Source organism: Desulfoplanes formicivorans (assembly GCF_001748225.1).
In the GTDB taxonomy this organism is placed as follows: domain Bacteria; phylum Desulfobacterota; class Desulfovibrionia; order Desulfovibrionales; family Desulfomicrobiaceae; genus Desulfoplanes; species Desulfoplanes formicivorans.
In genome coordinates this window covers 1-45,243 of sequence record NZ_BDFE01000003.1, presented here as the reverse complement: position 1 = coordinate 45,243, position 45,243 = coordinate 1, and the positions used below count along the sequence as shown (strand labels likewise).

At 42.5% G+C, this 45,243-nt stretch carries 41 protein-coding genes; 11 read left to right on the top strand and 30 right to left on the bottom strand.

Translation table 11 applies throughout. The features are described 5' to 3' along the window. Positions 1 to 128 precede the first annotated feature (128 nt). The 15 genes from DPF_RS00290 to DPF_RS00215 form a co-directional block, all read right to left on the bottom strand. On the bottom strand, positions 129 to 743 hold the full coding sequence (locus DPF_RS00290) for a serine O-acetyltransferase (RefSeq protein ID WP_218069945.1): 615 nt from the start codon (positions 741 to 743) through the stop codon (positions 129 to 131). A gap of 583 nt (positions 744 to 1,326) precedes the next feature. Then, the gene (locus tag DPF_RS00285) at positions 1,327 to 2,469 is read right to left on the bottom strand and encodes a glycosyltransferase family 4 protein (protein WP_141721028.1); all 1,143 of its coding nucleotides are present in this window, start codon (positions 2,467 to 2,469) and stop codon (positions 1,327 to 1,329) included. Between the two features lie 129 nt (positions 2,470 to 2,598). Beyond that, the gene (locus DPF_RS00280; RefSeq protein ID WP_176724126.1) at positions 2,599 to 3,669 is read right to left on the bottom strand and encodes a glycosyltransferase; all 1,071 of its coding nucleotides are present in this window, start codon (positions 3,667 to 3,669) and stop codon (positions 2,599 to 2,601) included. A 105-nt stretch (positions 3,670 to 3,774) separates the two neighbouring features. Further along, positions 3,775 to 4,908: a glycosyltransferase family 4 protein gene (locus DPF_RS00275; protein WP_083254360.1), complete on the bottom strand. Its 1,134-nt coding sequence runs from the start codon at positions 4,906 to 4,908 to the stop codon at positions 3,775 to 3,777. Positions 4,909 to 5,041: 133 nt separating this feature from the next. Further along, positions 5,042 to 6,835, bottom strand: coding sequence for a right-handed parallel beta-helix repeat-containing protein (locus DPF_RS00265; protein WP_083254359.1), 1,794 nt, complete (start codon positions 6,833 to 6,835; stop codon positions 5,042 to 5,044). Further along, positions 6,798 to 8,183, bottom strand: coding sequence for an ArnT family glycosyltransferase (locus tag DPF_RS00260; protein ID WP_176724125.1), 1,386 nt, complete (start codon positions 8,181 to 8,183; stop codon positions 6,798 to 6,800). The genes DPF_RS00265 and DPF_RS00260 overlap by 38 nt, the downstream gene beginning before the upstream one ends. 89 nt (positions 8,184 to 8,272) lie before the next feature. Then, positions 8,273 to 9,499, bottom strand: coding sequence for an O-antigen ligase family protein (locus DPF_RS00255; RefSeq protein ID WP_069856765.1), 1,227 nt, complete (start codon positions 9,497 to 9,499; stop codon positions 8,273 to 8,275). Positions 9,500 to 9,696: 197 nt separating this feature from the next. Further along, on the bottom strand, positions 9,697 to 11,136 hold the full coding sequence (locus DPF_RS00250) for an oligosaccharide flippase family protein (protein WP_069856763.1): 1,440 nt from the start codon (positions 11,134 to 11,136) through the stop codon (positions 9,697 to 9,699). Further along, complete coding sequence (locus DPF_RS00245) at positions 11,136 to 12,293, bottom strand: radical SAM/SPASM domain-containing protein (protein ID WP_069856761.1); 1,158 nt, start codon at positions 12,291 to 12,293, stop codon at positions 11,136 to 11,138. The genes DPF_RS00250 and DPF_RS00245 overlap by 1 nt, the downstream gene beginning before the upstream one ends. A 24-nt stretch (positions 12,294 to 12,317) precedes the next feature. After that, positions 12,318 to 13,034 (bottom strand): class I SAM-dependent methyltransferase, encoded by a 717-nt coding sequence (locus tag DPF_RS00240; protein WP_069856759.1) that lies wholly within the window; start codon positions 13,032 to 13,034, stop codon positions 12,318 to 12,320. Positions 13,035 to 13,065: 31 nt separating this feature from the next. Next, complete coding sequence (locus tag DPF_RS00235; protein WP_083254358.1) at positions 13,066 to 14,283, bottom strand: oligosaccharide flippase family protein; 1,218 nt, start codon at positions 14,281 to 14,283, stop codon at positions 13,066 to 13,068. 49 nt (positions 14,284 to 14,332) lie between these two features. Continuing rightward, positions 14,333 to 15,262, bottom strand: coding sequence for a sulfotransferase family protein (locus DPF_RS00230; RefSeq protein ID WP_069856755.1), 930 nt, complete (start codon positions 15,260 to 15,262; stop codon positions 14,333 to 14,335). Continuing rightward, entirely contained in the window at positions 15,255 to 16,007 is a 753-nt protein-coding gene (locus DPF_RS14345; protein WP_083254356.1) for an acyltransferase, read from the bottom strand. Before DPF_RS14345 ends, DPF_RS00230 begins: the two co-directional genes overlap by 8 nt. 13 nt (positions 16,008 to 16,020) lie before the next feature. After that, positions 16,021 to 17,136 (bottom strand): glycosyltransferase, encoded by a 1,116-nt coding sequence (locus DPF_RS00220; protein WP_069856753.1) that lies wholly within the window; start codon positions 17,134 to 17,136, stop codon positions 16,021 to 16,023. Continuing rightward, positions 17,133 to 18,191, bottom strand: coding sequence for a glycosyltransferase family 2 protein (locus tag DPF_RS00215; RefSeq protein ID WP_231702098.1), 1,059 nt, complete (start codon positions 18,189 to 18,191; stop codon positions 17,133 to 17,135). The genes DPF_RS00220 and DPF_RS00215 overlap by 4 nt, the downstream gene beginning before the upstream one ends. Positions 18,192 to 18,445: 254 nt before the next feature. Here DPF_RS00215 and DPF_RS00210 point away from each other — a divergent pair, with 254 nt between their 5' ends. Further along, positions 18,446 to 19,504 carry a glycosyltransferase family 4 protein gene (locus DPF_RS00210; RefSeq protein ID WP_069856748.1) on the top strand — a complete coding sequence of 353 codons (1,059 nt, stop codon included), beginning with the start codon at positions 18,446 to 18,448 and terminating at the stop codon, positions 19,502 to 19,504. Positions 19,505 to 19,688: 184 nt separating this feature from the next. Here DPF_RS00210 and DPF_RS00205 read toward each other — a convergent pair whose 3' ends face one another. From DPF_RS00205 to rimI, 8 genes are all read right to left on the bottom strand, one after another. Further along, positions 19,689 to 20,636, bottom strand: a complete 948-nt coding sequence (locus tag DPF_RS00205) for an aminotransferase class IV (RefSeq protein ID WP_069856746.1) — start codon at positions 20,634 to 20,636, stop codon at positions 19,689 to 19,691. A gap of 54 nt (positions 20,637 to 20,690) precedes the next feature. Then, a complete protein-coding gene (locus tag DPF_RS00200) occupies positions 20,691 to 21,713 on the bottom strand; it encodes an aspartate-semialdehyde dehydrogenase (RefSeq protein WP_069856744.1) in 1,023 nt (340 codons plus the stop codon). Between the two features lie 50 nt (positions 21,714 to 21,763). Beyond that, the gene (metF, locus tag DPF_RS00195; RefSeq protein WP_069856743.1) at positions 21,764 to 22,660 is read right to left on the bottom strand and encodes a methylenetetrahydrofolate reductase [NAD(P)H]; all 897 of its coding nucleotides are present in this window, start codon (positions 22,658 to 22,660) and stop codon (positions 21,764 to 21,766) included. A 141-nt stretch (positions 22,661 to 22,801) separates the two neighbouring features. Further along, positions 22,802 to 24,004, bottom strand: coding sequence for a type II secretion system F family protein (locus DPF_RS00190; protein WP_069856741.1), 1,203 nt, complete (start codon positions 24,002 to 24,004; stop codon positions 22,802 to 22,804). Positions 24,005 to 24,116: 112 nt separating this feature from the next. Then, positions 24,117 to 25,823: a type IV-A pilus assembly ATPase PilB gene (pilB, locus tag DPF_RS00185; protein ID WP_069856739.1), complete on the bottom strand. Its 1,707-nt coding sequence runs from the start codon at positions 25,821 to 25,823 to the stop codon at positions 24,117 to 24,119. A gap of 123 nt (positions 25,824 to 25,946) precedes the next feature. Continuing rightward, entirely contained in the window at positions 25,947 to 26,345 is a 399-nt protein-coding gene (locus tag DPF_RS00180; protein WP_069856737.1) for a (deoxy)nucleoside triphosphate pyrophosphohydrolase, read from the bottom strand. 72 nt (positions 26,346 to 26,417) lie between these two features. Then, positions 26,418 to 28,397, bottom strand: coding sequence for a ribosomal protection-like ABC-F family protein (gene abc-f / locus DPF_RS00175; protein WP_069856735.1), 1,980 nt, complete (start codon positions 28,395 to 28,397; stop codon positions 26,418 to 26,420). 74 nt (positions 28,398 to 28,471) lie between these two features. Then, complete coding sequence (gene rimI / locus DPF_RS00170) at positions 28,472 to 28,894, bottom strand: ribosomal protein S18-alanine N-acetyltransferase (RefSeq protein WP_176724124.1); 423 nt, start codon at positions 28,892 to 28,894, stop codon at positions 28,472 to 28,474. 284 nt (positions 28,895 to 29,178) lie between these two features. On the opposite strand from rimI, the gene DPF_RS00165 reads away from it, so the two are divergent. Next, positions 29,179 to 29,655, top strand: a complete 477-nt coding sequence (locus DPF_RS00165; RefSeq protein ID WP_141721027.1) for an NUDIX hydrolase — start codon at positions 29,179 to 29,181, stop codon at positions 29,653 to 29,655. A 58-nt stretch (positions 29,656 to 29,713) separates the two neighbouring features. Here DPF_RS00165 and DPF_RS00160 read toward each other — a convergent pair whose 3' ends face one another. Beyond that, positions 29,714 to 30,739, bottom strand: a complete 1,026-nt coding sequence (locus DPF_RS00160; RefSeq protein ID WP_069856728.1) for a rod shape-determining protein — start codon at positions 30,737 to 30,739, stop codon at positions 29,714 to 29,716. A 159-nt stretch (positions 30,740 to 30,898) separates the two neighbouring features. Then, positions 30,899 to 31,879, bottom strand: a complete 981-nt coding sequence (locus tag DPF_RS00155) for a GAF domain-containing protein (RefSeq protein WP_069856727.1) — start codon at positions 31,877 to 31,879, stop codon at positions 30,899 to 30,901. A gap of 263 nt (positions 31,880 to 32,142) precedes the next feature. Between DPF_RS00155 and DPF_RS00150 the strand changes: the two genes are divergently transcribed. The 4 genes from DPF_RS00150 to DPF_RS00135 all read left to right on the top strand — a co-directional run bounded on the left by DPF_RS00150 (position 32,143) and on the right by DPF_RS00135 (position 37,049). Then, positions 32,143 to 33,876: a hypothetical protein gene (locus tag DPF_RS00150; RefSeq protein WP_231702097.1), complete on the top strand. Its 1,734-nt coding sequence runs from the start codon at positions 32,143 to 32,145 to the stop codon at positions 33,874 to 33,876. A 149-nt stretch (positions 33,877 to 34,025) separates the two neighbouring features. Further along, complete coding sequence (gene gcvT, locus DPF_RS00145) at positions 34,026 to 35,120, top strand: glycine cleavage system aminomethyltransferase GcvT (protein ID WP_069856725.1); 1,095 nt, start codon at positions 34,026 to 34,028, stop codon at positions 35,118 to 35,120. Between the two features lie 141 nt (positions 35,121 to 35,261). Then, the gene (locus DPF_RS00140; RefSeq protein WP_069856722.1) at positions 35,262 to 36,008 is read left to right on the top strand and encodes a 16S rRNA (uracil(1498)-N(3))-methyltransferase; all 747 of its coding nucleotides are present in this window, start codon (positions 35,262 to 35,264) and stop codon (positions 36,006 to 36,008) included. 27 nt (positions 36,009 to 36,035) lie between these two features. Next, entirely contained in the window at positions 36,036 to 37,049 is a 1,014-nt protein-coding gene (locus DPF_RS00135; protein ID WP_141721026.1) for a hypothetical protein, read from the top strand. Between the two features lie 181 nt (positions 37,050 to 37,230). On the opposite strand, the gene DPF_RS00130 is transcribed toward DPF_RS00135, so the two are convergent. The 3 genes from DPF_RS00130 to DPF_RS13940 all read right to left on the bottom strand — a co-directional run bounded on the left by DPF_RS00130 (position 37,231) and on the right by DPF_RS13940 (position 40,378). Beyond that, positions 37,231 to 38,325, bottom strand: coding sequence for a hypothetical protein (locus DPF_RS00130; RefSeq protein ID WP_141721025.1), 1,095 nt, complete (start codon positions 38,323 to 38,325; stop codon positions 37,231 to 37,233). A 5-nt stretch (positions 38,326 to 38,330) separates the two neighbouring features. Continuing rightward, the gene (locus DPF_RS00125) at positions 38,331 to 39,722 is read right to left on the bottom strand and encodes an MBOAT family O-acyltransferase (RefSeq protein WP_218069944.1); all 1,392 of its coding nucleotides are present in this window, start codon (positions 39,720 to 39,722) and stop codon (positions 38,331 to 38,333) included. Between the two features lie 515 nt (positions 39,723 to 40,237). Then, entirely contained in the window at positions 40,238 to 40,378 is a 141-nt protein-coding gene (locus DPF_RS13940; protein WP_176724123.1) for a hypothetical protein, read from the bottom strand. A 406-nt stretch (positions 40,379 to 40,784) separates the two neighbouring features. On the opposite strand from DPF_RS13940, the gene DPF_RS00120 reads away from it, so the two are divergent. Together DPF_RS00120 and DPF_RS13840 are read left to right on the top strand one after the other, a co-directional pair. Continuing rightward, positions 40,785 to 41,444: a peroxiredoxin gene (locus DPF_RS00120; RefSeq protein ID WP_069856716.1), complete on the top strand. Its 660-nt coding sequence runs from the start codon at positions 40,785 to 40,787 to the stop codon at positions 41,442 to 41,444. Further along, complete coding sequence (locus tag DPF_RS13840; protein WP_141721024.1) at positions 41,392 to 41,688, top strand: hypothetical protein; 297 nt, start codon at positions 41,392 to 41,394, stop codon at positions 41,686 to 41,688. Before DPF_RS00120 ends, DPF_RS13840 begins: the two co-directional genes overlap by 53 nt. A 73-nt stretch (positions 41,689 to 41,761) precedes the next feature. On the opposite strand, the gene DPF_RS00115 is transcribed toward DPF_RS13840, so the two are convergent. Continuing rightward, positions 41,762 to 42,142 (bottom strand): SpoIIAA family protein, encoded by a 381-nt coding sequence (locus DPF_RS00115; protein ID WP_069856714.1) that lies wholly within the window; start codon positions 42,140 to 42,142, stop codon positions 41,762 to 41,764. A 97-nt stretch (positions 42,143 to 42,239) separates the two neighbouring features. Beyond that, positions 42,240 to 42,482, bottom strand: coding sequence for a DUF6868 family protein (locus DPF_RS14410; protein WP_069856712.1), 243 nt, complete (start codon positions 42,480 to 42,482; stop codon positions 42,240 to 42,242). A 937-nt stretch (positions 42,483 to 43,419) separates the two neighbouring features. On the opposite strand from DPF_RS14410, the gene DPF_RS00105 reads away from it, so the two are divergent. The 3 genes from DPF_RS00105 to DPF_RS00095 are packed head-to-tail and all read left to right on the top strand — an operon-like array spanning position 43,420 to position 45,171. Beyond that, entirely contained in the window at positions 43,420 to 44,142 is a 723-nt protein-coding gene (locus DPF_RS00105) for a small ribosomal subunit Rsm22 family protein (RefSeq protein ID WP_141721023.1), read from the top strand. 50 nt (positions 44,143 to 44,192) lie between these two features. Further along, a complete protein-coding gene (locus tag DPF_RS00100) occupies positions 44,193 to 44,558 on the top strand; it encodes a hypothetical protein (RefSeq protein ID WP_141721022.1) in 366 nt (121 codons plus the stop codon). Positions 44,559 to 44,607: 49 nt separating this feature from the next. Then, the gene (locus DPF_RS00095; RefSeq protein ID WP_218069943.1) at positions 44,608 to 45,171 is read left to right on the top strand and encodes a DUF1848 family protein; all 564 of its coding nucleotides are present in this window, start codon (positions 44,608 to 44,610) and stop codon (positions 45,169 to 45,171) included. Positions 45,172 to 45,243: the final 72 nt, after the last annotated feature.

Here is a 45,243-nt window from a genome sequence, read left to right as displayed (position 1 = left end):
TTAATTTCGATAATATATACTAAATTTTGTATATTTTGTAAATAGTATAGGTAGTAATTTTTCGTTATTGTAGAGAGTTTTTGCAGTCAAATCTATTAACGTGTTGCACCAAAAAGGTTCTCGTTTCTTTAATTGATAAACTGTTTGTTCTTATGAAATATGCATGCCAATACTGGAATCTCTGCCCGATTCAGGAACAACCGGTTCAGGATCAAGTACACGCGCAGGAACACCTGCAATGGTAACATTAGGTGTGAGAAATTTTTATTGACAACAGCATTGGCCCCAATGGTTATGTTATCAGCAATTTTGATGTTGCCAAATACTTTAACACCGGGTCCAATATACACATTGTCACCAATTTGAGGAGCCTCTGTATTACCACCTGATGCACCAATATTTACACAAACATGTATTCTGCAATGCGATCCTACACGAGCATTTCCATTAACGACAATGGTGCCTCGATGAACAATGGCCAACCCAGGTCCAAAAACGTTCGGTGGAATTGTAAATCCCAATAATATTCCCAAAACTTCAAATTGAATACGTTGCAAATAGTAAAAAGGTCTAAAAAATATTTTTTTACTCTTTTCAGAATTGATATAATATTCGATTTTTCGCAATACAATCTGATAACGCCAGATTAAATTTATGGTTGTTAAAGGATTTTTACCTTCTAATCCTAACGCTGCCGCATCAGCCCTTAGATACTCACATAATTGTTTTTTATTCCGAATCATGTTTTTCCCTGCTTTTATATGCTTCATTTTACATTATAGAAACTCTGCAGTCTGCATTCACCAGCCTTGGATGCAACTGTTAGGGCGGAGATATCCTCGTGACATGAAAACGATCGCTTGTTTGCGTGAGATGATAATGTTTCTTTGAAACCAACTGCCCAAATCATGTTACGGATGGTGCGTGGGAATCAACCAGGCTTGCTACCGACTTGCGGACATACAGACAACGCCTCCAAATCCCACATCAGTGGGCTTGCAGAAAACATTCACAAACCAGGAGAATACATTTATTGATCTTGTGCACATTATTTTTCTATCTCTCATGGCTTACCGTATTGAGCACCACAACAAGCAAAACATTGTCTTCAAAAATACAACGCATCAAGCAAAAAATACTTGCATAACAACAAACTCCTCTTTCTCAAATAAAAAAGTAGCTTTTGATACGCTTTCTTTTTCAATATGTATCAAAAACTACTTTCTAAAAATATTGTATTATATTTATTATTCAACAACAAAATTAAATCATATACATATACAAAACAAATAGTAAGTGTTTTATAGAAACAAAAACATATCATTCTCAAGCAATATCGTTAATTGATTTTAAAAACCAGTCTGCAGTTTTTTGAATCATCTGGTCTTCTGTGAATGTATTTTCAAATCTGCGTTGAGCATTTTTCCCCAACTCATTTCTTAATGATTTTGAATTGACTAATCTTAGAAGAGAATCGGCAAATTCTTGAGGTGCATCTACTGGAGTCAGCAGGCCCTCTTTGCCGTGACGAACGGCCTCTGGATTTCCCCCGGCATCCGTGGCGAGAATTGCCAATCCGGCTCTCATCGCTTCTAAAAGAGCAATAGAAAAATACTCTACATATGAAGACATGACAAATATATCAAGTTTCGCAAGACATGTATTGATATCCTTAACATATCCTGGAAACTCAAGAACATCATCAATCTGCAATTCAATAGATTTTTTTTTCAGTTCTTGCTTTTGAGGACCGTCACCCCAGATGATAAACTTCACAGTCGGATCTTTTTTTTTCACCAAAGCAATGGCATCCAAAAACCATTTCAACCCTTTTTGTTCGCTTAATCTGCAACATGTACCAACCATTACACGATGTTGATTAAATGAGATTATATTTTCATTTTTTTCTGATTTTGCATACGTTGTTAAATCGTTAGAAATTCCATTATGAATAATTGTAATTTTCTGTTGTGGTATTCCTTTTTCTTCCAACATGTGAGCTGCGTACTTTGATACGGCAATGACATGCTTAACAACATACTTATATATTACTCTCTCTATGATTTCTACAAAAGGAGCTCTTATCTTTTGCATACAACTTGAAGGATAATAGCTTCCATGCCATGATGCCAAGATCGGGATATTCAACCCAATAGTAGCCAAAAAAGCAGCCAAACCACCATTGAATCCAAAAATAAATATACAATCAGGTTTTTCTTTTTTTACCATATCTCTTAATTTTTTAACCCATGTAGCATCCCATCTTCCTTTAATCATAATCAATGAATGATTCACCCCATCACTGAAACGACTATCAAATATCCATTTTTCATTATTGATAATGATTGTTGTGCTTTGTATTTTGTTATATTTATCTATATTTTCAATGCTTTTTGCATATTTTGAAACACCACCAGGAATTAATCCCCAATGAATCATTACAATTTTAAGTTCTCTATTTGCGTCCAATTTATTTTCTCACGGTTAGAAATCGGTGTCCACAGATAAAACATTTGACCCTGCTACAGAGTTGAAAAGTCGGTATTTAGCCGAAGGGTGATTAGTTTTCCAAAATTTGTGGACCTGGCAGCTGCTTTGTTAGTCATCATATTTCATCAGATAGTTAAAAAAAGACATATATTTTTGAGTAACAATTTGTTGTGAATGGAACTTTCCGATATATTCAAAGCAATTATCACCTATGAGTAATCTTTCAGATTTGTTTATCATCATTGTTTTGACATCGACACATAACTGTTCAAATGTTTTAGAAACTTTACCTAGGTTATATGTTGTTATTACACAATCAGGATCAACATATAAACTGACTACAGGTGTTTTTGTTTGCCATGCCTGGAGGTATGTATTTGGAAAACCCTCCATATCAGATGTTCCAACAAACAATGATGCTTCACAAAAATATCTGCCTATCGAAGAAAAAGGAATATATCCAAGATAGCTTATATTTGTCATTGAACGAGTCATTTCGATAATATCATCGTCATGTGGCTTTTGTGGGGTCGTCGACATTATCATGACAAAATGGAATTCAGGCAACTCTTGAGCTAGTTTTATAAAAAGTTCAGGATGTTTCTTGGCATGGTTATTCCCGACCCAGAGAATATACTTTTTCTTCGCACTGCAACAAGGTTCATTCAACGAAGTATAATTTCTAACCAAAACACTTCTTTGATTGAATGAACAGACAAACCCTTTCAGCTGGCAATAATTTTGTGCAATGGTAAATGAAATATTGGTCAAACCCAATCTGTATAAAATCAGACCGATAACTCCGTCCTTGGCTAAGACTCTGGAAGGCATAACGTCTTCATCAATCTGCCCGACAAAAACAATTTTTTTGTTATAAAAAAAATTGAACACGGCCAGTAAAAACAAAAGGTGTCTTGGGGTCTTGATCATGTAAATATCAGCATCAATTTTACGAAGACATAAAAAAAGTTTTATCCAATCGCAAAAAATGTTCTTTTTTTTCCCTTTTAGGTACTTCAAAAAAAGGCTGTGTATTTTGATTTTGTTTTTAATAAAGGATGTTTCCTGTCCTTCTCCATTTACAATAAAATCAACTGAAAATGAATGATAAGCCAAATGATTTGCAAGCAAAACAAATTGAAGTTCGGCACCACCCATTGATGATTTTTTATTATTCATCAAAATTGGCAACGCATTAAAAGATATGAGACATATTTTTATCATAAACCTTCTATATTATTTACAAACAATAGATTATCATCAACTTACAAAGTCAACTCAAAATCATATGCGATTAAAAACATCGATGTATTTACTTGCAATCAAATCCCAATCATACTTTTTTGAATTGACAAAAGCGTTATTTGAAAATTTATTATATAATTTATTTTCATTATATAGCTCAAAAATTCCATTAGCCATCGAATTATAGTCTTTTTTTTCAACTATTATTCCACAATCGTTTTCCAGAACAACATCCTCGTTTCCAGAAGCATTTGTCATGACCAAGGGTAGTCCGGAAGCCATGGCCTCCAGACTTACCAAACTCAGTCCTTCACTGATGGAAGGTGAAAAAAAAGCCCATGCGGAACGATAGCAACGTCGGATTGCATCAAAATTTTGTTCTGGGATTACAAAAATTTTTTTTTGTAACCCCAGATCGTTTATCATTGGATTCAATGTATGTGTATTTTTACCAATCAAAACGTAAGCCATATCGCTTACGCCTTTTTTTAACAAAGCGCTAAACGCTTTTATTCCATAAGCATACCCTTTTATAGCATGGTTTCTTCCAACTGAAATCAATATTTTTGTATCTTGTTTTACTTTGATCTTTTGATGTAAGAATTTTGATTTATTAGTTTTGTATAAATTGACATTAATTCCATTTGGAACACAATAAATCTTATTTTGAGATATCAATTCGACATCTTTTTGAATTGATTTACTTATAGCTGTAACACAATCTGCTTCATCTAAATTTTTGATAATAATTTTTTTTGCTTTGTTATTTAATAGCAACCCATAATTGAATTCAGGTTCTACCCGAACGGCCTCTCCGTGCGGGGTCATAACAAGTTTAAAATTAAATTTAGATTTAAAAAATCTTGCAATTCTACCTGCAGCATAAACATCATGACAATGAACAACATCAATTTTTTTTGATTTAAGTGTATTGTAAAATTTAAATATGCCTGAACAATAATCGGCACCAGATCTTCCTGATAGAGGAAAATTAAAACCATATCGCACAATTTCATATTTTTTTGGAAGATAAATAAAATTATCATCAATATTTTGAACAAATATAGTTACATTATTTCCCAAATTTACAAGACTATTAGCAAGATGATGCATTGCCAATTCCATACCACCAATCCGAGGCAAAAAGCTTGAACCGAGCAGACATATATTCATGCGGTCGTCTTATGGTTAAAGATGAGTAAAACAAAAACACAAATCATCTTCGGTATAAATTGGCATTGGCATACGCAATCACATTAGAATCGACAACAGGAATATCTGTTCGATGCATAATGCGTGGCCTTGCTTAGTCTTCAATCTTCAGACCTTGTGGCGGTTGTATATAGGTGCCGCCCTGGTACTCAAAGGGCCCGATATCCACACCCCTACCGACAGGTACGGGCCTTCCATGAAAGTCCAAGGACTCCCCGACATCAATCCCGGCATCAATGCAGGGCGAATCAGACAAAAGATCCATTTTATTGGATACAAGCTTGGGATCGCCCATGATAGATCCTTCACCTTGCCCTTGATCATACGTAAAATATCCTGGAGACTTTCCAACAATACGATTGAAATCGTAGGATTTTCCTGCCCAGGAAATGGTTGCTCCCGACCCCCTGTAATATACATTGTTGGAAAATTTCCAATTGGAAAAGCCATCCTTGGATTGAGCGTTAACTTCCAAATTTCCGCTATTATTATAAAAAATATTGTTTGCAACGATCGTTCCCGCATTCTCACGGTACTGAATGCGAAGCGCCGCATAACCAGCCTTGATGGTTTTGCCACCATTTATGAACAGGTTATTGATAATTTTGGTATTAAAAATTCGCGCAGATGACTCCCCACCCCCGAGCCTTAACCCGTCAACACTGGGCCAGGCAGTGATGGAGTCACCATATACTCCCCATCCATCAATCACGTTGTATGCAGCCACACAATCCCTTGTGTCCCCTGCAAACATGAGCGCCTTATCCGCTGAGTTCTTGATCAAGCATCGTTTTACAGAACATCCAGGACTCTCATACACAGATATAGCCGCATCAATATGTTCTACGCCAGGATGGCCATTATCATGAGCATAACAATCCTGAATGGTATTGTTTGGTGAACTTTCAATACCAAAACATCCCTGATCACCCATATCAGTTGGAAGATTGCCATTCGCATATGATTCACAATTTTTTATAACATTATTCGCACCTGCATGATTTAAATATATTCCTGTGCTCCTATGATGAAAAGCCTTCATGTTCTCAAAAACACAATATTCTGAATTACCTTTAATCATACATCCACGATAAGCACTATTACTTGCAGTGAGATTTTTAACGGTCACATATTTGCAGTTAGTGACATCTATCTGAAGTCCTCCAGGACCGAATACATCAATCCCGTCTATTATTACATATTGTTTACCATCAACTTTGATTCCAACATCTCTATGCGCAATTTCCATTGCACCTGGATTGCCAGAGTCATTTCTAAAGTAAAAAACATCACTATTCAAAGGTGAATAGTAATAGTTGTTTTTCATATCCACTAAGGATTTAGGAGCTTCCCACCACACATCTGATGCTGCATAGCCGAGATACGCAGGCAAACGTGCACCATTCCAAGCTGCTGAGTGAGCATTCTTATTATTTGGGATCCTTCCTTTCCATATTTTTTTAGAGCCAGAACTCGTCTCCAAGGTCCAGTCCTTGAAAGTTGTTGTCAGTTTTATCAGAGGGTTGTTCCCCTCACCATAAGATCCGTAAGTTATTGGTTTCCCGTCACTACCAGAACTGGATACAATAAGACTCTCTGACCAAACCTGATTTTTTTTCAATAAAATCTTGTCCCCGGGAGAAAAAGCGGAAGAAGATACCTTTTGCAACGATTTCCATGGTGTTGCTGGCGATTTTCCTGAGTTCTGATCATCTCCATCAATATTACTGACATAGTATGTGTCCGCAAATGCAAAACTTATCATGCATGAAAAGACCAAGGTAATTGAGCATACCATAATCTTGTACATAACTGCCCCCTTCTGCTGCAAGTTAATATTTACTAAAATTTTATTTTCTAACAATTTCATAGTAATTATTTGTACCATTATAACTATTCTTAACCATCAAAAGCTCTCCACTCGAATTTGAAAAAACATAATTATCTTTCAAAAAAACATACAAATACCTATAAGCCTTTTTCTTGTTTTCAAAAATCTCTGGTTTATTGTTTTCAAATGAAGAATTAATTATTTTCTCATCGATATAAACTTTATATATATTATTATCAACTAAATGAATCTCTTTAAAATACAAAATTGGTATTGCACATATCAACAAGACATAAACAGCTTTACGAATAAATGACTTTTGCAAAAGAAAAATATTACATAATACATAATTAACCATTAATATCATTAAAGGCAAAATAACAGACAAATATCTTACTCGAATGGGCTCCGCGATTTTGATTGGATTGATACTTTTAATGGCAAATGTTTCAAAAAAAACAAAACATAAACATAATACAGCAATAAACGAAATCCATGAATTTCTGAATTTTTTCAATATATATAATGATGACAGTAAAGATATAAAAAAGAGTAACTTCCATGAAATTGGCAGCTTAATCCATCTTTCAAAAAATGTCATAAAAGAAAACATATGGTTCAAATCAATATCGCCACCACGACCATGTCCTTGTATAATACAGCTCATTTTACCAAGCACGAGGCTGCCATCAGAAACAAAATAAAAGGCAGTAACTTCAATAAAAAACAAAACGATTAAACTTAATGCATACATCAATGGAAGCGATTTCTTCTTTTTTTTATATAAGAAAATCATAAAAATCGGTATAAAAAAGACACTTGTAATTTTTGAACTATATGCCAAAAAGACAAAAAGTATATGTATAAATAAAAAAGCAAATTTATCACGCTCAACATAAAGTATCATAAAATAAATAGCGATCAGCATATACGTAATAGAAAAAATTCCAGGCAGTAACTGTGAACCAATTGCATCCATCACTGGAAAAAAGATATAAATCAAACAAGATGTCGTAGCAAAATACACACCGTTTATTCTTAAAGAAATCAAAAACAAAAAAATTAAAGAAATACTGAACATAAAAAACACACAGAGATACATGACAACAGGGTGAGTACCAAAAACATATTGAAATATATAAGTAACTCCATTTATTGCCCAACGCGATGTATGTTGATTCCATGTTGGATAATATTTATCCCATCCCGTAAAATCAAAACCATATAATAATCTTTTAACTTGAAACCACTTATACATCGCATCTCCACCATACGATATATAATCAGCGGTTAAAATTCTGTAAAAAATTCCGATAACAAATAACACAAAAAATATTTGCATTTCATGTCTATACGAAAATTTACAAGTATTCATATGATCTTTTTTCTCACAAGAATAATTCATATTTCCCACGTACATAACTTTTTTTGGCAACAGTATATGCTTATTCAAATAAAATAATTACGCAGCGATCAGCAAAAAACAGATATAAGTTAATCATCTGTTATTTTTAAATTTTCCTTTAACACAATTGAAGAGGTTACAAAAAAGAAATAATACGCCGAAAACATATTCAAAGCCAACATCGAAATCATAAATGATAGTAAACCAGACAAATACCCATAATACAGTAATTCGTTCTTTTTGCTACTTAAAAGATATAATGTTTTTTTTACCAAAAAAACAAGTATTAGCATAAAAAATATTAATCCAATCAAACCCTTTGAAATCAAAACTTCCAGATATGTATTATGGGTATTAGATCCAACCAATGAGGTAAAATCCTCACTGATACCAAGCAAAGGATTTTGAACATATATTTCCAATCCTTTTTTCCACAAACCCAACCTTCCGGAACTATACTCATCAAGTGATGAGTGTTGATATCTGGAAACAATGTTAGTTTCTAATCCAGAGACTGTAGTCTCTGGTATTGTTTTATAAATTCCTATTGATGAAATTACTAAAAATATTATAAATAGCAATAAATTTTTATTTTTATTTTGCATTATTTTATTCCTGCTAAGAACAAAAAAAGCAATTAACGCGAACAAAGAAGATAGAAAGGCGGTTCTTGATCCTGTCAAAACAATGGAATATGCCCCAAACAACAAATTTATCCCCAAAAAAATCGACCATAATAAATTTTTGGACATAAAAAATCCCGCAATAACTATAGGAATAAAAAATGAAACATATGAGGCATATACGTTTGATTCACCAAAAGATCCCTGAGATCTTCCATATTTAGTATCAAAACTGATTCCTTCGATACTTACCAGGCCAAGAGAATCAAAAACAGTCATTGCGTTCAATAGAAAGAAACACAAAATAAGCACATAAAAACTGTAGTTTGCATCCCTTTCTTTTAGATGCAAATTTTCAATCAAAACATATATCAAAAAAGCATCAAAACTGCTTTTAAAATTCATTAGCAAATTCAATAAATTTGAAACATCATTATTTATTAATGACTTATATATCATTATCACAAATGAGTAGACAATGTAAATAATAATATATTTACTTACCTTCTTCATAGTTTCAGATTTGTCGTCTCCCTGGAATGTCACCTGAATAGTATAAAGTATTATAATTATGTAGAGAGAAAGATTTTTTAAACTCAATGAACCCATAAAAGAAGGATTATACACAAAGGAAAGATTTACGGTCAGTGATATCAATAAAAAAGATATGCTTAAAAAATTTGCGTACGCCATGAATGGTTTCCTATCTTTATATTTACAAATAATTTTATTTCAAAAAACCCAATCCTTTAAAATTCCAAATCAAGCATTCATCGCCATATATCTTCATACTCCATATTGATATCAGAGAAATAATAATGAGTTTAGAATTATCATTCGACAATTATCACCTTATAGATGAACATTTTACACACTAATTTTATTTTATATTACGAATAAAACTTTATCTTTGAATACAATTTATTAAAAACCAAACATACCTCTTCAATATTTGATCTTGAAATCACAGCAAAATAAATTATAAAAAACAACGATGAAAAGATAATTGGTTTGGCGATATAGTTTATCTCAACAAATTCACCAACCAACAAAACAGGAAAAACCATTATATTAACGATCGATAATTTAAAAATTTTTTTCCAATAAAAAATTTCATACAATTTAATCTGATAAACACTCAATATCTTCAGCCCAAAAAATAAATATATAAATGTATCAGACACAATATAAGCAATTGCGGGACCATAAAATCGCATATAATCTTTTAACATGAAAATTAGAAAAATATTGATGATAAGTGCAAAAAAATTTGCAAAGACATAAAATTTATTTTTGCCAATAGACCGCAAAGGTATACCGGTTTCAAAACACTCTTTTACCATCAAAAACATGTATATCCTAAAAACAGGTACGGAATCTATATATTTATCAGTAAAAAATATTCTAATAAAATCTTCTGAAAAATAATAAAAAACAACAAAAAAAGGAAAAACTATTGCGCAATACAATACATTCGTTTTTTTCCACAAATCCAGTCCGTTATGCTTGGAACTATTCATCCTCGAACAAATTTCAGGGAAAACAATATCTGCTATACTACTTCTTACTATATTGATGACTGGAATCTGATACGAACCAACTGCATACAATGCTAGGTACTCGACACCAAGTGTATAAATTATGAAAAATTTTGAAATCTCTTTGTTCGTATAAAAAATAAAATTTGAAACCCCCATTGGAAACGTATAAACTATCTGTTCCTTAATATTTCCAAAATTGAATTTAAATTTAATGAGTTTTTTTCTATATGAATATATTGCGACAAAAATAAACTTTAAAAATTCTACCAACACCAATGCGTAAATCATATACATAATATTTTTCAAACAAAATGCAGCTCCTATCAGTGCCACAGACCTCAACGAACTTCTTGCTGCTATATAATATAATACATAATTTGTTTTTTGTGTTGCTATCCAATAAGATTCACAAAAATCAAAATTGAGCAAGAAAAAAAGATAGACACATAAAGGGTATACAAAATCATACGTTGAGTTATATTCAATTAAACCTTTGAATACAACCAGAGCCAACACAACAATTATTGATATAATAAAATTTATTAAAATACTATTTTCAACAAAGGTCGAATTGTTTTTGTACTTCCCCAAAAAGTAAAGCAAACTCCTATTGACAGAAAATGAAGCAAGATTGGCAATAATACCAGAATATAGAATAAACTCCCTGTATTTTCCATACTCAGCTACTGACAGCATTCTTACTAAAAATACTGGGGTCACAAACAGTATGACATAATTCAAAAATCTACAGATAATGAGTATGCTTGTATGCTTGGCTAACGAGCTCATTAATGTCTCATGAATTTTACACTTAGCATGTTATACAAAATTTTCATTGTTTGTTTATTATTACATACAATATTTGAATACGTTTGATTAGCCAACGGACAATAACAATTTTTATCCTTTATATATTTTCTAATCCTGATGGCAGAATCGCTATGCCATACTTTCCAAAAGTCATAATTGGTGTCTCTGAGGTTGCCCATTGATTTTGTATAACCAAGTACACAGCATGGCCATAGTTCTGCATGTGGTGTCAGATGAGCATTCGTGATACCAGCATAACATGGAATGACTTGTGTTTTCTTTTTGACAATTTCGCTGGCAATATCATAATAAACCAACCTTAATGATTCGGTTGTTTGGGCAAGCTTTTTTTTGTTAACAAGGTTGTGTCGAATTTTACTTGAAAAATTTTTTATGAGTTCTGCATACTCTTCGCCTGAAGGAGTTATGGGATCACCCACATTAAAAAATTCCTCCCGCTGCTCAGCGATTTCATTCCGATAGCTTTGGACACCGAGTCCGTGGACGAAATCTTCAATTTCATCCAGACAATCCTTGTTGAAATTAGAAACAACAGTTCCGATTTCAACATGAAAATTGTCATATTCTTCTTGAAGTTTTTTCAATTCGGTTATCGTGGCCATCAATTTTTCCCAGTTGCCAGGAACTCCTCGTATCTCATCGTGCAGCTTTCCGATCCCATCCAGTGACGGCTTGATCGTAACCGGGGTGTGCAGTCCCTTGGCCCTGAGCATTTCAAGTATTTTTCGTGTTCCCTCTACAACCCTTCGGGTGGCAATGGCATTGGTGGGTGAATGGATAATGGATGGCTTGAGATAGGTCACAGCGGCTTCAACGATTTCTGGCAAATCATTCCGCAAGAAGGGTTCCCCACCGCTCAAATTAAAAAAATACACCCTGCTTCCTATTGATTTGAAGATCTTCTCGATTTCATCAAGTTTGAGCTCATTGGCAGGTTCCTGCCATTTATTGGGATAAATTTTCCAGATACCACACGTTTTGCACCTGCTTTGGCACCGATTTGTAACAGAAAATGTCAAAGTTATCGGCCTGATAGGCTTGCTCAAGCCATGATATGCCAGTTTGAATCCCCATGTCTTGGGGTAAATGTGGGTAATAAAATCTTTTGCGTTCATGCAGGCCATCCACGAGTTAATAGATTAGATTTTTTGAGCGCAAACAACCATGGATCCGCCAAAAACCATGTTGAACAAGGGAATCGCACTAAAAAAGGGATCAAAAGGGGAAAGAATCTGAACAAAGTCAAAATTGATCATTTTCCACTCTCTGACCTTGAGTCCAGCCTGGGCAACTTCCTTGGTGAATTTGAGAACACCGAACGGATTTTCGTTATCTCCAATAAAATTCTTTTTTTTGCTTTTGGGAGAATGATGCCAATGGTAAACGTAGGGATTCCAACCATTTGTTTCTATACTGAAAAGGAGTCCTCCCGGCTTTAAAACCCGATTGATTTCAGACAGGGCAATATGTCTTGCCAGAAAATGATGCAGCACCTGGTTGTGGGCTATCAGGTCAAAACTGTTGTCACGAAAAGGAAGAAGTTCAATATCGCCCGAAACAAGAGGTATGTCCGGAGTTCTTTTCTTGGAAAGAGTGGACAGCAATTGATAGACAATGTCGACGCCAACAACATTAAAGGAGGAGATCTTGTGAAGCTCCTTTCCCAGGGTCATGCCTCCGCATCCAAGATCCAACACCGAATAATGCCCTTCTTCGAAATCAACATATTTTTTGAGCAGGTTGAAAACACGATTCATTTTTTTCTTTCCCCACCCAGAACCCCGATAGTTTTCACCTTCGCGTTCGAGTTGCGCTAAATTGATCTGAATCTCTTCAGCCTTGTCTTGGGTCAACATTATTGCTCCTCATTCATTTAAAGGAATTGTATTATAGAGATTTTATGCACGTACCTATTTCTTTTAGCCTGTGTAGAAGAAGAACCATCAAAGTAACCGACCCGAAAATAACCGGGATTATACTCGAATATGCCATTCCAATTATACCAAAGCGTGGTATTGAATACACACTCATCCCTACTTCCATCACTAATATGCAATAAATAACTATTGCAGATATATATACGTTGTTTATTGAAATAAAAATCGATGACAATGTTTGAAAAAGAGAAAGTATTCCCATTGATAAAAACAAAATAGACATAACGTGTGCCAACGAAGAATACCCTTTTGGGTACACGAAATCGATAATTTCAGTTGAAAACATAGCAACAATAATAGAAGAAACGGCAATCATACTACACAAAGTATACAAACATTTTTTTATAATACAAATTGATTCATTATGCATTGAAATATTTATATATCTAGAAATAATCGGTATTAACGTCATCGAATATGCAAAATATATATAATAAGGTATTTTTGAAATTGCCGACGATGCAGCATAGAATCCTACAACATCACTATCTTGATAAAAATATTTTATTATTATCATATCCATACTCATATATAGTGAAATACCTATGGACATAAACACAATGGGTATCGCAAATTTCACAATTGGTTCTGACGAAAACTTTTTGTTACCTTGCTTTTGATGAATTTTTTTTCTCAAAAGCACAGCATTTATTATACATGCACAAACAAATCCTGCAAAAACACCACATATTTCAAAACCTAAAAGTATAAAAATTATCGCAAAGAATATTCTATTAAGTGGATACAAAGCTACAAAAAAAGCCTGTTCCTTGAATCTTTGACATCCATTAAGATAAGCCATAAATGAATTATTATAAGAAAATAATGGTATCAACATAGAAGAAACAAGCAAAATATATATAAATGAGCTGTCTTTGGTTATATAGACCCATAGTGGAGTAAAACAAAGGTACGTCAAAAATATTATAAATCCAAAAATCATGTAAACGTATCTACCTGCTAAAAATACCTCATATGATTGCAATCTGTTTTCTGAAATGAATTTTGATATTGATTGTGGAAATCCAAACTGAATAAATACAAGACCAATAGAACTTATACTCAAAGCAACAGCAAGATTTCCATATAATACAGGATCATTAAAATAGTATGCTGTAAAAACGTGCAACACATAAGCGCTAGCGACGAAGACAACCCGTGCTACCATGAAATAAAATGACGACCTCTGAATTCCCACTTTTCACCATGAAAAAACACTAGATTTTAAAATTCCAGTAACGAACCATATCCCTTTGCAATACATCGCTTATCGACTTAACTTCACGGAAGAACTTTCTGGTCAACTCATAACGGATATCTTCAGGCATTTTTTCTCGTGCAGTTTCTTTCCAAAGCATCTTCTGCCCAGCATGCTTAATCATCCGATGAACACGCATAGGCATAATTTTTTTCAAACCTTCAATAAAATACACATTTTGAGCAACATAATTCAATGCAGGACATCTTGGTTTTTTGCTCGCGTTAACTTTTTTGTATTGCGGCTCAAATGTTTGATCCACTTCTAAAAATTTTAATATGTTTTGAAAAATATTTGCATTATTTTTTTTAAAATCTTCAAAAACAAACACCTTCACCTGGTCGCGATCAAAATACTTATAAAACCTGCTAACCTTTGATGCATAATTGGCCATGGACGTATAGTACAACATGGATGGAAAATAGGCCCGAGAAGGAATCCGTTGCCAATTGATTTTTCTCTCAGTTTCTGCACGCAACGCTTCTTCAAAAGAAGTGATATTTTCATACGTCTCTACGACCCAATGCGAATGAAGCGAATATATAAAATCAATAGGATTCCTAAGAAAAATAATGATTTTTGCGTCAGGATTGAACGAATGGATGTTTTTAGCTGCGTCTTTTGACCAGATATAAAACGTTGATGATTCTCCTACAGCATCATACAATTTATCCTGTTTAAACAATGATAAATACTTATCTTGATCACGATATTTAAAATACAAACGTTTTTTATGAAACTGATCACTTTCTTGATGCAAGTCAGTACAAAAATGATAAGGCTCCTTGACTGTGGACATCGTAATTTGAGGATGCTGATCAAGAAAGTCATGAAGGGCTGTCGTACCCGACTTCGGCTCCCCAACTATAAAAAAATTTGGTTTATTCATCATTTTTTCTATTTTTTATGATACGAGCTGGAACACCAACAGCAATACTATATGAAGGAATATCTTTCGTTACAACAGCTCCTGCACCAATAACACTTCCTTCACCTATAGTCACACCAGGCATTACATTCACATTTGCGGCAAGCCATACATTATCTTCAATCACAATCTGTTTTTTTGTTGATCCTTGCTTGCGAATAGGTATTGTCACATCATTATAATTATGTGTTCCGCTTATGATAACAACATTTGGCCCAATCATGCAGTCGTTGCCAATGGTCACATTTCCAATTCCATTTATATAGCTTCCACGACTGACATGAACATGTTCTTTAATGCATAAGTTTCCCCCCTGAGCGGCCAATGTTGAACGATGCGCTATAAATGAATTTTTTCCAATTTCTATATTCCCTTCACCTGTACCTGTACCCACCCAACAGCTTTCTCCGATAAAAACATTTTTTCCAAGTGTTATTTTTTTGGGAATCTCAAATCTAACTCCACTTTCAATAAGACATCCTGAATCAATTTTATTAAATATGATAGAGTAGATAAATGGACGTATATACGTTCCAAGAATTGTAGGAAAATTTTTGAAAACCAAAAAAATCATTCCTTGGACAACAAAAAACACAAGGCTCTTGCTTCCACATACGTGTTGCACATACATCGATATCTTTTCAAAAAAACTTTTCTTTGGAATGCCTTCTCCAGTGTCACTGCCGTACACTTTTGTATCTTCCATAAGCCTGCCCTTTTTAGCATTCAGTTATCATTTCAGCAAATTTTTCCCAAGAAAATCTATACCTTACTTTTTCTGCTTCATGTTGCATTTTTTTGAGTTGATCCTCTTCCAGGGATTCCACAATCGCGCGAGCAAGAGCTGCCGGGTCGTTGGGCGCAACCAAACGTCCGTTGACCCAATCCTGTACAACCTCTCCAATACTCCCGACATTTGTTGCAATAACGGGCTTGCCAAATCCGTATGCCAATTGGCTCACTCCGCTTCCCGAAGCACTCAAGTAGGGCTGAACCACCAAATCTGCTGCCAAAAAATGCCTTCCCAACTGCTCGTTGGGTACATACTCATCCATGATGGTAACGTTGTTTGCTATGCCCAGTTCCTTGATTTTTTCTAGATAGCTCTGTTTGTCTTTCCAAAATTCTCCCACAATATTGAGATGGATGTTTTTCTGGTCTCTTATCAGGGCCAAGGCATCCAGAAGAACATCCAGCCCCTTGTATTTTCGGACAAATCCAAAAAAAAGCAGTTCATGATTGGTGCGTGTCCCACCCCCATGCTGGGGAGAATCAAGACATAGATCTGCATAAGTGGGATGGAATCCCGTTTGAATGGAGTCGGTAGCGATCTTTTGGCCCAGGAGTTTCCTGAGCTTGCCGGTTTCCTCTTTGGATTGGGTTATCAGGATATCACTGTTCTTAAGAACGAGCCTGTTGATTTTCTCCTTGATTACATTATTTTCATGATCAGCAACATTGTGACATACTATTATAATTTTCGTTTGTATCTTTTTTCGAATTTTTTTAATGATATACCATGTCTGGGGAGCCCAAAAAATAACCCACCATGGAAAAATAATTTTATCTGGTTTAAACTGAATAATGCGTTGAGTCGTTTTGTACCATGAGTATGGATTTAATGAATCAACAAGATATTCAACAGGATCTGAACGCAATGCATTTTTGCTTGGATCACGATCTGTTTTGCCTGGAAAAATCAATTTTGGATATTGCCTTGTGAATGAAATGAATTGAACATCATGATGCAATCTGAGCGTATTGCACAAAAGAGTTGTGTGCTGAGCTATCCCGCCTCGAAAAGGATATGTTGGCCCGACAATGGTCATTTTCATTGTGTTTTCTTGGCCCCAAGGTAATCAAATTCGATTTTCCGCACTCGCAACAATGTCTCTTCAATCAGCCTTCTGTTGAACGAGATAACATCTCCGATCAGACCCAATACCAATATCTGAAAACCAACAATAAACAGAATTGCAGCCAATATGAGCGATTGGATATGACCGTCACCATTCCCAGATATGTAAAAATAAACAAATCGGATAGATGGAATCATCCCCGCAAGAATGAACAGCATGCCGATCAAAAAAAATACTCTCAATGGCTGATACATGGTATACATTCTAACCATTGTATTGATTTGCATGGAAATAAATTTTGGAATGCTTTTAACAAGACGTGATTCCCGTGTTTTCCCATTTGTACCAATGGGAACACTGGTTACAGCCAATCCTTTTTTTCCAGCCTGAATAATCGATTCGACAGTATAGGAATAGCCTGTCACAATATTCATTCGCATTGCTGCTTTACGGCTAATTGCCCGAAAACCACTTACAGCATCCTGAATATCCGTTCCTGACAAGAACCGCACAACACTGCTTCCGATACGCTGCAATCCTTTTTTGCTTCGGCTGAAATGTTCGATGGAATCGGTCTGTCTGTCCCCGACCACGAGCTCTGCCTCTCCCTTGAGAATGGGTTCTATGAGCTTGGGAATATCCTCACCCTTATACTGATTGTCCCCATCAGTATTGACGATGATGTCCGCCCCCAGCCTCAAACACGCATCCAGGGCGGTCACATACGTATAGGCCAGCCCCTTGTTGCATACATTGCGCACAATATGGTTGACCCCGAGTTTCTTGGCCACTTCCACGGTTTTATCGGTACTTCCGTCATCCACAATGAGGATCTCTACACTGTCCACCCCTTCCATGGTCCTGGGAATATCCCTGATCGTCATGGGAAGCGTGTGCTCTTCGTTGAAACAGGGAATTTGTACAATTACTTTCATAGGGATATCTGATGGAGTTAAAGGTTGGGCTGCTGTTGCATCAGTTAAACAATATCCATGCCACCCACTTCTCTTTCTCATGCCTTTTGTATTCATATAACAATCTGAAATTCAAAACAAAATAAAATCATCCCAAAAAGGCTTCATCTTCTTTTTCAGGATTGATCACTCTGGAGCCCATTTTCTTCTCGACTTCCCATGTCTTGCGAACTAGAAAATCACCTGCCCGTTTGTGAGATGCCTGTGCGACCAGCCATGCGCATACCTCGTCCTAAGCCATCTGCCAGAAAAAAATATGAAAACGACTCCCCCAATGAGTGCAACAACCTGTTGGTAACCCCGAGAACGCAATGAATATTCTACAAATCAATACGGAAAAAACATGGAGGGGGGGAGAGAAGCAGACACTGCTTACAGCCGAAGGATTGACCGCCTTGGGGAACCGGGTTGAAATTTTATGTCGCAAAGGGCATCCCCTTGCCCACAAGGCAACACAACGTCATATTCTCTGCCACGAAGTTGGTAATTCGTTGCAGGCCATGGCATTTTTAACTGCCCACGGATCTTCCTTTGATATCCTCCATGCCCAAACAGCCAAGGCACAAAGTGCCGCTGTCCTGACCAAACCGTTTCACAGGACTCCAATCGTCTATACCCGAAGGGTTGATTTCAAACCGCGGGGCTTGCCAGCGCGGTTCAAATACCGCCATACTGACAAGGTCGTTGCCATCTCCCAGGCCATTGCCCAGGTACTTGATGATTTTGGAGTGGCTAACGATAGAGTCATTCCCAGTGCCATTGATTTACGTGCTCCTGTTCCTTCACCTCCCAAGCATATCGCTGACAACATTCTCAAACAGAAACACGCAGGCAAAAAGATCATTCTGTCCATTGCTGCACTGGTCCCCCACAAAGACCCATACACGATGATCAAAGCAGCCAAACAGCTGCATATTGATGAACCCAAGGCCATGTTTTTTCATTGTGGTTCAGGCAATCTCGAACCGGACATAACGCGTCTGGTTCTGAAGGCAGGATTGCAAAAATGCTACTTTCTGCTTGGTTTTGTTGACAATGCTGAAGGGCTCTTGCCTCTGGCCGATGTCTTTGTCATGAGCTCGCAGGAGGAAGGTCTCGGCAGTACGGTGCTTGAGGCATTCCGGCACAAAATTCCGGTTGCAACCACAAACGCTGGAGGTCTCAAGGAAATCGTCCCGGGACACGGACTCGTCTCTCCGATTCACGAACCCAAAGAACTCGCCAGGAACATCCAGTATCTCCTCAGTGACACGGAACTGGCGCAATCACTGGTTGCCAAGGCATATGACTATGTCTGCACACACCATGCGCACGAAACCATGGCCTCCAGATACCTCACCTTGTACCAATCCATGTTCCAGAACAACTAAAAGCCCGCCTTTCCCTGAAGGAAAGGCGGGCTTTTATCTGATTTCCCCGCATACTCCGGTTTCTCATCGTGGGTATCAAAACCGGATCATGCGTTCTCCCGATATAGTGCCATTGCTCTGTATGGATGTTGCCGATACCATTGGAACCACCTCTGTCGTGGTCCGCTGTTGCCAGTGCATCTGATCACCCCTCATCAAGAGGCGTCCCGTTTTTGAGAAGATCCTCCTGCAACAGCTGGCGCAACCGTCTGCTCACCGGTCCCGGACGCACGTCATGAATGGGTTTGCCATTATAGCGAACAATGCTCAGAGCATCAATGGATGTTCCAAGAAGAATGACCTCACTGGCCACTCGAATATCATCCTCGCTTATGGGCCGTGTAACATAATCATGTTCACGGGCGATCAATTCCAATGCCCGCAACATGGTCGTACCTGGCAAGGCATGGGTCATTTCAGGAACAACCATCTGCCCCGAGTGATCGACAATAATGATATTTTCTGCTGCGCCTTCGGCCAAGAAGTGATCCGGACCAAAACACAAGGGATAGGCACATCCCTTGAGAATGGCCTCCCGCTTCATGAGGACGTTATTGAGGTAGTTGACGCTCTTGATATGGGCCAGCTCCTTGGATCTGGCAGGAATACTCGTACGACACGCATGCACCCCTTTTTCCCATATCTGATGGGGAATGGAGGGAAAGCGCCGGGCGACAACATAGAGGGTGGAATGTTCACACTCCCTGAAATCGAGTGAAAACCCGCCCAATCCCCGTCCAATAAAAATGGAAACAAGGCCGTTGGACACTCCTGCCGCCCGGGCAACCTCCACAACAATCTTTCGAATATCCTTCCATGGTGCAGGCGGGGTGATGAAAATGGTTTCCAGCGAATGACGCAAACGCTGGATATGGGCATCAAGCTGATAGAGTTTGCCGTCCACAAACTTGAGGGTTTCAAAAACACCGTCTCCCCTGTGTACCAGATGATCATCCATGGGAATGAGCATCAAACGGGGATTGGTGACACAGGCACGGAGGCGATGATCGTAAAAGGCCAGAAAGTTTTTTTCGCCTGGACGCTCCAGGGCCAGAATCCTTTCCATATATTGATATTCATCTATCTGCTGCATATACGCTTCTCCACATGTCAAAATGAGTCGCAACAGGAATCATTGGGCGTGTGTTCAATTGGAAACGCCCAGTCCCTTTTCCCGCAAGCCCTCTCCGATCCGAACGGCATTAACAGCCTGGTTACGGATATTATCACCAACAATCCACAGGTTGAGACCATGTTCCACAGAAGCATCCTTGCGGATCCGACCCACAAAAACATCATCATGACCGGATACGATCAGGGGCATGGGATACATTTCCTCGGCCGGGTTGTCGAAAACAGTGATTCCATCGATTTGACTCAAAATGGCCCGTGCATCCCGTGGAGAAATAGCCTGCGATGTTTCCATATTCACGGACAGCCCATTGCCAAAAAGCGTGGGTACCAAACAGGCCGTGGCTGTGATCCGCAAGGCCTCGTCACCAAGGATCTGCATGGTTTCCCTGATGAGAGATGTTTCCTGGGACGTGTATTCATCCTCATGCAAAACGCCTATTTGTGGCAGGCAATTGAATGCTATCTGATAGGGAAATACCTCGCTTTGGGCCTCCTGATAATTGAGAAGATGACGAAGCTGGGATTCCAATTCCTCAATGCCCGGATGCCCCTGACTGGAAACGGGTTGATACGTGGAAACAACCACCCGCTTTATGGCAAATGTGTCGTGAAGGGGTTTGAGAACAGCGGCAAGCTGCAAGGACGTCGCTCCCGGAGAGGCGGCCATCCTCTTACCTGCCAGGGCCTCATCATTGACACCGGATGCTATAACAGGAGCTAAAGAATCTTCATCCCTGTCGGTTGAACAATCGACAATCGCACACCCCGCCTTGACGGCATCACCTATCCACTTTGCGGTCAGATCATTATCACCCACAAAAAAGACCAAATCCACGCCCTCAAAACCGTCCTCACGCAAGAACTCAACAGGGACATCCTCATCTCTGAATGTCAGATCCGCCCTATCCCCGTCGCTGTCCACAAAAGCCACCATCTGCGAACACGGAAATTCCCGCTCTTCCAGAACAGCTACTATTTCCTGATCCAGAATTCCCGTTCCGCCCACCAGGCCCACAACATACTCGTCTGTCTTCATTCCTTCTCCACGTATACGCTTATGATTTGCCCATGCAGGCAAGGAATGCATCATCCCTTTTTGCCCGCATCCAAGAGGTCCTGGTTGCCGCGTACGATTTCCAGACAGGTTTCCGCTTTGTTCAGGGTATACAAATGCACGCCAGGGGCATCATGTTCGATCAGATCCCTGACCTGCTGTTGAGCATAACCCAGTCCCAGCCCACGTACAGCAGCATCTCCATAGCGTTCCTGAACAAGTTCAAGGTCATCAAGATATGCCTTGGGCATGGTGGCGCCACAAAATCCTATCATCCGTTTGACACCGGCAAGGCTTGCAACCGGCAACACGCCCGGGATGATGGGCTGGGTAATCCCTATGGAACGGGCCCTGGACACGAAATCGAAATACAAGGCATTGTCGAAAAAAAGCTGGGTGACAACGAAATCCGCTCCAGCATCCAGCTTCTCCTTGAGAAAATCCAGATCTCTGGCCGAATTGGAGGCTTCAGGATGGGTTTCCGGATAACCGGCAACACCAATGCAAAAATGCGGATATTCCTCACGGATAAACCTGACCAGGTCCACAGCATGGGAAAAACGACCATCCGAAGCATTAAAATGCTGTTCTCCCCTGGGGGGATCGCCTCGCAGAGCCAAAATGTTTTCAACCCCGCCATCGGTCAATCCGTCCAGAAAGGCCCGCAATCGCGATTCCGAAGCGCCCACGCAGGTAAAATGGGCCAGAGGTTCGAGATCATACTCCTGTTTGAGACGCGTGGCTATCTCCAACGTGTTGGTCTGCCTGGTCCCGCCTGCCCCGTATGTAACGGAAACAAACAGGGGTTGGGTCGTCTTGAGATTCCTGACCACGTCGAAAAAACCGGGCCAGGCAACCCGTTCTCGGGGTGGAAAAAACTCCAGAGAGACAAACGGCTTGTTATGCTCCAACAATTCACTGATCTTCAAAAAAAAACTCCTTATGCGTACACAATGCGCTCAGTATTGATACGGTTTGCACCTGTCCGCCATGGAAACGTACATACATCCAACAACATGCCATGGATTGCCCGGCAGTGGCGTTGTATCGCCCTTGTTCCGGCAATTATTTCAGATGGTTTCCCCGATCTTGAATATGGGCAGGTACATGCTCACCACCAATCCCCCGACAACAATACCAAGAAAAACGATCATCAGGGGCTCGATCAAGGAGGTCAACGCTTCTACGGCAACATCGACTTCGTCATCATAAAAATCGGCAATCTTTTCGAGCATGGTATCAAGGGCTCCCGTGGATTCACCAATGGAAATCATGTGAATGACCATGGGAGGAAATACTCCAGTGGCATCAAGGGGATCTGCCATGTTCTGTCCTTCGGCTATGCTCTTGGCAGCCTCCAGGACACCCCGTTCCACCGTCTTGTTTCCCGATGTTCTGGCCACAATATCCAGGGCGGAAAGAATGGGAACCCCGCTCGAAATCATGGTTCCCATGGTTCTGCTGAACCGAGCCACAGCCACCTTGCGCAACAGAGGACCAAAAACAGGCAAAAAAAGGACCCATCGATCCACGAGGATCTTGCCCCGTTCCCATTTGTAAAACAGCTTGAAGGCCACGAAAAAGGCAATGACACAGGCCACAATCATGAAAAAATGTTCCTGAACAAATCGACTCAAGGTGATAACAATTTGAGTGGGAACGGGAAGCGCTCCTCCAAAATCACGGAACATGGTTTCAAAGGTGGGAATGACAAAAATAAGGATGATCGCCACAACGGCCACGGCAACCGTGACCACGACACCCGGATAGATCATGGCCCCCTTGACCTTGGCCTTGAGTTTGGCCGCTTTTTCGATGTACTCGGACAGCCGCGTCAGAACGATGTCCAAAATTCCCCCAACCTCCCCTGCATTGACCATGTTCACATACAGGGTATCAAAAATGTCGGGAAATTTGCGCATGGCATCATACAGGGAACTTCCTCCTTCTATGGAGTTCCGGATGGCATACAAGGCTCTTCGCAGCTTACCGTTCTCCGTCTGCTCGCACATGACCTGAAGGGATTGCAGGATGGGCACCCCGGAATTGATCATGGTGGCGAACTGACGGCTGAACACAACCATATCCCGCGACTTGACCCCTTCTTCGAGAAATGTCCCTTCCAGAAGATCCTTGGGACGAGGCTTGACCCTGATGTCGGTGAAACCCTTGCGCTGGAGCGCTGTTTGAGCCACATCCAGAGAAGAGACGTCCAAGTCGCCCTTGACTCTTCTCCCGCTCCGATTTCTGGCTTTGTAAATAAAGATGGGCATGTTTCACTCCTTGTGCACCTTGAGCGACCATAATGAAAACAGCATGCTTCACCCAAAACATCCAAGCTACCGTCCAGATCTCCATATGGTATGGAAAAAATCTGCCCGAGCATCAGACCGTCACCCGCATGACCTCCTGAACTGATGTAATACCATGCTTCAACTTGTTCAGGGCGCTTTCTCGAAGGGTTATCATTCCTTGCTGCATGGCAAGCTCCCTGATCTCCAGCACGGTTTTCCCCTCCAGAACAAATTCCTGCATTTCAGGCGTCATTTCAAGAACTTCATAGACCCCGATCCGCCCCTTGTATCCCGACTCGTTACACTCCGAACAGCCAACAGGCTCGTAAATGGTGGCTCCGGCCATATCCCTGGAGGTCATTCCCAGACGGGAAAGCATTTCGCTGTCAGGATCGATCTGTCTGCGGCAAAAGGGACAGATTTTGCGCACCAGGCGCTGGGCAACTATGACATTGACCGAAGACGCCACAAGAAAACCGTCCACTCCCATGTTGAGCAGACGGGTCAACGTACTGGGCGCATCGTTGGTATGCAACGTGGAAAGGACCAAATGGCCCGTCAAGGCGGCCTTGATGGCAATCTCTGCTGTTTCAAAATCACGGATTTCGCCCACCAGGATAATGTCCGGATCTTGGCGCAGAAAAGACCGAAGCGCTGCAGCAAAGGTCAACCCCACATCTTCATTGACCAGAACCTGATTGACCCCGGGCAAACTGAATTCAACCGGGTCTTCGGCCGTGGAAATGTTCACTCCGTCGTCGTTGAGTTCCGAGATGACGGAATACAAGGTGGTTGTTTTGCCCGACCCGGTTGGTCCGGTTACCAGAACCATGCCGTAGGGCTTGTGCACAGTCTTGTTCAAGGTGAGCAGAGATTGTTCCTCAAACCCCAATTGGGAGAGATCCACTTTAAGAGCGGATTTATCCAGAAGGCGCATAACCACTTTCTCGCCAAAAAGCGTGGGTAAAATGGAGACACGGAATTCCATTTCCTTGCCACCGGGTGTTCTGACCTTGATACGCCCGTCCTGGGGAATGCGCCGTTCAGCAATGTTCAGGTGAGCCATTATCTTGAGCCTTGAAATAATGGCGTTTTTCAATCGAACAGGAGGGCGCATGGTCTCATGCAATATTCCGTCAATACGCAAGCGGACCCTGAAATTTTTCTCATACGGCTCAATATGAATATCCGAGGCCTTCTTCTTAATGGCGTCCATGATGATCAGATTGACCATCTTGACGACAGGTGCCTGGGTCGCAGCTTCCAGGGTGGAGGTATCGTCGCTTTCCTCGGATTCCCCGGAATCGAATTCCATGCCTTCGCCTTCCATGTCGGACAAGGCGTCTTGAATATCGCCAAAATCCTCGGGTTCATCGTCATCCTTGATCTGGGCGATGCACCGGGCAATGGACGCTGGCGAGGCAACATGAACCACGGGATCAAGACCGGTCATGAACCGTATATCATCGACAGCAAGGATGTCATCGGGCTCTGAAATGGCCAGAAACAGTTTTTTGCCTTTGATGAAAAAGGGAACCGCATTATACTTTTCCAGCAAATCCCGGGCAACCAGCCCCAAAACCGTCTCCGGAATGAGCATGCGAGACGGATCAACCGCTGGAATGCCCAAACGCTGGGACAAAAATTCCACATAGCGAGCATCCGTAACCACACCGCTCTTGTAGGCCGCATGCAGAAAATCAAGCCGGCGTTTTTTACGCATGGCATCAACGGTCTGAACCTGTTCGGGAGTCAGATGGGCCCAATCAATGAGAGCCTGTTTTATATTTGATTGCATGAGTCTTCACCTGGTTGGTGAGCGTTGCACTCGACAGAACGGCAAAGCAAAGATCGTCGGCCATGGCAAAGATTGACAATGGGCACGGTCAATCCGCAACAAATCAGACAGGTGCAGCTGGATTCAACGGTGCATGAGTCGGGCAAGGCGACCAACAATTTCCACATCAGCCGGAAGAAATGTCTTGCCGGCTGCTTCTTCCGGAGTCAGCCAGGCAAGGGTCTGACCCTCAAGGGGATCGGGATCTCCCTTGAACTGCGTTACAATGAAAAAATACAACCAGACATGAAGCCCCTGAGGGTAGGATTTCCTGCATTCCTGCCAGAGTTTGGCCTTGAGGGGTTTGATGCGCAATTCTTCATCAAACTCACGAACCAGGGCCTGCTCAAGGGTCTCGCCCGGCTCGACCTTGCCTCCGGGAAATTCCCAGAGACCGCCAAAGGAGCTGCCAGCCGGTCGTCTGGCAGCCAGAAATCGATTCCCACGAATGACAATACCGGCAACTACGGGCGTATAATGCATGAAGTCTCCAATGGGGGCGTGTACCACGATTCGACAAAGATTCTTTCCCGGACAGGTTATCCGGAAAACGGATTACGCCAGCTCATCCTGCAATTCCGTGACAGTGTGCTGTTCTTCGATTTCCTGCATCTCCTTTTCGAGATACGCCAGTTCTGTCATCAAACGCTCACCTTCATCCCGCGTTTTGGCAAACTGCATATTCACTTCACGCACTTTCTTGCCATCGGCATACATTGCCGGATCCGCAAGGATCACTTCAAAACGTTCCTGCTCTTCAAAATTTTTTTCAAGTTCCTTCTCAAGGCGAGCGTATTTCTTTTTCAAGGGTTTGAGCAGGGCATAGACCCGGTTACGCCTTTCCGCCTGCAATCGTTTGAGCCGTTTGGACTCATTGCGATTGGCCTTGGAAATGGTTGCTTCTGATTTTTTCTGATTGCGAACCACATTGTTGCGCATGGCTTCCTGATAGGCATGAAAACCATCCTGATACACGGTGAGACCGCAATCCTTAAGCTCCCAGACCTCCTGGGCAATGTTTTCCAAGAGATATCTGTCATGAGCCACAAGCAAGATTGTCCCCGGAAAATCGTTGAGCGCCTGCACAAGGGCTTCCCGGCTTTCAAGATCCAGATGGTTGGTCGGTTCGTCCAAAACAAAAAAATTGGCCTTGCTCAAGAAAAGGGAAGCCAGAACCAGTCGATTTTTTTCCCCGCCTGACAAGTCGACCACGGATTTTTCCCAAAAGGATTCTCCAAGCATGAACCGTCCGAGCACGGATTTGAGTTCTTCGTCGGTTGTGCTGGGATCGGACAACCGCCGTATTTCAGCAAGCACATTGTTGGCGGTACACAACATGTCGGCCTGGTGCTGACAGAAATATCCGACCTTGCACAGCCCTCCAAGGGTCACGCTTCCCCGATCCGGTGCAAGCTCGCCCATGATGATTTTGATAAGGGTTGACTTGCCCTGGCCATTGGGGCCGACCAACGCGATCTTTTGCCCCCTGTAGAGGTTGAACGTTATATCCTGGAGCACCAATGCATGATCCGGATAGGAAAAATCCACATGGCTGACACTCAAAACCGTTCTATTGCCACGACTGGGGGTCGGCCAGCTGAAAGCCAGCCGTTGTTGACGCAACTCTTCGGGCTGAATGGCCGCCAGTTCTTTTTTCAGGCGATCAACCTGCTTGAGCCGGCTTTGGGCCTGAACAGCCTTGGTTGCCTTGTAGCGGAATCGGGCAATGAACGCTTCCTTTTTGGCGATTTCCGATTCCAATGCTTCAGCCTTGTGCCGGGCGGAAAGAACGGATTCCTGATGCCAGGCCAGAAAGGACTCCAGATTGCCCGGTCGAAGAATCGGTTTCCCGCCTCCGAGAAAAAGAATCTTGTTGGCAATATGATCCAGAAAAAAACGATCATGGGCCACAAAGATCAATATGCCGGCATAACCACGCAGATACTCCTCAAGCCAGGTGACAGCTTCCAGATCAAGATGGTTTGTTGGTTCATCCAGAAGCAGAATATCCGCGCCCGCCAAAAGCACCCGGGCCAGCTTGGCACGTTCCCGCCACCCCCCGCTCAAACGTTTCAAGGGATGTGTGAATTGTTCACGCGAAAAGCCCAGTCCCTGCAAAATGGCTTCGGCCTTGTGTTCGGGGTTGTACCCGCATATGGCCTCCAGTTCGTGTTGTTCTGCGCCCAATTGCTGAATGGCACTTTCATCTCCGGCCTTGACGGCTGCCTGCCATTTTTCCCAAAAGGCACTCCATGAGGGCAACACGCCAAGCACAAATCCTTCAAGGGACATATCAAGTTCAGATGGGGTCAATTCCTGCGCCACATACCCCAACCTGGCCCCGGAAGGAATAGCAACCTGTCCATGATCAGGCGAAACAACGCCTGCAATAATCTTAATGAGAGTCGATTTGCCACACCCATTGAGACCAACCAGGGCAAGGCGGTCCCCGCTTCGGATCTCCACATTGAGATTTTCAAAAAGCGGGGTTCCGGAATATGACTTGGCAATCGAGTCGAGAATGATACGCAACATGTTAAGTCAGTTTGTGTGGGACACCCGGAACAAGGCCGGGGCCTGAAGGGTGTATGAAACAAGTTTGGCGCCTGTCATGCATTCGGACATGACCGTGCCATGACAAGGGCATCCTCTCCGCTGGGAGGATAGTATCCCTTGCGTTCGCCAACGATCTTGAACCCGTGATGGGTATAGAGATGGCGTGCTGCCATGTTCGATCGGCGAACTTCAAGCACTATCCGCGTACAACCATGCTCACGGCCGTGGGCCAGCAGTGCACCAAGAAGGGACGTCCCAAGACCTTTTCGCCGATGATCTTCATGAACGGCAAGATTGACGATTTCGATTTCATCGACCAAAGTGAAAAAGGTAATATAAGCAATCATCCTTTCATGCCTGAAGATACCCTTGGCATGAAAATGCCCCTGCCGAAAACACAACTCAAATTCCCTTTCCGTCCAAGGGCGTGGGAAACACACTTTTTCCAGTTTTACAAGCTCTGGGACATGATTCACATGCAATGTTTCCGGCTTCGAGTACAAGAATACCTTCCTATGCTAGCCCAAGAAACCCGTGGCGATGAATGAATTTTGAGCCCAGAAGATCATCATAGGACAAATTAAGGCCGTCCCTCGGGCCGGCCAGCACTGATCTCAAGATCACGACTCACAATAATGCACCAACCTCAACAGTACTTGAAACATAAAACCTCAAACCGTCCGCACCCCCCAGGCATATAGGCACATCAAACATTATGATACTTCCAAACGTCTCCGCCCTTCCCAGCCTCGTTGAAATCGTGGACCATTACAACGTCCCCCTTGGGGCAATGCCCCTTGAAGAGGCACGGCGACAAGGACTTTTTTATCGCATGACGCTTGTGTTGTTGTATGACAAAAACAACAAAATCTACCTGAAAAAAATCAAAAGAGACGACGCGCCTTCCTGCCAGTGGGATCTGGGCCTTGAAACATGTTTACACCCGGGAGAAAGCACACTGGATGGCGCCTATAGGATAATTAAGGAATGCATTGGCAGGGAAACGGGAAAATTACGATTCGCAGGAACGATACTGCCTTCTGTGGCAACAGGCCGTTTTTTTGTGGCACTCTACAAGATGAAGCATTGCTACCAGATTTCTCCCCCTCCCCCAATAGGTACCTACCTGGTGGTGGATCGAGATGAACTCTCTGGCATTGTCAAATCTTGTCCCGATCTTGTCACCCCACGCCTCGCGTATCTTTGGGGACACGGCAAGCTCTTTGATGCGTGGTAAACAATCGCACGAGACCTGTTGGCATCCAACAAGGACACTGGTTCAGGCCCTCTGCGGATCAGTTGATGTACACCTTGCTGAAAGTTTTGGGATTAGCCATTGCCACGCCTGTACCACGGCATACAGTTGTCAAAGGATCTTCATCGACAATTACTCTGATATGCGTATGTTTCATGATCAAGGCATCAAGGCCTCTCAACAAAGCACCACCACCGGCCAAAAGCAGACCATTATTGGCTATATCAGCCACAAGTTCAGGCGGAGTCTTTTCCAAAGCCCTCTTGACAGCCAACAAAATGGCGTTCACCGGGTCCTTGATGGCTTCTCGGATATGCGTGTCAGTAAGCACAACGGATTTGGGCGTTCCATCAATGATGTTTTTGCCTGATATCCGGAATTCCAAGGGTTGTGACAAAGGATAGGCCGATCCCAATGTTATTTTTGCTGCTTCGGCCATGTTCTCACCGATCAGCAGTTGATGTTCGTCCTGCAGATAGCGTTGCACCGCCTCATTCATTTCATCTCCCGCAATCCGAACGGATTCAGCATAGGCCACGGCCGAAAGAGAAATAACGGCAACCTCTGTCGTCCCTCCGCCAATATCCACCACCATGTTACCCAAAGGCTCCTCAATGGGCAAACCAGCCCCAATGGCGGCGGCCATGGGCTCCTCCACCAGTTTGACATCCCGGGCGCCTGCTTGTTGAGCAGACTCGATCACCGCACGTTTTTCCACTTGGGTAATCCCAGTGGGAACACAGATAACCATTTGGGGTTTGACCAGGTTCATCCCGGTTATAACCTTACGCACAAAGTAAGATATCATTGCTCGGGTCACTTCAAAATCAGCAATAACCCCGTCCTTGAGCGGCCGCACAGCCCTGATTTTTTCAGGTGTTCTGCCAAGATAGTCCTTGGCTTCCTTGCCAACGGCAAGCACGGCATCTGTCCTGCTGTCCAAGGCAACAACTGATGGTTCATTGAGAACGATACCATCTCTGGGGGTATAGATGAGGGTGTTAGCTGTCCCCAGATCCATCGCAAGATTTTTGCCCATAAATCCAAAAAAACGGCTCAAGAACATCGTTTCAGCTCACTTGGTTGTCGAGTGGTGTATTCCAGAAATTGCAACGCTAACCATACCATGAGTACATAATGCCGCAGCCACCTCCCTCACCAATACATAAAAAAATGCACGTCAACGAACATGGAAACGGCCTTCAATATGGTAACCACCATGATTTCAAGGCTGATTAGTGAGATTTTTTTTATGCTGCTGAAGGCGGTTTTTAAGATAAAGATTTTCCAAAAACAAGGATAAATAATCAGCGGTGGTAACGGCAAAACGTTTCAGCGTAGGATCAATGACCCGAGGCTTCTCATCCGCCATAACCAAGACACTGCGTGTTCGTTTATGAACCACCAAGGGCAGGCACACGACAGACTTCATCATGGGACTCAATCCCTTTCCAAACAGGGCGACACCTTCTGAAGTGGCCCTTGCATCCTCCGTGAATACAGGTTGATGGTGCTTAAATGTCCATCCAACCACCCCGCTGCCGATCTTGAATTTTTCTCCCATCCTTTGAGGTTCCACAAACCCCTGTTCATTCCATCCTTCCAAAAAATAAGATTTTCCCCACTCATCCCTTACGGCCAGGAAACAAAATGGAAAGGAAGTGCTTTGCGAGAGCAACACCAGAAAATTTTTTAAAAAGGATGACCACTTAGGGAATTTTTCCCTGAGCTGTGGAAGAATTTGCATGAAATGGAAAAGGCAGGACTCCTTTTCAGAAAAGCCCTTTTCCCCGACATCTGCGCACAGCATAGCAATAAGGGAAGAAAATTGCCCCAAAATCTTTTGATCCTTTTCTGCAAAAGAATGGATCGTCTTGCTGTCCACACACAAAGCCCCACCAATGTGAGGAATGGGGCATCCCATAAAAGCTCTGATACGTTTTTCTTCCCCTTGTTGGTAATAGCCGAGAAAACTTTTGGTCTGGTCAAAATTGGAAACCAAAAGGGGTTTCTTATTCCTGATTATCCATCCCACAAGGCCCTGCCCCGGCGTTATTCGGGTATTGGCGGCAATGTAATCGCCAAGGCTAAACCATTCCTTGAGCACAAAATCCTCTTCCTGAGGCAAAAACATGGCAACCGAATAGGCATCAAAGATATTACCGACAATCTGTGTCAAATTTTCAAGACTGTTGTTACACCTCATTGTTTGTGTCTCCCGAAAAATACGACCGCCAACCGTCTTCTATCCAGCCAAAACGCTAACAAACAACGCATGGCCACCTTTCATGACCAACAATTCCCCCAAACGATCAAGCGACCCACCATTGTTTGAAGGATACAAGCCTGGAGGCTCTATCGATCAAAGATCGATCGATAGAGGGTTTTTGACGAATGTGTCAATTTTATTTTCTGTTGAAAACTATCATGTTTATTGCTAGTTGGCTACTTGAAGATGGAGACAATCACATGTCAGGCACATTGCGATCATCATGGAAGTCATTCTTTTCCGATATTGAAACTTCGTTTTTGCAAAAAACGGAAAACAATCGGATCGATTCGCTTGAAAAGTTGAAAGTCTTTCTCGATCTGGTTCAGACCAAATACTGCCTCATCAAACCATTTTTCCAGCACCGCAAGTACCCGCTGGTGGAACCCAGAGAGCTCTTGCCCTCGTTTGAATCAGATATGTATGAACATCCCGAATTGCCGGGATTTTCCATGATCGCCTTTGATCGTCCCCTCTCCTATTTCAACGAAATCTTTCAATTCGACATCCTTCACTCTCCGGCAGATGAACCTGAATTCATCCGAGGAGAGACATGTCCCCTCGAATTATCCATCCACGCCAGGAATGTCCAAGTTTTTTTGGATCGTCTTCCCAAAAAATTGCAGGAAAACTTCAAAAAATTCACCGGCCGCAAAGACCTGACATGTCTTGATCATTATGGGGATCTGCTTCCCTTTTTAACGAAAATGGACAGGGCGCACGTCATGGCCCTTGACGCAGAATTTGACTATTATCTTGCCGGCGTATACGCATCGTTCCCCTCTGATATTGATGCTGAACTCAAACGGTTTGGATTGCGCATTGGTAAATTTGCACCCAATGACAACGAAACCTATGAGCGCAACCGGGATTTCGTGTATCAATTCCTGATGGAACTCTACGGATTTCCTGTTGTGTCCGAACGTCGTACATCAGCGGCCCTTTTTGCCCGACGTCTCTACAAATCCGGCGAACGTTTTCTCATCAGGGTCCTTGGTCAGTCCGACCGCACCATCACAACGTACTATCCCCATCCCGACAACAGAGGATATCCACGGGTGGAAAAACTCGCCCTTGTGGACATCTCCGGTCAGCACAGAGATGTCATCGAATTCCTGCGGGATCACGGATTTTTCATCCATCCCCAAAAAAAGGCCATCATCCTGCGCGTTACCTACATCCAACACAAGTATGAACGCAACAATGTCCGGGAAGACAGGGCACTTTCCGTTCTCAAACAGGAAATCATCCACCCGCGTACCGGCGCCTGCTGCACATCCCGAAACATTGTCAAAGATACCTACTCCATGACCCTGCAGCTCAACGACATTGTGCGCGGCGAGTTCAAGGGAAAGATCAAGTACAAGAAGCACGAAATCGTTGAAAACACCGATACCCACTCCAACCGCCTTAAATTTCTACATGCATGGCTCAACAAACACCAACGGCGCATTATCGGATATTCCGATGACTTTTACGCCAATGTAAACAAGGTACTTGACCATTATCTCACAGGACCAGGAAGTAGCGAATATTTTGCCGAACTACGCGAATTATACCAGGAAGTTCGATCCATTTACAGCTATATCCAACAAGCGAGAAAAATTCAGTATCTTGAAAATCTCTGTCACAGGAACGTGCAGGGCAGACGAATTTCCTACAAAGAGATGCTCGAAGAAATGATCAATACAATGGCGGACTTGAAATTCGAAATCGTCCAATATTTCGACCACCTTGTAGTCAAGGCCATTGCCATTGGCGAAACAACGATCAATGATCGCTATCTTCACGCCAAATATCTCAAACCCAAGGAAGAGACCTTGAGCTCATACGGCATGACCATTCGCAAACTTTACGGTCGGTTGGTCTCGCAAATTGATGAACTCAAGGCTATACGCAAAACCCGCATGGACACACACGAAAAATCCATATAGCTTTTACCCAAAATCAGTTTACTGCGTGCCAATGAACGCATCTTATGTTTACCAAACCAGACAATACAGGATGAATTGACAAAGTACTTGCTAATTCATCCGCTGCTCATGTTTCACTTACATCACGACAATCAAAGGAGATTTCCTCGATGGAACAGACACCTTCGAATCTTTTGCAAACGCCTCTCATTGACTGGCACCGCCAACACGGGGGCAAACTCATTCCCTTTGCAGGATGGGAAATGCCTGTTCACTATGCCGGCATTCTCAACGAGCACAAGCACACGCGCTCAAAAGCATCCCTGTTCGATATCTGCCACATGGGCGAATTTTTCGTTTCCGGCCATCAGGTTGCCCGGGCTTTGGAACAGATCGTCACCCACAATCTGCGTACCCTGATCCCGGGCCAATGCCGCTACGGCTTCATTCTCAATCAGCTCGGCGGCATTCTCGATGACCTGATCATCTACCATCTGGCAGAAGACTCGTTCATGATAGTTGTCAACGGTGCCTGTATCGAAAGTGATTTCGAATGGTTCACGTCGCATCTTCCTGCCGATGTGCATATCGAAAACCGTTCCCAAACTACCGGGAAAATCGATTTACAGGGTCCCTTGGCCATGGATGTTCTTGCATCGGTTATACCTGGCTCCTGGGAGGAACTCCGATATTTTCATTTTATTGAAACAACCCTGGATGGTACTCCCATCCTGGTCAGCCGAACAGGATATACCGGAGAACTCGGCTATGAATTGTACATGGACGCCGACAAGGTGCTTGAGGTGTGGGAACGATTCATCAAGCACCCTGATGTCGAGCCTGCAGGCCTTGGTGCCCGCGATACCCTGCGCCTGGAAGTCGGTCTTCCCCTGTATGGTCAGGATCTTGATACGGAACATACACCTGTTGAAGCCGGATACGGATTCTTCCTCAAATCCCAGGCCGACTACATAGGCAAGGCGTACGAGAACAATGTTTCGGAAAAGCTGGTGCCCCTGTCCATTCCCGGGCGTCGGGCAGCCCGCCATGGGGATGAAGTTTTCTTGCCCGACGGCACTCTTGTGGGTCGGATAACCAGTGGTTCCTTTGCGCCTTCCCTTGGCCACAGCATTGCCCTTGCCTACATCAAGGCCGATGAGGTGGATGACAACGACACCTTTGAAATACGCGGCAGATCGCTTCTCAAGGCCAACAAGGCAAGTGTACCGTTTTACACCAAGGGAACAGCTCGCATGAAGTTCTAACCTGTTCTCCATAAAATCAAACCGGTATGATCTTCCACCAGGGCAAAGTGCTGGTCATATTTCCACGCTTTGCCCCGTTCTTCCCCTCGTCCATGAAGAACAATGGGGCCTGGTTGCACAACACGAGGATGTTCAAGCAAGATGTCTCGCACCAACCGTTTTTATCTTCCTCCGGACAAATGGGTTGCACCTTACACGCTTGAAGGCAGCGAAGCACACCATTTGTCTACGGTATTGAGAGCCAAGCCCCATGATCGTATTGCGCTCATGGACGGGCAGGGCCGACAAGGCATCTTCAAGGTCGTCTCCTCTGCCAAAAAAACAGTTACCCTTGAGCCACTGAGTATCAGCGAGAGCCCCGTTCCAGCATGCCGATTGTGGCTCGCACCGGGATGGAACAAGGCCACACGGCGGGGCTGGTTCCTGGAAAAGGCGGCTGAACTGGGTGCGTGGGGAATAGCCTTTTGGCAATCTGAATTTTCCCAGGGAAAAACACCGGATCAGCCCAAACAATCATGGGAAAACCAGTGCATAGCGGCGGCAAAACAATGTGCCAATCCCTGGCTTCCCCGACTGATGACGTCTCCTTCGGGTCTTCAGGAACTCCTTGAGGCGACCAGGCATTACGCCAAACGGATATTTTTGTGGGAAGATCCCTCCTGTTCGCACATGCTTGACCCAGCCGAGCTGTGCTGTCAGGGAGACGTGCTTGTTGTATTGGGGCCAGAAGGAGGGTTTTCCCAAAAGGAAACCGACCTGCTGCAACAGGCGGGTTGCTCAGCGGTTTCCCTTGGCAATCGCGTTTTACGCTGGGAAACCGCAGGACTTCTTTGTCTTGGCCTGGTTTTTTGGCAGGAACAACACATGCGCGCCCACAATCAGATATGATTGGAGGCGTGCGGGAGCGATATCATCATGTATTGCAGACAATGCGGCTTTCATTCGTTCGACCATTTGCATGCTTGCCCCAAATGCGGGCACAACTGGGACACGACCCGCAAATCTCTTGGCCTGCAATGGATCAAGGAACCCTTGGGATCATGGCTGGAGAACAGTCCTGCGCCTTCTGCTCCTGATACGCAACAATCAGCCCAACAGGCCACACAAAACAATGCATCCCTAATAGATGAGGATGCATTCATGCTTGAAGAAGATTGGGACTTGCCCGCTTCTCCCTCTACAACGTCTTTTCCGGACGAGGAAACCTTTACCTTTGACCAGGAAACAGCAGAGCAGGATACTAACCAGATTCCTGCTTCTGGCAAACAAAAAATTCCTTTTACCCCCGAATCTCCTTTCCTCTCACCTTCAGACAGGATTGAAGGGGCAACCGAAAAACACAAAAATGAACACAATGCCCAAGGTGCAGTACCTATACAGATGGCCTCTTCTATTGATGATGGCTTTAATGATATCTTTGATGAGAACATCATCGAGGATACTGAGCCTAAGGATCCAGACACTGGGCCTAGCCAGCAACAGGGTGTAGAGGTTTTACTTGAGCCCGAACGATCCACAACATCTTCCTGCACCACACGCCCTCCCCAAAGGCCGACTTCCTCACCAAAGCAATCCCACCATCACCTTGTGGTCGACGAAATGAACGACCTGATCGTTCCGGGGCTTGAAGAAAAGCTCCAGGCATCACAAAGCGCAACCGTTTCCACGGGTGCCCCCTATGAACTGGACAAAAACACCTCAAGGGACCACCGCCCTGCTCCACAACCTTCCAGTCAGGTCAAACCCAAACCCGACGACACACTTCCTCCACATAGCAATACGGCTTCCCGTCCAGATTCTCCCGACAAAATCACTCCCAAAACATCTGCGCCCCAAAACACCCAAGGAAAAGTTCCGCCCATCCTTGAGTTGGATCTTAATGAGCTTGACATTGTCTTGGACGATCACGACCGCACGCTCTCCAGTTAACTCAAGGATATTTTCTCTCCCCAAGCACCTGCTGCATCTACGGACGTGTGACCCTGCAACAAACCGATGGTGAGCACGTAGATAAATGTTGATGTACAGCCGTTCACAGTAGTGGGTGATCAGAGAATACAGAGCGGTCAGCTTAGCGACATCGAGCTTACAAACGTCAATGCATGATCTATCAGCGTCTGCAAGATGCCCATGGCAAATCATGAATGTCGACTTTTTTGCGCCAAGAAAGATCAAGTGGCTGCAAATTTGTGGATAAAAACATCAGGTGAGATTCGAGATTGTTATTTGTAACAAGTATTCCGAAGGATGGAGCATCACTCCTACTGGCATTGCTTATTCTATCTGCAATCAACACTCCTATCTCAGGATAAAAATGATGCACATCCTTGAAGTTATCCATATTCCCCGTTATTTCATTTAAGTACATAAAGTTATATATCTTTCCAAATATCTGTACACAATCACGAATCCATCTTTTATAATCTTCCAGCCTCCCCTGCTGGACAATAATATCAAGCAATATTTTTGAAACAGGTGTTATAAATACCAAAAATTGAGCATCATAATTGTCCTTCTTGATCTGTTCGAATAATTCATGCTGCGGAATATATTGATAAGTTTTTCCATAAACAGTGTCTTTATACAAACATATCTGCTCAGTGATATTTTTTTTCTTTTCAACTATACTTGGTTTATACATATTTCTTATATTTGTTACTCGTGAATATCCATCATGATTTCCTTTTTTATATTTTTTATATATATTTTTTATTGAATATATAAAAGTATCTTTAGACAACAAAGATTTATATCTATAAAATAAAGAATTAGATTTTTCTATATAGTATTCAGGTTTGTTAAACCTGACAAACTCCCTATGCCTCGTGCCAAAAAAATCAAGCCCTAATATAATCCGTTTAAATGATTTTTTATTTATTTTTTTTGCATATTCTATATATTTACCATACTCATCAGGACGCATACTATTTGCTGCGTAGTTAAATACATGCATATTTTTAAAATTATATTGATTTATATATGTTGTCCTACTACTTCCTAATAACAAAGTATCATATTCAAATGGACAAAACGTAATCTTATTTGTTTTTTGCTGCCTTTCATCAAAAGCTATTTGATTCTCATCAAAAGCAAACTTTTTATCAAAACACCACAAAGGATCAACTATATAATTAACTCCAGCCACGCATGCAATAATGACTAAAGTTAAAAGTATAATTTTTAAAACTGTTTTTTTATATTTCATTGTCATCAAAAGTTAAAATATAAGAACTCAGATACATTATGCATCGACAAAACAGAATATGTCATAAAAAATGAAACAAGATACGGATTAATTCTATTTTTTAAATATGTCATTGAATTAACACTAAAGATGGATATTGCAAAGACAATAAGTATCGCCACAATTTGAGGAGTACCGGCAAAAGACCATGTATCAGGATATTGAAAAATAATACCATTTTCTTCCAAAAATGTTCTGATTATTTTCAAGGGGACATAGTGATGTGGAAGGTATACTCCATGCAAGCCAAGCATTCCCCTGCAGATTTCACAAGCTCTTCCAAAAGAATCGGCTCTGAAAAATACCCAGGCGAACACCAGACTGGGAAAGGTCAGTGCCCACCCGAGCAATTTGGGCATGGGCGGAATTCTCAGCCTTTGTGAAATATCAATCCACAAATGATTGATGCATGCCATTGCGCCATGCAGGACCCCCCAGAAAATAAAAGTCCATGCGGCTCCATGCCATAAACCACACAAAAACATGGTTGCCAGTATGTTCATGTACTGACGCAACTTCCCCTTTTTATTGCCTCCAAGAGGTATGTACAGATAATCCCGGAAAAACAGGGACAATGAAATGTGCCACCGCCTCCAAAAATCAATAATTGACGTAGCCTTGTACGGTGAATTGAAATTGATGGGTAAATTGATATTAAAGAGTTTGGCCAGCCCGAGGGCCATATCTGTATATCCGGAAAAATCAAAATAAATTTGGAAAGTATAGGAAAGAGCCCCGCCCCAAGCTTCAATCAATGTTGGTTGAACAGGGGAATCAAAAACATTAGCAACCCAGGGAGAAAAGGTATCCGCGATAACTACTTTTTTGAACAATCCCATGGATAACAAGGCGATTCCCATCAACAAATTCCTGTAGCTCAAACCAAAGGTCCGCAATCTTGTAAATTGAGGCATGATTTCATCATAACGGACAATAGGTCCGGCAATGAGCTGAGGAAAAAAAGTCACAAAAAGGGCATAATGAATAAATTTATGCTCCTTTGCTTTTCCTTTGTAACAATCAACAAGATAGCCAATTTGCTGAAAAGTAAAAAACGAAATACCCAAGGGGAGAAAAATATTCACCGTTGACCAATCATGATTTAATAGATTGGCCATATTTTTCATAAAAAAATTGCTGTATTTAAAATAACCAATAAGGATTAAATTGACCGCAATTCCTGCAGCAAGAAAAAATATTGTTGATATATTTGCATGTTGAACAAGTCGTCCCCATGAATAATTGAATACAATGGAAAACAAAATCAACAGAACAAATGGAGGATTCCAGTAGGAATAAAAAAAAAGAGAAGCCATCACAAGAACAATAATGGCTACATCCAATAATTTTTTTTGCATGCTATGCGAAAAATTATCCACGTAATGGGTAAAAAAACAAGCAAAAAAACATATGAATTAAAGAGCATACTCTTTCTCCATATCAATCTTCAACAAATCAAGATGTTATGCATCTAAACTCAGACACATCTTCAGCATCAAAAAATATAATTTATAATCCTTATAGTTACTTGAAATTGCATTCAAATAAAAAAACATCCTACAAAAATGCCTTGCAGGATGTTTTTTATGAGTGTAAAATTCATTGGTCACACTATTTGAAGTTATCCATATGACTTGAATAGTTGTTACTTTTTTTGTAACCTGGTGAGTCGGATAACCTGACATTGCTTGACCATACCCTGCGTTCTTGTAACGTTCCCAAACAGATCATCCAAATATCCAATAAATTTAATGTAATGCATTTTATCAAAATTCGTATCAACCAAAGCTCAAAACTCTTGCATGATTCATTTATCTTTTTGTCATTATATAAAAAAATAAGTTCATGTTGCGTCGTGTACTTTACCAATATTCTAAATCCCAGCTTTTCCGGACACAATGAGCCTGATCAGTAAATCAAGCAACACCCATTCCAGCATGAAAATTAACCAAAAAACAAGGATACCAAGCAGACAGGTGCCAATGCCATGATCGGTTGTTTGAAGGCGGGACATGAAAAATCTGCTAATAATTGACATCACCTTGAAGAGCTTTTTCGTGACACAAGGATAAATATCGTGGCTGCGATATGATCTTCAATATTTCCTCATGAAGAGCTAATACAAAAGGGGCGCTGGATGCAGGTAATACAGCCAGGGCCCCTTTTCCTTTATCCGTTAACAAAAAACTTGTGGACATGAAGATTGATTTTCCGGTAAGCATTTGGTGTGTCTATCCAGACATGCCATGTCCACCCGTTTACCCGGAAATGCCCATTCTCCGGGTGATCTTTCATGTTCAGCTGGATCGCCCTGTGAGTTCAACAATCTTTCAACACGTCGTAAACATGAAACTTCCGGATGAAACCGACATCTGGAATGTTTACACCAAATATGTCGGTACAGACAAGGAGAAGAGGTCATGGAAGAAACAAAACTGAACATGCCGTTACTTGGGGATGCCCTTCCTGAATTGAAGGTTCAAACAACACACGGGCCCATGAACATCCCCGGCGACCTCAAGGGAACCTGGTTTGTCCTGTTCAGCCATCCCGCAGATTTCACCCCTGTTTGTACAACCGAGTTTGTGGCCTTTCAAAAACGATATGCAGAATTTGAAAAACTTGGTTGTAAATTGATCGGCATGTCCGTTGACCAGGTATTTTCCCACATCAAATGGGTACAATGGATTAAAGAAGAACTTGATGTCGAAATCACCTTTCCCATTGTTGCTGCCAATGATTCAGTTGCTCTCAAACTCGGCATGCTGCATCCCGGCAAGGGAACCAATACGGTGCGGGCAGTATTCATTGTTGATCCCGAGGGAAAGGTACGCCTGATCATGTATTATCCCCAGGAAGTAGGTAGAAATATTGATGAAATTGTCCGTTCGGTCAAAGCTCTTCAAATATCCGATAAGCAGGGAGCTGTTGCAGCAGGCTGGCCTGAAAATGAGCTCATCGACGACAGAATCATCATTCCTCCGGCAAGCAATCAAAAAGATGCAGAACAACGTCTTGAGAAGACGGATGAATTTGAATGTTTTGACTGGTGGTTCTGCCACAAGCCTTTGGAAAAATAAATCCAACACCAATTGCAAACGAAAAAACGACCTGCGCACACGCGCGGGTCGTTTTTCGTTTGTACCCATGACCATCACAGGCGATGACTTTGAGCAAACAGATGGTTGTCACCATTTGGATGCAAAACAGTCAGTCATATTGCAAGATATTTTCTCTGGTTTCCGTAAGCTGCTGCAGTATCACTATTTTTTTACATTACAACTGATTTCCATCAATTCCACGGATCAAAATCAGTCTCTGTGAATCCATTGAAATGCATTGATAGAGTAAATATTTGCAAAACAATGTTCTTTTTCTTTTGAGATAAACGGCTCTATCATTCATTGAGCCAGGACAAGGCATCATTTTCATTATCAAAAAATTGCATTTCCCCTGCTATAAACCAGCTACCAACTTGAGCAGCCAGCTTGGGCCATTTTTTGTTCCCCAATATGGATATTTTTTCAAAAGCATTGCCATGCTTTAACCCCATCTTGAAATCATCCCACGCAGCCCTTGCTTCCAGGCCTTCTAATTTCGTCACATCCACAAGAGCTTTAACCTTGGGCGTTTTAACTTTTGACAATGCTGAATCTATTATGGGTGTCATTACTTCATAATCTTCATGAGTCAGCTTTCCTTGGACAGTTAAAGTAAGAAAAAATTCATCCCCTGTCCTTTCCATGCCGATGGACAAACCATGTCTTATAACTTTCATGTTAGTATCCTCTTGATATATATCCCTTGATTCACGCTGTGTTCATTGCACTTGAGCTGTCAACACAATCATGCACCATGATGTTGAATCCCCATCTTTATCCGATAATCAACAGAGCCACATACGGAACAACATTGAATATAAGAAAGATAATTTTGAATAACCCCAGGAAACAGTAAAACACCACATGAAAGGTTTCTCTTGGAATCGGAAAGAATCTGCTTTGTATACCATACACCAAATCCGGAACAAGCATGTGCATTAAGCTCCAGAAAACCAACAGCAACCCATTTATGATTGTGCACCACATGAAAAATGTTGTTAGTGTCTGGATCTCCATGATGGTTCTCCTTATACATGGAACAGAATCAGATTATGGTGCTCCCTACTGGGATTCCCTGTGAATATCAAAGCATCTTGAAACCTTACACCATCCTAGCGACATTTTTTCGCAATGAATTCTGGGCATACCATACCATGGGTATATGACACAAGGTGGGAGGGCAACGTTTTGTGGACAGAAGATGCGATGTATCCCTTGAACAGCAATTTTCAGCGCATATGCCACTTTCAAGGCGATGCACGCCGAAGTCAGGATAAACGTTGCTGGTCCGCTCATGGATTTCATGAGGTGGTGCTGACGGTGTTCTCGGAAGAAGAACAATAAGGCTTTCTATGGGCTGGATGCTCGGCAGCTTCCTCCACACAAAAGGTCCTTGTTTCATGTTGTTTCATCTCCCATCCATGATTGGCATTTCAGGGCGCCATGAGCCAATCCATTGATTTGTTTATCTTACCCAGAAAGAGATGGATGGTGAATCAAATCGTATATGATTACAACAAGTTACTTCTAAAAAATCCGAAATTTTCACTCGCAAAAATTTCCCGGACCCCCAAAACGGGGGAGGTGGATGGTAAAACGGTTTTCAACCCTTGCAAGACGTGGGTTTTGGGAGCAGGAGTCTGAAACATTGCCCCGACTTGAGGGGATTGATCCCAAAAAAATAGCAGGCATTCTGATTTGAATGCCTGCTATTTTTATTGCCCAAGAAATGGCGGGGCAGAAACTCCCCCGCTCTTTGTACTATAAAGGCCCATATCAACAATGATACGGGCCTTTATGTTCCCATGGTGAACACCATTCATCTGTCCCTGCCGGGAAAAGATGCCTGAAAATCATTTTCTGTCTGCAAGGGTTTGAAACAAACCAATTCCTTCCCGTTGGTCTTTATGAACCAAAGCAATAAGGCTCACGTTCATGGCCACGAGGAGGCTGTATGCATACAGGAAAACAACGTTCCACATCTTACAACAGGCACATATCGCCTTTTTCCCCACCACCTCCACATCATGACGCCCCGGGTTCCGCTTCAGTGCAACCCGGGACCCCGGTGGCCTTGCCCGTGTTTCTTGATCAATTGATATTTTCCCGGTCCGGTCCCATCAGGGCGTGCTACTGCCCCATGCCCAAGGAAGTGGCATACAATCTTGATGCAGACCTGGAGCATAACCGCAAGTACATTGGCACCTATTTTCCGAGATCTTTTGGCGAATCCAGGGGTATTTTTTCCCGACTCATCAGACCGGACATGGTGACCGACTCCATGCATGCCAAACCGGTTCTGCGCATTCTGGATATTGGTTCGGGAACGGGCGGGAATCTCTGCGGCCTGCTTCTGACCCTTGACAGCACAGGGTACACAGGACGGGTCGAGGTGATCAGCGTGGACGGCAATGCAATCGCCCTTGATTTGCAGGGTCACATTATCCAGGCCGTGAAAAACCAGGGGCTGTCCTTTTCTCTGGCCTACAAGCAGATCCACACGGTTTTTGACAGCAATCAGGCATTGTTTTGCAAACAATTGCGAGCAGTTATGGGTGAGGGCGATTTTGATGTCATCATGGCCTGGAAAACCATTTGCGAGTATTATAAACACGTGAAAGGGGTGACAAAAGCAGGTTCTATACCGGTTTTCTCAATACCATTGCCCATCGTTTGACCCCAAAGGGCATTTGCGTACTGCTGGATGTGTGCACGCCCGGTTTCACCATGAAATCCTGGATACCCATCCGGATGGCTTGGGAAATCCGACAGCACATCCAACAAGGCAGCTCCAGTCTGGGAATCGTTTCTCCCATCTCCTGTGCATTGTGGGGCGCAACATGCACGGCCACCAATTGTTTCAAGGAAAGGGAGATACCAATTGCATATTCCCGAGGACAACATACCGTTTCCAAGGTCTGCTATTATGTGTTCGCACCCAGGCCCCATGCGCAGACCTTTATCACCCGGGACATGCTCCACAAAGCCTATGCGGTCAGTCCGGTCCGGGAGGGCAAAGTCTGCTGTCAGGGCAACCTGATTGAATCCGTGGGCGAAACATATTCCTCATATCCCAATGCGTTCATCTATTAAGGGAGTTTCTCCAATGGCTCAAAAATTCACAGGATGGGAAAAAATTCCTTTGATCACAGCAAAGGGTGATACGGTGAATGCTGTTGCCCCCATCATCCTTTCAGCCAGCAGATCCACGGATCTTCCGGCTTTTTACGCGCCCTGGTTCGCGCACCGTCTGGAACAGGGATACTCGGTCTGGGTGAATCCCTTTAATCGCAGACCCCAATATGTCTCCTTTGCCAGGGCCCGGGTCATTGTCTTCTGGAGCAAAAATCCACGACCTCTCATGCAGTATCTTGACCTGGTGGACAAGCATATCCCCCAATACTATTTCCAGTTCACGGTCAACGATTATGACCGGGAGGGTCTGGAACCCCATGTTCCCCCATTGGAAAAACGTGTGGAAACCTTCAAGCGACTGGCTGAAAGACTCGGCCCTCACAAGGTTGTCTGGAGGTTTGATCCCCTCATCCTCACACCCGAGACACCTCTTGATGTGCTCCTGCACAAGGTGCGCAAGGTGGGAGACATGCTCCACAACCACACCCGACGATTGGTATTCAGTTTTGCCGATATTGCGGAGTACAAAAAGGTCCAGAACAACCTGAACAGATTTGCCTGCAAAAAGTAAAAATGTCGCTCACAGTAAACGGAAAGACTTAAGCGGATAATTTCATGATGTGAGCACAAAATTATTCCCGGC

Coding starts and splice junctions, on each gene's coding strand:
- DPF_RS00290 (WP_218069945.1), bottom strand. CDS start 743: ATGATTCGGAATAAAAAACAATTATGTGAGTATCTAAGGGCTGATGCG.
- DPF_RS00280 (WP_176724126.1), bottom strand. CDS start 3,669: ATGAATAATAAAAAATCATCAATGGGTGGTGCCGAACTTCAATTTGTT.
- DPF_RS00275 (WP_083254360.1), bottom strand. CDS start 4,908: ATGAATATATGTCTGCTCGGTTCAAGCTTTTTGCCTCGGATTGGTGGT.
- DPF_RS00265 (WP_083254359.1), bottom strand. CDS start 6,835: ATGGTACAAATAATTACTATGAAATTGTTAGAAAATAAAATTTTAGTA.
- DPF_RS00260 (WP_176724125.1), bottom strand. CDS start 8,183: ATGAATTATTCTTGTGAGAAAAAAGATCATATGAATACTTGTAAATTT.
- DPF_RS00255 (WP_069856765.1), bottom strand. CDS start 9,499: ATGGCGTACGCAAATTTTTTAAGCATATCTTTTTTATTGATATCACTG.
- DPF_RS00250 (WP_069856763.1), bottom strand. CDS start 11,136: ATGAGCTCGTTAGCCAAGCATACAAGCATACTCATTATCTGTAGATTT.
- DPF_RS00245 (WP_069856761.1), bottom strand. CDS start 12,293: ATGAACGCAAAAGATTTTATTACCCACATTTACCCCAAGACATGGGGA.
- DPF_RS00240 (WP_069856759.1), bottom strand. CDS start 13,034: ATGTTGACCCAAGACAAGGCTGAAGAGATTCAGATCAATTTAGCGCAA.
- DPF_RS00235 (WP_083254358.1), bottom strand. CDS start 14,283: ATGGTAGCACGGGTTGTCTTCGTCGCTAGCGCTTATGTGTTGCACGTT.
- DPF_RS00230 (WP_069856755.1), bottom strand. CDS start 15,262: ATGAATAAACCAAATTTTTTTATAGTTGGGGAGCCGAAGTCGGGTACG.
- DPF_RS14345 (WP_083254356.1), bottom strand. CDS start 16,007: ATGGAAGATACAAAAGTGTACGGCAGTGACACTGGAGAAGGCATTCCA.
- DPF_RS00220 (WP_069856753.1), bottom strand. CDS start 17,136: ATGAAAATGACCATTGTCGGGCCAACATATCCTTTTCGAGGCGGGATA.
- DPF_RS00215 (WP_231702098.1), bottom strand. CDS start 18,191: ATGAATACAAAAGGCATGAGAAAGAGAAGTGGGTGGCATGGATATTGT.
- DPF_RS00210 (WP_069856748.1), top strand. CDS start 18,446: ATGAATATTCTACAAATCAATACGGAAAAAACATGGAGGGGGGGAGAG.
- DPF_RS00205 (WP_069856746.1), bottom strand. CDS start 20,636: ATGCAGCAGATAGATGAATATCAATATATGGAAAGGATTCTGGCCCTG.
- DPF_RS00200 (WP_069856744.1), bottom strand. CDS start 21,713: ATGAAGACAGACGAGTATGTTGTGGGCCTGGTGGGCGGAACGGGAATT.
- DPF_RS00190 (WP_069856741.1), bottom strand. CDS start 24,004: ATGCCCATCTTTATTTACAAAGCCAGAAATCGGAGCGGGAGAAGAGTC.
- pilB (WP_069856739.1), bottom strand. CDS start 25,823: ATGCAATCAAATATAAAACAGGCTCTCATTGATTGGGCCCATCTGACT.
- DPF_RS00180 (WP_069856737.1), bottom strand. CDS start 26,345: ATGCATTATACGCCCGTAGTTGCCGGTATTGTCATTCGTGGGAATCGA.
- abc-f (WP_069856735.1), bottom strand. CDS start 28,397: ATGTTGCGTATCATTCTCGACTCGATTGCCAAGTCATATTCCGGAACC.
- DPF_RS00160 (WP_069856728.1), bottom strand. CDS start 30,739: ATGTTCTTGAGCCGTTTTTTTGGATTTATGGGCAAAAATCTTGCGATG.
- DPF_RS00155 (WP_069856727.1), bottom strand. CDS start 31,879: ATGAGGTGTAACAACAGTCTTGAAAATTTGACACAGATTGTCGGTAAT.
- DPF_RS00150 (WP_231702097.1), top strand. CDS start 32,143: ATGTCAGGCACATTGCGATCATCATGGAAGTCATTCTTTTCCGATATT.
- gcvT (WP_069856725.1), top strand. CDS start 34,026: ATGGAACAGACACCTTCGAATCTTTTGCAAACGCCTCTCATTGACTGG.
- DPF_RS00140 (WP_069856722.1), top strand. CDS start 35,262: ATGTCTCGCACCAACCGTTTTTATCTTCCTCCGGACAAATGGGTTGCA.
- DPF_RS00135 (WP_141721026.1), top strand. CDS start 36,036: ATGTATTGCAGACAATGCGGCTTTCATTCGTTCGACCATTTGCATGCT.
- DPF_RS00130 (WP_141721025.1), bottom strand. CDS start 38,325: ATGAAATATAAAAAAACAGTTTTAAAAATTATACTTTTAACTTTAGTC.
- DPF_RS00125 (WP_218069944.1), bottom strand. CDS start 39,722: ATGCAAAAAAAATTATTGGATGTAGCCATTATTGTTCTTGTGATGGCT.
- DPF_RS13940 (WP_176724123.1), bottom strand. CDS start 40,378: ATGTCCCGCCTTCAAACAACCGATCATGGCATTGGCACCTGTCTGCTT.
- DPF_RS00120 (WP_069856716.1), top strand. CDS start 40,785: ATGGAAGAAACAAAACTGAACATGCCGTTACTTGGGGATGCCCTTCCT.
- DPF_RS13840 (WP_141721024.1), top strand. CDS start 41,392: ATGAATTTGAATGTTTTGACTGGTGGTTCTGCCACAAGCCTTTGGAAA.
- DPF_RS00115 (WP_069856714.1), bottom strand. CDS start 42,142: ATGAAAGTTATAAGACATGGTTTGTCCATCGGCATGGAAAGGACAGGG.
- DPF_RS14410 (WP_069856712.1), bottom strand. CDS start 42,482: ATGGAGATCCAGACACTAACAACATTTTTCATGTGGTGCACAATCATA.
- DPF_RS00105 (WP_141721023.1), top strand. CDS start 43,420: ATGCATACAGGAAAACAACGTTCCACATCTTACAACAGGCACATATCG.
- DPF_RS00100 (WP_141721022.1), top strand. CDS start 44,193: ATGAAATCCTGGATACCCATCCGGATGGCTTGGGAAATCCGACAGCAC.